Origin of the sequence: Melioribacter sp. (genome assembly GCF_049325435.1) — a bacterium.
In the GTDB taxonomy this organism is placed as follows: Bacteria; Bacteroidota; Ignavibacteria; order Ignavibacteriales; family Melioribacteraceae; genus Melioribacter; species Melioribacter roseus.
In genome coordinates, this window is sequence record NZ_JBMOLD010000003.1 from 57,672 (window position 1) to 115,342 (window position 57,671).

41 protein-coding genes (2 of these 41 cut by a window edge) are annotated in these 57,671 nt (G+C 43.5%); 31 read left to right on the forward strand and 10 right to left on the reverse strand.

Going from position 1 to position 57,671, the window contains the following annotated elements; genetic code table 11:
• Positions 1–1,856: the 5' portion of a TonB-dependent receptor gene (locus ACOYVE_RS03320; RefSeq protein WP_014855239.1), read on the reverse strand. It extends 409 nt beyond the left edge of the window; the window shows 1,856 of its 2,265 coding nt (coding positions 1–1,856); its start codon is at positions 1,854–1,856; its stop codon lies beyond the left edge, outside the window.
• Between the two features lie 115 nt (positions 1,857–1,971).
• Between ACOYVE_RS03320 and ACOYVE_RS03325 the strand changes: the two genes are divergently transcribed.
• The 5 genes from ACOYVE_RS03325 to ACOYVE_RS03345 are packed head-to-tail and all read left to right on the forward strand — an operon-like array spanning position 1,972 to position 6,535.
• Positions 1,972–3,456, forward strand: coding sequence for an ATP-binding protein (locus ACOYVE_RS03325; protein ID WP_014855238.1), 1,485 nt, complete (start codon positions 1,972–1,974; stop codon positions 3,454–3,456).
• A gap of 9 nt (positions 3,457–3,465) precedes the next feature.
• Positions 3,466–3,978 carry a UpxY family transcription antiterminator gene (locus ACOYVE_RS03330; protein ID WP_014855237.1) on the forward strand — a complete coding sequence of 171 codons (513 nt, stop codon included), beginning with the start codon at positions 3,466–3,468 and terminating at the stop codon, positions 3,976–3,978.
• Positions 3,979–3,980: 2 nt separating this feature from the next.
• On the forward strand, positions 3,981–4,985 hold the full coding sequence (locus ACOYVE_RS03335) for a 3'-5' exoribonuclease YhaM family protein (RefSeq protein ID WP_422880756.1): 1,005 nt from the start codon (positions 3,981–3,983) through the stop codon (positions 4,983–4,985).
• A gap of 16 nt (positions 4,986–5,001) precedes the next feature.
• Positions 5,002–5,775, forward strand: a complete 774-nt coding sequence (locus ACOYVE_RS03340; protein ID WP_422880757.1) for a tetratricopeptide repeat protein — start codon at positions 5,002–5,004, stop codon at positions 5,773–5,775.
• A 1-nt stretch (position 5,776) separates the two neighbouring features.
• Entirely contained in the window at positions 5,777–6,535 is a 759-nt protein-coding gene (locus tag ACOYVE_RS03345) for an SIR2 family NAD-dependent protein deacylase (RefSeq protein WP_422880758.1), read from the forward strand.
• On the opposite strand, the gene ACOYVE_RS03350 is transcribed toward ACOYVE_RS03345, so the two are convergent.
• Together ACOYVE_RS03350 and queE are read right to left on the reverse strand one after the other, a co-directional pair.
• Positions 6,521–6,940: a 6-pyruvoyl trahydropterin synthase family protein gene (locus ACOYVE_RS03350; protein WP_226990968.1), complete on the reverse strand. Its 420-nt coding sequence runs from the start codon at positions 6,938–6,940 to the stop codon at positions 6,521–6,523. The genes ACOYVE_RS03345 and ACOYVE_RS03350 overlap by 15 nt on opposite strands.
• Complete coding sequence (gene queE, locus ACOYVE_RS03355) at positions 6,937–7,575, reverse strand: 7-carboxy-7-deazaguanine synthase QueE (RefSeq protein WP_422880791.1); 639 nt, start codon at positions 7,573–7,575, stop codon at positions 6,937–6,939. Before queE ends, ACOYVE_RS03350 begins: the two co-directional genes overlap by 4 nt.
• Positions 7,576–7,707: 132 nt before the next feature.
• On the opposite strand from queE, the gene rpsT reads away from it, so the two are divergent.
• Positions 7,708–7,974, forward strand: coding sequence for a 30S ribosomal protein S20 (gene rpsT / locus ACOYVE_RS03360; protein ID WP_422880759.1), 267 nt, complete (start codon positions 7,708–7,710; stop codon positions 7,972–7,974).
• Positions 7,975–8,010: 36 nt separating this feature from the next.
• Here rpsT and ACOYVE_RS03365 read toward each other — a convergent pair whose 3' ends face one another.
• Positions 8,011–9,519 (reverse strand): NTP transferase domain-containing protein, encoded by a 1,509-nt coding sequence (locus ACOYVE_RS03365; RefSeq protein WP_422880760.1) that lies wholly within the window; start codon positions 9,517–9,519, stop codon positions 8,011–8,013.
• A gap of 123 nt (positions 9,520–9,642) precedes the next feature.
• On the opposite strand from ACOYVE_RS03365, the gene ACOYVE_RS03370 reads away from it, so the two are divergent.
• Together ACOYVE_RS03370 and ACOYVE_RS03375 are read left to right on the forward strand one after the other, a co-directional pair.
• Entirely contained in the window at positions 9,643–10,098 is a 456-nt protein-coding gene (locus ACOYVE_RS03370) for a hypothetical protein (protein ID WP_422880761.1), read from the forward strand.
• A 2-nt stretch (positions 10,099–10,100) separates the two neighbouring features.
• Complete coding sequence (locus ACOYVE_RS03375; protein WP_422880762.1) at positions 10,101–10,520, forward strand: archease; 420 nt, start codon at positions 10,101–10,103, stop codon at positions 10,518–10,520.
• Between the two features lie 97 nt (positions 10,521–10,617).
• Here the strand turns inward: ACOYVE_RS03375 and ACOYVE_RS03380 are convergent, their stop codons facing one another.
• Positions 10,618–11,586: a glycosidase gene (locus ACOYVE_RS03380; protein WP_422880763.1), complete on the reverse strand. Its 969-nt coding sequence runs from the start codon at positions 11,584–11,586 to the stop codon at positions 10,618–10,620.
• A 14-nt stretch (positions 11,587–11,600) separates the two neighbouring features.
• Positions 11,601–13,889, reverse strand: a complete 2,289-nt coding sequence (locus tag ACOYVE_RS03385; RefSeq protein ID WP_422880764.1) for a glycosyltransferase family 4 protein — start codon at positions 13,887–13,889, stop codon at positions 11,601–11,603.
• 227 nt (positions 13,890–14,116) lie between these two features.
• Here ACOYVE_RS03385 and ACOYVE_RS03390 point away from each other — a divergent pair, with 227 nt between their 5' ends.
• Both ACOYVE_RS03390 and ACOYVE_RS03395 read left to right on the forward strand, forming a co-directional pair.
• Entirely contained in the window at positions 14,117–16,060 is a 1,944-nt protein-coding gene (locus ACOYVE_RS03390) for a chemotaxis protein CheW (protein ID WP_014855225.1), read from the forward strand.
• 242 nt (positions 16,061–16,302) lie between these two features.
• Positions 16,303–17,613, forward strand: a complete 1,311-nt coding sequence (locus ACOYVE_RS03395) for a TrpB-like pyridoxal phosphate-dependent enzyme (protein ID WP_014855214.1) — start codon at positions 16,303–16,305, stop codon at positions 17,611–17,613.
• 128 nt (positions 17,614–17,741) lie between these two features.
• Here the strand turns inward: ACOYVE_RS03395 and ACOYVE_RS03400 are convergent, their stop codons facing one another.
• A complete protein-coding gene (locus tag ACOYVE_RS03400) occupies positions 17,742–17,975 on the reverse strand; it encodes a hypothetical protein (protein WP_422880765.1) in 234 nt (77 codons plus the stop codon).
• A gap of 288 nt (positions 17,976–18,263) precedes the next feature.
• Complete coding sequence (locus tag ACOYVE_RS03405; protein ID WP_081489437.1) at positions 18,264–18,650, reverse strand: YraN family protein; 387 nt, start codon at positions 18,648–18,650, stop codon at positions 18,264–18,266.
• A gap of 99 nt (positions 18,651–18,749) precedes the next feature.
• Between ACOYVE_RS03405 and ACOYVE_RS03410 the strand changes: the two genes are divergently transcribed.
• The 16 genes from ACOYVE_RS03410 to ACOYVE_RS03485 all read left to right on the forward strand — a co-directional run bounded on the left by ACOYVE_RS03410 (position 18,750) and on the right by ACOYVE_RS03485 (position 48,413).
• Positions 18,750–20,219, forward strand: a complete 1,470-nt coding sequence (locus ACOYVE_RS03410) for an RtcB family protein (RefSeq protein ID WP_041355762.1) — start codon at positions 18,750–18,752, stop codon at positions 20,217–20,219.
• 236 nt (positions 20,220–20,455) lie between these two features.
• Complete coding sequence (locus tag ACOYVE_RS03415) at positions 20,456–21,424, forward strand: 1-phosphofructokinase family hexose kinase (protein WP_014855211.1); 969 nt, start codon at positions 20,456–20,458, stop codon at positions 21,422–21,424.
• The gene (locus ACOYVE_RS03420; protein WP_014855210.1) at positions 21,405–23,102 is read left to right on the forward strand and encodes a BamA/OMP85 family outer membrane protein; all 1,698 of its coding nucleotides are present in this window, start codon (positions 21,405–21,407) and stop codon (positions 23,100–23,102) included. Before ACOYVE_RS03415 ends, ACOYVE_RS03420 begins: the two co-directional genes overlap by 20 nt.
• The gene (locus ACOYVE_RS03425; RefSeq protein ID WP_014855209.1) at positions 23,092–23,712 is read left to right on the forward strand and encodes a ribonuclease HII; all 621 of its coding nucleotides are present in this window, start codon (positions 23,092–23,094) and stop codon (positions 23,710–23,712) included. Before ACOYVE_RS03420 ends, ACOYVE_RS03425 begins: the two co-directional genes overlap by 11 nt.
• 465 nt (positions 23,713–24,177) lie before the next feature.
• Positions 24,178–24,465 carry a GIY-YIG nuclease family protein gene (locus ACOYVE_RS03430; protein ID WP_014855208.1) on the forward strand — a complete coding sequence of 96 codons (288 nt, stop codon included), beginning with the start codon at positions 24,178–24,180 and terminating at the stop codon, positions 24,463–24,465.
• Positions 24,466–25,159: 694 nt separating this feature from the next.
• Positions 25,160–25,969, forward strand: coding sequence for an MlaE family ABC transporter permease (locus ACOYVE_RS03435; protein WP_014855207.1), 810 nt, complete (start codon positions 25,160–25,162; stop codon positions 25,967–25,969).
• Positions 25,966–26,703, forward strand: a complete 738-nt coding sequence (locus ACOYVE_RS03440) for an ABC transporter ATP-binding protein (RefSeq protein ID WP_422880767.1) — start codon at positions 25,966–25,968, stop codon at positions 26,701–26,703. The genes ACOYVE_RS03435 and ACOYVE_RS03440 overlap by 4 nt, the downstream gene beginning before the upstream one ends.
• A 10-nt stretch (positions 26,704–26,713) precedes the next feature.
• Positions 26,714–27,751, forward strand: a complete 1,038-nt coding sequence (locus ACOYVE_RS03445) for an MlaD family protein (protein ID WP_422880769.1) — start codon at positions 26,714–26,716, stop codon at positions 27,749–27,751.
• Positions 27,752–28,696: 945 nt separating this feature from the next.
• Positions 28,697–29,464, forward strand: a complete 768-nt coding sequence (rpiA, locus tag ACOYVE_RS03450; protein ID WP_422880771.1) for a ribose-5-phosphate isomerase RpiA — start codon at positions 28,697–28,699, stop codon at positions 29,462–29,464.
• Positions 29,465–30,392: 928 nt separating this feature from the next.
• Positions 30,393–36,815, forward strand: a complete 6,423-nt coding sequence (locus ACOYVE_RS03455) for a FlgD immunoglobulin-like domain containing protein (protein ID WP_422880773.1) — start codon at positions 30,393–30,395, stop codon at positions 36,813–36,815.
• Between the two features lie 100 nt (positions 36,816–36,915).
• Positions 36,916–38,631, forward strand: coding sequence for a cohesin domain-containing protein (locus ACOYVE_RS03460; RefSeq protein ID WP_422880775.1), 1,716 nt, complete (start codon positions 36,916–36,918; stop codon positions 38,629–38,631).
• Positions 38,632–39,843: 1,212 nt separating this feature from the next.
• On the forward strand, positions 39,844–42,120 hold the full coding sequence (locus ACOYVE_RS03465; RefSeq protein WP_422880776.1) for a cohesin domain-containing protein: 2,277 nt from the start codon (positions 39,844–39,846) through the stop codon (positions 42,118–42,120).
• 622 nt (positions 42,121–42,742) lie between these two features.
• Positions 42,743–44,350, forward strand: a complete 1,608-nt coding sequence (locus ACOYVE_RS03470) for a putative Ig domain-containing protein (protein ID WP_422880780.1) — start codon at positions 42,743–42,745, stop codon at positions 44,348–44,350.
• Positions 44,351–45,197: 847 nt separating this feature from the next.
• Positions 45,198–45,539 carry a hypothetical protein gene (locus ACOYVE_RS03475; protein WP_422880781.1) on the forward strand — a complete coding sequence of 114 codons (342 nt, stop codon included), beginning with the start codon at positions 45,198–45,200 and terminating at the stop codon, positions 45,537–45,539.
• Positions 45,514–46,365, forward strand: coding sequence for an HDOD domain-containing protein (locus tag ACOYVE_RS03480; RefSeq protein WP_422880783.1), 852 nt, complete (start codon positions 45,514–45,516; stop codon positions 46,363–46,365). The genes ACOYVE_RS03475 and ACOYVE_RS03480 overlap by 26 nt, the downstream gene beginning before the upstream one ends.
• The gene (locus tag ACOYVE_RS03485; protein WP_422880785.1) at positions 46,365–48,413 is read left to right on the forward strand and encodes a PAS domain S-box protein; all 2,049 of its coding nucleotides are present in this window, start codon (positions 46,365–46,367) and stop codon (positions 48,411–48,413) included. The genes ACOYVE_RS03480 and ACOYVE_RS03485 overlap by 1 nt, the downstream gene beginning before the upstream one ends.
• On the opposite strand, the gene ACOYVE_RS03490 is transcribed toward ACOYVE_RS03485, so the two are convergent.
• A complete protein-coding gene (locus ACOYVE_RS03490) occupies positions 48,375–49,682 on the reverse strand; it encodes a hypothetical protein (protein WP_422880786.1) in 1,308 nt (435 codons plus the stop codon). The two genes, ACOYVE_RS03485 and ACOYVE_RS03490, sit on opposite strands and share 39 nt — an antisense overlap.
• A 230-nt stretch (positions 49,683–49,912) precedes the next feature.
• Here ACOYVE_RS03490 and ACOYVE_RS03495 point away from each other — a divergent pair, with 230 nt between their 5' ends.
• The 5 genes from ACOYVE_RS03495 to ACOYVE_RS03515 all read left to right on the forward strand — a co-directional run bounded on the left by ACOYVE_RS03495 (position 49,913) and on the right by ACOYVE_RS03515 (position 57,010).
• Complete coding sequence (locus tag ACOYVE_RS03495) at positions 49,913–51,250, forward strand: glycoside hydrolase 5 family protein (RefSeq protein ID WP_014855191.1); 1,338 nt, start codon at positions 49,913–49,915, stop codon at positions 51,248–51,250.
• Positions 51,251–51,261: 11 nt separating this feature from the next.
• Positions 51,262–52,479, forward strand: a complete 1,218-nt coding sequence (locus tag ACOYVE_RS03500; RefSeq protein WP_041356211.1) for a glycoside hydrolase family 26 protein — start codon at positions 51,262–51,264, stop codon at positions 52,477–52,479.
• Positions 52,480–52,547: 68 nt separating this feature from the next.
• Complete coding sequence (locus tag ACOYVE_RS03505) at positions 52,548–54,392, forward strand: sodium:solute symporter family protein (RefSeq protein WP_041355756.1); 1,845 nt, start codon at positions 52,548–52,550, stop codon at positions 54,390–54,392.
• Between the two features lie 15 nt (positions 54,393–54,407).
• Complete coding sequence (locus tag ACOYVE_RS03510) at positions 54,408–55,808, forward strand: MFS transporter (protein WP_014855188.1); 1,401 nt, start codon at positions 54,408–54,410, stop codon at positions 55,806–55,808.
• Positions 55,809–55,816: 8 nt separating this feature from the next.
• Positions 55,817–57,010: a glycosidase gene (locus ACOYVE_RS03515; protein WP_014855187.1), complete on the forward strand. Its 1,194-nt coding sequence runs from the start codon at positions 55,817–55,819 to the stop codon at positions 57,008–57,010.
• A gap of 65 nt (positions 57,011–57,075) precedes the next feature.
• Here the strand turns inward: ACOYVE_RS03515 and ACOYVE_RS03520 are convergent, their stop codons facing one another.
• Positions 57,076–57,671, reverse strand: partial view of an AGE family epimerase/isomerase gene (locus ACOYVE_RS03520; RefSeq protein ID WP_014855186.1) — the 3' portion only. The gene runs 787 nt beyond the window's last position; the window shows 596 of its 1,383 coding nt (coding positions 788–1,383); the start codon falls outside the window, past its right edge; it ends in the stop codon at positions 57,076–57,078.

The window sequence follows — 57,671 nt, forward strand, 5'->3', positions numbered from 1 at the left end:
GTTAAGCTCAATATTCCGTAATGAGGAATGTCCGAAGATTTTTTTTGTACGGAAACTTCGACGCCTCTTGCAAATCCCTTGCCGGCGCTTCTAAGCGGCTCGAGAGCATATGAAGAAAAATTATCTGTGCTGCCGCTGAATCCGGCTCCCGTGTTCGTGAGTATCAGATAAGGCCTCAATTGACTGACCGGATAATCGCCGTAGAGTTTGTAATATGCCTCGGCTCTCAGCCGGGTGTCCTCTCGCAATTTCAGTTCGTACCCTGCAATCAATTGATTTGCTCTAATTGCTTTTAAGTTCTTGTTTTCTTCGGAGCCCGCCAGCCATATATACGAAGGGCTTTGATAGTATACGCCAGCCGAGAGAGATACAATCTGCGAGGGATCGAGCATATAAGAAACCGAAAAACGCGGAGAGAGATAAAAACCGGAATTCAGAAAACCGTAATAGTCTGCCCGCAAGCCGGCGCTGAATAAAAACATCCCCGCGGTCGCAGAGTATTGAACATAAGCTGCATATTTGCCGTATCGTTCGTTCATGTTCACACTTCCGACGTTTAATGTGTCGCCGTACGAAGTTACAAACGGCGGGAAAAAGATGTCCGTTTTGAATTTTACCGATTTGACTTCGGCTCCGAAATTGATTTCCGATTTGCTGCTAACTTTGTAAACGGCGTCGAACTTGAGAGTGTTTTCGCCTTCAATGGAATTGTTCAAAAAAATGGGATTGAAATTCGTGTCCCTCTGCGACGCATTGTTGTCGAAGAAATTTCTGCTGAGAGAAATATCGTAAAAACCTTTTTCGTAGATATGCCTGTAAGACAAACCGGTTAAATACTGGTTCTGATTTGAACCGAGTATTCGCGAATTTTCGTATATGTCGTCGGAGTTGTTGTTATTGTACTTAACCTTATCGAAAGCTCCGATAAATAAAAAGCTGAGCGAATTTTGCGCGTCGATTTTGTGATCGTATTTTGCGAGGGCGTCGTAATACTCGGGTACAAAGTTAAATCCCGCCGCGTCGAAAATGAAATCGAGATAACTTCTTCTGGCTGAAATGATAAAACTGGAGTTTTCCGATACAGGCCCTTCGAGGTCGAGCCCGAATTGAGTGGCGGAAATTGTGGCTTTGCCGCCAATCCGGTCGGAGCGACCTTCTCTCAAATCGATTCTCAAAACGGATGATATCTTGTCGCCGTAGGCTACCGAAAAACCGCCCGTTGAAAAATTGGTTTCCCTTACAAAATCGAGATTGACATAACTCAAAGGTCCTCCGGTGGCGCCCTGGCTGCCGAAATGATTTATGTTTTGCACGGGATATCCGTTTACCAGATATAAATTTTCCGAAGGCGCCCCGCCGCGCACAACGAGATCGTTTCGTCCCGGACTCGCCTGAGCAATGCCGGGCAGTACGGACAATGCCCTGATCACGTCTTCGAATCCGCCCGGGGCGCGCCGTATCTCTTCGTAACTGAAGTTTGCCGTACTGTTTAATTCATAAGGGTCGGTATTAAAATAGCCCGAGCTGACGGTAACGCTTTCAATCTCTATTAACTTCTGCTTCAGTTCGATCAACAAATCCGCCGGACGGACGTTGGTAACGATAATTTCTGATTTTATCAGCGGTTCGTAGCCGATGGAAGAAGCCTTAATTTGATATCTGCCCGGTTCGAGATTGTTTATTTCAAAATAACCGTCGATATCGCTCGCTGCGCCTTTATTGGTGCCGATTAATATTATGTTTACTCCGGGCAGAGGCTCTTTTGTATCTTTGTCGATAACGCGTCCCGTAATTCTTCCGCTTTGCGCCAAAATTGCGCCTGAAAATATCAACAGGATTAATATTAATTTCTTCATGTTCGGTTTCTCAAATTTTTTCTGCTAAACGTCCGCTAATTTAAATAGGTTCCCTTTAGTAATGAAGTAATTGCAATTATTTTTTATATTTGCCTGAAAATTAAGCGTTACTATTATGACAAGCGGGAATTTGGACAAAGACACTCTTAATTACATCGGTAAAGACTCGCGCGATTTTTTCGTTTGTATCTGGAAAGAGGGCGAAATTGAATTCTATTCGGATAATGTAGAGCTGATTCTCGGCTATAACGCGGAAGAATTGAAGAGTATGAAAGAAGGTCATCTCTCGCTTGTTGCAGACGAGGATTCGGAGTATCTGAGAAACCGGCTGCTCGGATACGACGGCGATTCTTCGATGAATAAACTTGAAATCGAATACAAAGCGCTCGCCAAAAACGGTTCAACGCTTTATCTGAAAGAGATTATCAAATCGGTTAGAGACAACGAAGGAAATATTATCCGCCGCGACTGTATTGTGTTTAACGTTACGGAACTTAAAAAGCGGGAAGTAGAATTAGCTTCGGAAAACAGAAAATTAAAAGAAATCAACGAGAACAAGGATAAATTCATTTCAATCATTTCCCACGATCTTAAATCGCCGTTTACCACGCTGCTGGGATTCTCCGAAATTCTTTTAAACGAAAAAGATTTGCCCGAAGAAGAAAGAAACGAGTATATTCAATATATCTACGAAGCTTCCAAGAGCGAGTTGAATCTGATTAATTGTCTGCTCGATTGGTCGAGGCTGCAGACGGGAAGGGTAAAAGTGGAAGCCTCCAGATTGAACGTAAGGACCACTATTGCAAACGCCGTTGCAACGCTGACGGGCGACGCCGTGCGAAAAGACATATCGATTCAAATTAACATCCCGCATAATCTTTATATGTACGCCGACGAACGGCTAATTTCGCAAGCTGTCGTAATACTCGTCAGTAATGCGATCAAATTTTCTCATAAAGGCAAAGAAGTCAATATTACTGCTCAGCGTTTCAAAGAAGGCATGATCGAAATAGTGGTCAAAGACGAGGGGCTCGGCATATCCGAAGAGAATCAAACCAAGTTATTCCGCATCGACCAGAAATTCGCGCTTGCAGGCACCGAAGGCGAAAAAGGAAGCGGACTCGGTCTGACTTTGATGAAAGAAATTATCGACAAACACAACGGCAAAGTTTGGCTCTATTCCGAAGAAGGAAAAGGAAGCGAATTCCATTTTACCGTGCCCGAAGCTAAATACCTGATTCTTCTGGTCGAAAACGACCCTGACGATATTAATTGCATAACTCAGCTGATAAACGAAAATTTGCCCCATTTCGAAATTAAACTCGTTAAGAACGGATACGACGTTATCAAATTTCTAAAACTACGGATGCCTGCCGTAATAATTGCCAATCACGAAATGCCGCTGATGAAGGGATTCCAGCTCGTGGAAGCCGTTTATAAACACGACGCGCATAAAAATATTCCGTTTATTATTCTGATGAACGAACAGGACGACGATAACGCCAAAAAATATTTAAGGCAGGGCGTTTTCAAAGTTCTTGTCAAACCTCTCGAACCCGACGAATTTAAAAATACAATTAAAGATTCATTATTTTTATGAGGGTGTAAAATGATTGAAAAGGACGCGCGCAAACGAAACTGGTTTGCGCTCTACACAAAACCGAGGCACGAATTCAAAGCTCAACAGCAGCTTCACGAACTCTATATCGAGCATTATCTTCCGGTAATCGAAGTCGTTCGTAAATGGAGCGATCGTAAAAAAGTAATCAAAGAACCGCTCTTCCGAGGGTATATTTTTATAAAAGCCGACGAAAAAGAACGGCTTACGGCTTTGCATCAGCCTTCGATTGTCAAAACAATTTGCAGCGAAGGAAAACCCTCCGTTATTCCCGAATGGCAGATCGATAACATTAAAATCTTGCTTAAGGAAAAACCAGAAGTCTTTGTGTCCGACAAAATTGAAATCGGCTCCAAAGTAAAAATAATCGAAGGACCTTTTGCCGGAATTATCGGACAGGTAACTCAGCATAACAACGAAAAGTGGCTTTCGGTCAGCGTAGACCTGCTCAAACGTTCGATTCTTTTGAAGCTGCCGGCTAACTGCGTGGTTAAACAGGTATAGGTATGGAAATTAAAAAGATAAGCGAAGTAAACGTTAACGAGGAGTTTATTGCGTTTTTGCTTGTTTCCAAGGTCGAAGTTAAAACCAAGAAAAACGGCGAGCCTTATCTATCCCTGGAGCTCAAAGACAAAGCCTTGACATTCCAGGCGGTGATGTGGGAGAATTTTGAAAACGTTAAAGACGAATTGGAACCGGGAAGAATTATTAAAATTCAGGGGACGCTCTCGGAATACAACGGCGGGCAACAGATTAAAATTTCAAGATTGAGAGTGGCCGACGAAAAAGACGGAATAAAACTCGAAGATTTTCTGCCCGTCTCGAAACGCCCGCTCGATGAAATGCTCGACGAGTTTGAACGCGTCACGAATTCAATTAATAACGAGTATTTGAAAAAATTAATCGATTCGGTATTCGACGGACAACTTAAAGAGCGGTTTATTATGACGCCCGCAGGTAAGTCGTGGCATCACGCATATATTCACGGTTTGCTCGAACACACGCTCGAAATTGTAAAAATATGCGACCTCGTAGCGACTTTTCATCCAGAGATAAATCGCGACCTGCTGATTGCTGGCGCGTTGCTTCACGATATCGGCAAAACCGAAGAACTCGACTACAAGAAAGCCTTCGGATATACGGATAAAGGCAGTCTGCTGGGACATATTACAATAGCGGCAATCGAAGTCGAAAAAGCAATCGATAAAATCGAAGGTTTCCCGGAAGAATTGAAGAATCAAACGCTCCATTTGATATTGAGTCATCAGGGAAAACTCGAATTTGCCTCCCCGGTAGTTCCCAAAACTCTCGAAGCAATCGTATTGTATCACGCCGACGAGCTGAGCGCAAAGGCTAACGCTTATAAAAACGCAATTATAGCCGAGAGCGAGGGCGATAAAAAGTGGACCAAATATATTTATCTGGCGGAAACTAATCTTTATATTCCGGAAGACTTGCAAAAAAGAGAATCGAACGAGGGCGAAATTAGCGAGGAAGAAAATCATCCATAAAACAGGCGGGGTTGTTATGAAAAAACTAAATATCGTTTTCTTATTTTTATTACTGCCGTTCTTTACGCTGCAAGCCCAGACAGCAGGCGAACTCATTTCGGAAGGCGATTCTTACTACAAAAAGTTTGACAATCAAAAAGCGCTCGAGTTCTACAAAAAAGCGGAAAAACTGGAACCGGGAAATTATGAAGTCCTCTGGCGAATCAGTCGGGCTTATGTCGATATCGGAGAGCATATGCCTTCGAGCACCGACGAGCAAAAAGACGAACAACTCAATACGTATAAGAAAGCCCTCGAATATGCCGAAAAAGCCGTTAAAGCCGCTCCCGATAAATCCGTTACATATTTAAGAAGAGCGATAGCAAACGGCAGAATCGCTCTCTACAAAGGAGTCTTTTCGGTTGCTTCCGTTGTAAATTCCGTCAAAGCCGACCTCGAAAAGGCTATCGAATTGGGCAACGGGGGGAACGATATCCAGGCAATCGCTCATTATGTTTTGGCTCGCACTCACGCCAAGACGAGCGAAAAATGGAAACCCGCCCGTTCTGTGCTGGGTCTCGGCTGGGCGGATAACGAAATTGCAATCAAAGAATATAAAAAAGCAATTGAGCTCAAACCGGATTTCGTAATGTTTTATGTCGATTACGCTCATTCGTTAATTCGCGAAGACGACTATGAAACTGCGCGAAAGATGTTGAAAAAAGCTCTCGAAAGCCCTGTCGAGGACGAAGACGACTCTGTCAGAAAACAGGAAGCGAAGGATTTGCTGGAGGAAATTAAAGACGAATAATATGAAACGCGAGGAATTGAAAGAAGAGTTTATAGAAAAACTAAGGAATGCGGAAAAACTCGTTTTTTTTACCGGCGCGGGAATTTCCGCCGAAAGCGGCATTGCCACCTTCCGCGGACAGAACGGCATCTGGAATAAAATGAAGCCCGAAGAGCTGGCAAATTTCGACGCGTTCCTCAGAAATCCGAAATTGGTGTGGGACTGGTACAAACACCGTCAGGAAATAATTTCGAACACAAAACCGAATGCGGCGCATCTGGCTATAGCAAAACTGGAAGAATATTACGACGTTACGGTGGTTACTCAGAATATCGATAACCTTCACAGAAGAGCCGGGTCGTCTAAAATTTTCGAACTTCACGGGAATATCGAACGTAATTATTGTATAGAATGCAGAACTTTTTACAATTCGCCTGAATTGGAATTCCGCGGAGGAATTCCCAAATGCGAAAGATGCGGCGGTTTGATTCGCCCGGATGTAGTCTGGTTCGGAGAAATGCTGCCGCAGGATCAATTTACCGGAGGAGAGCAAGCGGCGGCTTTGAGCGATATTTGTTTTATAGTCGGCACTTCCGCAGTCGTTTATCCCGCAGCATACATACCTTTTACGGCGAGAGAATCGGGTTCGTATCTGGTGGAAATAAATATTGAACCGACGGAAATAAGCAGCGTGGTGAACTATTCGATTTACGAAAAAGCGGGTACGGCTCTTCCGGTTATTGCAGAAGTGGCGGCAGAAATCAAATCATCTCAAACTTAATTCGTCCTCGGCGTAACTGTTTTCCGTTTCGAGCACCCGGACTTTCACTTTTTTGATGTTTTCGGGAAGTCCGGCTTTTTTTATTCTGTCGAGCAGATAGAGACAAATATTTTCCGCCGTCGAATCGAAATCGACAACGACGGTTTTCGTTTCGAGCGATTTCAAAATGTTCATCAGCTCCGTGTCCTTCGAGCAGACCATAAACGAATGATCCATCTCTTCGATTATCGGGTCGATTATTCTTTTCAGTTCGTAATAGTCGAGCACCATGCCGTTTTCGTCCGGCGCGCCGTCAATTTCCACCATGCACCGGTAAGTGTGTCCGTGAAGATTTTTGCATTTCCCTTTATGAAAGGGAAGGCGATGTCCCATCTCCCATTTGAATTCTTTTGCTATTTTCATCATACACCTTTGGTTTCGGGTTTCCAGATATATTTATGCATTTGCAACTGAAAACGAACGTTCAACTTGTCTTCCAGTATCCAGTTAACCAGCGTAACGGGGTCCAATTTTCCGAATACGACGGAAAAAAGGACGCCGCACTTTTTGTCGAGTTCGAATTCTTTTATTTTGTTCAGACTCCACTCGTAGTCATTGCGGTCTCCGATAACGAATTTAACTTCGTCGCCCGGTTTAAGGAATTCGACGTTTTCGTACCGGTTTTTCTTTTCCATTTTGCTCGAAGGGCATTTCAAATCCATTATGATCATAACGCGCTTGTCGACGTTGTCGATCGGAAGACTTCCGCCGGTTTCGAGCATCACTTCATATCCCGCGTCGCATAAAGATTTCATTAAATCGAGCGATTCTTTTTGAACGAGCGGTTCGCCGCCTGTTATCTCTACCAATTTGCATCCGTACCCGCCCACTTTTTCGAGAATTTCTTCTTTACTCATGTCAATGCCGTCGTAAAAAGCATACTCGGTATCGCAGTAAGAACACCTCAGATTGCAATAAGTGAGACGCACAAAAACGCAGGGAAGACCGGCTTTGGAGCTCTCGCCCTGGATCGAATAATATATTTCGTTAACTTTCAGCATAATCGCTATTTTTGTGAACGCCAAAAATAATAATATCCCGTGTCAGATTAAAGCTTGAACCCGGAGTTGATTTAGAATAAAAAAGACAATATATTTACAGACGTTTTTTAATAAAATCAGGAAATCAGATTAATGGCTCATCATAAGTCGGCAATTAAGAGAATACGTCAGACAGAGACGAGAACAAAAAGAAATAAAGCGGCGCTTTCGAAAGTAAAAACATTGATTAAGAAAGTCTATTCTTCCGAGGATAAAGAAACGGCTGAAAAGAATCTGAAAGCCGCAGTTTCGGCGCTCGATAAAGAATCGGCCAAGGGAAGAATTCATAAGAACAACGCTTCGCGCAAGAAAGCCGCTCTCACAAAACACGTCAATAAATTGGCAGCCAAAGCAGAATAATCTTAGCGTATTAGATTTTTAACCGGAGCCCGCAAACTAAATGCGGGCTTTTTTGTCTTCAATTGCTTCGGCGCCTTCCGTCTCGGGAATATAAAACCTGACCTTAAAAAGAGAACCGTCTGCGTTCGGATTCTTTACTTTTTTGTTGATTAATACTGAATGTTCTACAAGAAGATTTTCGTCGATTTCCGAACCGAAAATATAAGTGGTTCCTTTAACCGTCACATTGTTTCCGATAATCGCAGGCGAATCGTCGCTGCCGGTTATACGTACTCCGGATTCGATAGCGCAGTTGCTTCCGATTTTGACCTGTCCTCTTATAACGTCGTTCCAATAAATTTGAGTGTTATCTCCGATCGTTATCGTCTGATTTTCAAAACACGACAGATGCGCTCCGTCGTGAATGATTATATTCCTGCCAAGTTCCACGCAGCCGGAAAGGTGGCAGTTTTTGTTGAATTTGACGTTATAATTCGGTCTTACACCTTTTCCCAGATACGCTCCTTTGCCTATTTCGATATCGAGGGGCTCGCCGCTTTTGTCCATCTCGATTATGTATTCGATCACCCCGTCGTCGATAAAAAAGTCTTCCGGGTCGTGAATCATTACGATGTCTTTCAATTTATCGTAAGCGAGTTCCCTCGCAATATTGTCCATTTCGCGAAGAACGGATTTGTTGTTGAAGCCCATCAGAGCGTATTGTCTTTCGGGCGTAACCGCCGAAACTTTGTATCCGTTTTTATTAAACAAAGCAATCAGGTCGGTCAAATAAATTTCCTTCTGGGCGTTGTCGCTCGAGATTTTATTAATTAATTCCGACAAGGGTTTGAACCGGAATGCAAAAACGCCGCTGTTGAATTCTCTGATTTCGAGAAGTTCTTCTTTCGTAAACGAATAGTTTTTCCCTTTGTAATTTGTTACGTACGGCTCCGTATCGCTCAAGCTGAGAATGTCTTTGTATTCGATTATTTCGATAACGTTGCCCCGGTCGTTGCCCGAAGGAGCTCCTTCCGCGTCTTTTTCTTTAACTCGCACTATTCTGCCGTAATAATTATTCCCGATATCGCCTTCGTAGATTCCGGTCAATACCATCATGTCGGAGGAAGATTCGAGGAATTTGTTTCTGAAAAACGCTACTGTTTCCGGGTCGATTAATCCCATGTCGCCGGGAAAAATGAAAACGGTTCCGTCGTATTTCGAAGAGTCGATTTTTTCCAGGGCAATTTGAACGGCATGCCCGGTGCCGCGCTGGACCTCCTGATAAGCATAAATTAACGATTGCCTTTTGCCGACTGTTTTGATTACGTCGTCGGCTTTTATGCCTACAACAAGAATCGTGTTGGCGTTTTGAAGTCCTTTATTGCATGCGTTATAAACGCGTTCGACTGTCGGAACTTCCCAGATTTTATGGAGCATTTTCGAAACCTTAGACTTTATTCTTTTGCCGTGCCCCGCGGCAAGTATTATTGCTGTTTCATTTTTAACATAATCGAACGAATCCGAGTACTCTTCCGTTAATTTTTTATAGCCGTTATTTCCGGACATAGGGAACCCCCTGATTAATCAATTTTTTAATTTTCAATTTATGAAAATAGTAAAAACTATCGAAGGAGTTAATTTCTTTTACTATTTTTGTTTTTGATTTTGCAATTCATTCAAGGGGTATTTATGAAAAAATTACTGGCAATAGCGCTCCTCTGTATTATGATTTCAAATGCGCACGCTCAAAAAGAGGGATTCGGAATCGGAATTATGATTGGCGAGCCGACGGGCATTAACGGCAAATACTGGCTTACTCAAACGACAGCCGTCGACGGAGGAATAGCTTATTCGTTTGCCAAAGAGCATACCGCCGTTTCGCTCCATGCGGATTATCTTTACCATATCGACGACGTATTCGAGTCGAGGTACTCGATTCCTTTTTATTACGGCTTCGGATTCAGAATGAGATTTGTCGACGGTGATAAAAATTCTTTCGGCGCAAGAGGAGTCGCCGGACTTGTATTCCAAAGCGACAAAATTCCTATCGACCTTTTCTTCGAATTCGTACCTGTGTTCAATCTTTTTCCGTCCACCAGCCTGGGTCTGGATCTTGCAATCGGCGGACGTTATTACTTGAATTGATCATGCCGTTTAAATTTATTGAACATACGGCGGATGCAGCCGCGGAAATAACGGGAAAATCAATAACCGGGATTTTCCTTTCCGCATTCGAAGCATGGAAGGAAACGGTAGCCGGAAAAGAAAAAAGCTCTGCCGAAGAAATAAAAGAAATTGAGCTTTCCGCGCCGTCCTACGAAGCATTGCTCGTCGAATTCCTGAGCGAGTTGAATTATCTCCTTTTTACTAAAAAATGGCTTTGCCGTAATATTCCGATACTCGATATAATAACCGAAGACGACGGACTTAAATTAATAGCTTCGCTTGAAGGCGGAACCGTCGACCCGTCGTCTATTAAAATAGAAATTAAAGCCGTTACTTTTCACAATCTTGAAATCGTAAAAGAAGGCGATTTTTATAAAACCGTTATAGTCTTCGATATCTGAAAAATTTTTGCGTTTAATTTCTGAAACAAAAAAGTAAATTGATCAAAAAATCGCGAGAGAGGGCGCGTAAAAATTAAGAAGCAAAGAGGAGGGGAAATTAACCCCACCTCTTCGGCGATTCGCCTTCCGGTAGTTTGGAAACGTAATCGCGAACTTCGTTCAAATCGGCTGTAGCCAGCGCAATCGAGGTATCGGCTGCGCCGTAATAGATATAAAGAGTTTTATCGTCGGCATACCAGCCGCAGGGGAAAACGACATTGTCCACGTCGCCTTTGGTTTCGTACGGTTCAAGGGGACCGAAAATCCATTCGTCGCTCCTTTTTAATATTTTGGTGGGATTCTCTTTGTCGAGCAGCAGGAGTCCCAATCTGTAGATTGCGCCGCTGGCAGTTTTTTTGACGCCGTGATACATAACGAGCCAGCCTTCGGGAATCAAAAGCGGCGGCGGCGAAAGTCCGATTTTATTGGCGTCCCACCATGCGCCTTCGCGCGCTTTAACCAATATTCGATGCTCGCCCCAATGGATTAAATCGGGCGAAAACGAAATCCACATATGAGCCGCCGATTGAGGCGTCGAAATTATAGGACGATGAATCATTGCCCATCTGTCGTTGAATTTAATCGGAAAGAGCGCGGCGTCTTTGTCTTCCGGCGGCAGAACCGCTCCGAACTTTTCAAAAGTCTTGAAGTCCTCAGTCAACGCCAGAGAAACCAACGGACCGCCGTGCGAGTATGCCGTATACGTTATGGCGTATTTTTTCAGTTCGTCTATATACGTAATCCTAGGGTCTTCGATTCCCCATATCTCTTCGGGAAATTTATCGGGTTCGGGAGGCATCGTCGGTTTCTCGTCGATTTTCCAATTCGTAATACCGTCTTTGCTGCGGGCTACGGTCAGATGCGAAATTCCCCTCATGTCTTCAACTCGCATCAGCAGGAGAATTTCGTCTCCGATTTTCGTAGCTCCGCAATTGAAAACCGAATTTGCCTGGTACGGCAAATCATTGACCGTAATTATCGGATTGCCGGAATAGCGTTTGAACAATTCTTTTCTGGAATTTCCCATAACAGAACTCCTTTTTAATTGTGAAAAGAATTAACGCTTTCGAAAGTTTTAATCATATTTTCGATTCTGTAAATTTCTGCAAGCGACAACAGGAACGAAAGCGTCGACTCGGCGCCCTGATTGAGATTAATTCTGTCGACATGGAGGGCGTCGTAACAGCCGCCGGAATTAGGATCGTAGAGCGACAGACCCAGGTCGTTCCTGCCGAGGAACCATTCGAAACTCGTCTTCGCCATATCGTACCAATATTCGTCGCCCGTAATGCGATAAGCGTCGACGCAAGCCGAAACCGCATCGTAAGCCGAAACCGGCTGCTGGTCGAAACCGGCTTTCTTACCGCCCTTTGGATACCAGCCTTCGGAGCCGATCGGTCTAAAATATCCTTTCTCTTTGGTTTGAATTTCCATCAGCCATTTTAAAGATTCGAGACCGATATTCATCGCATCCGCATTGTTCATAGCATGACCGCTTAAAATCAGAGCCTGCGAAAGACGCGCATTGTCGTATGCAAGTATGTTTTCGAACCATTTCCATTGATCGTCGGCAAAATTTTTATAAAGCGAGACGAGCTTATCGGTCAACGTTTCGCGAATGCTCAATACGAGTCGGTCGCCGCTCATTTTATTCAAATAGTCGTTAATACCCAAGAGGGCAAAAGCCCACGCGCGCGGCGAGGTAAGTTCGAGTATGGAATTTATCGATTCGTTAAACAACTGGTGCGCCCATACCTTGAAATTGTTTTTGGTCGATCTGCCGACGCATGCGCCGAGCGCCCAGATAGTTCTGCCCTGAGCGTCGTCCGAGCCAACTTTTTCGAGCCACCTGCGGCTGAAATCCATGAAATTTCTGAAACGTCTTTTTTCGGGATTGTATGCGTAATTGATAAACGATGCGTAGCTGGAAGCGAGCGTGTAAATCTGGTCGTCCGCAATGCCGAGTTCGTCTAACAATACGGTTAAAAGAAAAGCCCGCGCATTATCGTCGAGGCAGTATCCGTCTTCGAAGCGGGGAAATGTATAACTGGCATGCTGGAAAATTCCCGTACTGTCGGTCAAATTCTTCAAGTGATTTAAATTAAACGCCGGCAGCTCCATCCTCTTTTCGCTCAATGTTTTGACGGAAAAATATCCGTTTGATTTAATAGCCCGTTGTCTTCTTGCCTTCTGGAACGAATTCAGGTAATGATGAGCAATATTGCTCCATACCATTTCGCGACCGAGCATATAAGCGCGTTTGCGTATCGAATGGCGAAGCGGTTCGTCTTCGAGCAATTTAATAATTTCATCGGCAATCGCTTCGTTATCCGCAAAAGGCACCAAGATCCCGCGTCCGTCCGCCAGTAATTCTTCGGCGTGCCAGTAAGGCGTTGAAATCACCGCTTTGCCGCATCCGAACGAATAGGAAAGCGTTCCTGACGTAATTTGCGCTTTGTTCAAATACGGCGTAATGTAAATGTCGGCGGCGCCTATAAATTCTTTAAGTTCCTCGGCGTCGACGAAACGGTTATAGAAAATTACATTGTTTTTAATTCCGAGGTCGTGAGCCAGACGTTCGAGACTCATTCTGTACGATTCGCCCTGTTCTTTAATTATGTTCGGATGAGTAGCGCCGAGAACTATATAAACAAGATTCGGAAATTTCGAAATTACTTTTGGCAATGCCTTTAATACGTATTGGATGCCTTTACCCGGGGAAAGGAGACCGAACGTCAGCAATACGTATTTGCCTTCGACGCCGAAACGGTCTTTATAAAAATTCGGATCGACAAACGGCATATCGGGTATTCCGTGAGGTATCAAATCGATTTTATCTTCCGGCGCTTTGTAGATTTCCATCAAAAACTTTTTTCCTTTTTCTGTCATCGTTACAAGGCGCGAAGAATAAGCGATCAATTCGTCCATAACCCGTCGCTGGTCGGGATTCGGTTCCGGAAGTATTGTGTGAAGAGTCGTAACCACCGGCATTTTCAGACTCCGGATTAAAGCAAGGACATGACTGCCGGCATTGCCTCCGAAAATACCGAATTCATGCTGCACCGAAACTACGTCCACATTGTTATAATTTAAAAAATCGGCAGCTTTTTGATACGTATCGATATCCTGTTTGATTATTTCAAAGCGGACTTCCGGGGGATAGTCGAGCTTTTGGCCTCGGTCGGTAATCGCCGCTACGAAAGTTTCCGCGTGAGGATGCTGCTCGGAAACCGAATTGTACAAATCGTAAGTGAAGGTTGCTATTCCGCATTGACGGGGAAGATAATTACCTACAAAAGCTATTTTGTTGATATTATGCTGTCCCAACATAAGCTACTCCTCTCTTTATGGTTGATCGTATCGAAAAGAAATTTGAAATGTCGGAGTTTTCTAAAATCGACGGGTTGATAAGGTTCCCGAAAAATCTCCATTTAAATTTTAACTAAAACATTTTTGCGCAGATTAAAAAAAACATGACGAAATCCGATAATAAAACCGTATAACAATAAAAATATTTAATCGGTAAATGCGGATAATTCTCAACTAGGGTAGTTTATATGGATAAAGATATCAGAATTCTCCTCGTAGAAGACGCCGGCGTAATGCGGCAGATGGAAATCAAAACTTTAAATTCACTCGGATATACAAATATAGTCGAAGCGGAAAACGGAGTCGACGCCGTAGAATATCTGAAAGATAATCCTGAAATCGACCTGATAATAAGCGATTGGAATATGCCCGAGATGGACGGATTCGAGCTTTTGAAGTGGGTAAGAGGAAATCAGCCGACGGCTGCCATTCCGTTTTTGATGGCTACTGGCAGAGGCGAAAAAAAGGAAGTCGAAAAAGCCAACGAAGCCGGCGTAAGCAGTTTTATTTCCAAGCCTTTCAACAAAGACGAATTACAGGAAAAAATAAACGAAGCCTTCGGAATTAAAACAGAAGACAACGGCAATAAAAAGAAAGAGCCCAGACTGACGAGCGGCGGTAAAGTACGTATTAAGGCTATTCATATTCAAATTACCGACCACCTTACGCTCGGCGTAATGAAACATTTGATCAAAAAAGGCGAGCTGAATCCCAAACATTTCGAATTGGAAACCGAGTGTATGCCTTCGTGGAATACGGTAGCAAAAGCGCTCGAAGACGGCTCCGCCGACGTCGCGTTTATACTGGCTCCTCTTGCTATGGATTTATACAATTACGGAGTTCCGCTGCGGCTCGTATTATTCGCGCATAAAAACGGCAGCTGTTGCGTAAGGAATAAAACCGGCGGAGACGACAGTCACGGCGCCGATTTCTTCCGCGGTAAATCTTTCTACATTCCTCATACGATGTCGATTCATAATATGCTGGGTCATATCTTTTTCAGAAATATCGGATTGAATCCGGGGGTAACGGGTCAAAAAGGGGTCGACGTCGAATTCGAAGTGGTGGCGCCGATTAAAATGCCGGAATTCCTTGCGGGCAATCCGGACGCAAGCGGATATCTGGTAGCCGAGCCGCTCGGCACAAAAGCTATCGCATCGGGAATCGCCAAGCTTCAATTCCTGTCGAGCGAGCTGTGGGAAAATCATCCGTGCTGCGTTGTTGCATTTCAGGAAGAATTGATAAATAATTATCCCGACGCCGTCAAAGAATTTACTGAAATGCTCGTTTATAGCGGCAAGTTTATCGAACAAAAGCCTTCGATGGCAGCGGAAATCGCCGTCGATTTTCTCGATCCGAAAAAAGAACTCGGTTTGAAAGTGCCGATTCTCAAAAACGTTCTGACCGAACCGAAAGGAATTAAAACCAACAATTTATATCCGGTTGTTCAGGACCTCGATTTTATTCAGCGTTATATGCACGACAAAATGGGCATCGGCTCGATTATCGATTTGAATAAATTCGTGGACAAGCGTTTTGCCGACCAGGTTTGCAGCGAAAGCGACAAATCGGCGGCAAAAAGTTATGTAAGCGAAATCGACCTTGCCTCTAAAGCAAAAGCCCTGCTCGAAAAGAGCGATTCCGATGGAAGAGATAGTAAAACCAAAGCGGTCTTGAATATGGAAGGTAAATATCTCCGTTTCTCGCTAGGCAAAGAGCATTACGGTATTGAAATATTGAAAATAATTGAAATTATTCGTCTTATCCCGATTACTCCCGTTCCGAATACTTCCCCCTATGTCAAAGGCGTAATTAATTTGAGAGGAAATATTGTCCCTGTTATCGATTTGAGATTAAAACTAAATATGCCGGAAAAAGAATACGACGACAAGACAAGAATCGTGATTGTAGAAGACGAAGTGGACGGTCTGTTGATAAGAGTCGGTTTGATTGTCGACGAAGTCGAAGCGGTCTACGACGTCAAAGCTTCCGAAATCGAAAACGCGCCCGACTTCGGCAATAGCGACAGCGACGAGTATATAATGGCTCTGGCTAAAACCGAAACGGCAATCTTTATTCTGCTAAATATGGGCGTTATCCTGAAACCGGAGAAATACCAGAAAGCGGGATAAGGGAAGACTGAATATTTTTATTGACTATTGAATTCTTAAAATTTATCTTTGCATTCAAATGAACGGAAAATTAAATATCGCTAAAGTTAACTTGTTCTGGTGGCAGTGGAGATATTCCTCTCTGCCGTCCTAGGACTTTAAATATTTTGCAATCGAAAAGCCGTGGATGGTAGAACCGTTCACGGCTTTTTTGTTTTACGGGATTAGATTTTTCTCACTAATAAATCGGAGGTTATTAAAAAATGTCGGACAACAAAATAGTTTTTCTCGAACAATCTAAAATGCCAACTCATTATTACAATATTCTTGCGGATTTGCCCGTTCCGATGGACCCGCCGTTAAATCCCGCCACGAAACAACCCGCCGGTCCGGAAGATTTATCGGCTATCTTTCCGATGGATTTGATTATGCAGGAGGTTTCTACCGAAAGGTATATCGAAATTCCCGACGAAGTAAGAGATCTATATAGAATAAGCAGACCGACGCCGTTAATTCGCGCCGCTAATCTGGAAAAAGAACTCGACACGCCCGCAAAAATTTATTTTAAATACGAAGGCGCAAATCCAACGGGAAGCCACAAAACAAATACCTCGTACGCCCAGGCTTATTACAACAAAAAAGCCGGAATCAAAAAACTCGTTACCGAAACCGGAGCCGGTCAATGGGGCAGCGCGCTATCGATGGCGTGCAAGCATTTCGGTTTGGAATGCGAAGTCTTTATGGTAAAAGTCAGCTATAATCAAAAACCATATCGTAAAACGTTTATGAAATTGTTCGGGGCTACGGTTCACGCGAGTCCTACTAATTTAACGAACGCAGGCAGAAAAGTACTGGAAGCCGATCCCGATTCTCCTGGCTCGCTCGGCATTGCAATCAGCGAAGCGGTTGAAGTCGCCGTTCAAAGGGACGATACGAACTACAGCCTGGGCAGCGTTTTGAATCATGTTCTGCTGCATCAAACCGTAATCGGAGAGGAAGCAAAATTGCAGATGGAAATGGTGGACGACTATCCCGATATTGTAATCGGATGTGCCGGGGGCGGCAGCAACTTTGCCGGCATCGCCTTCCCGTTTATTAAAGACAAACTGAGCGGCGAAAGAAAGAATCTCGAAATTATTGCTGTCGAACCCGCCTCGTGTCCCACTTTGACAAAAGGCAAGTTCGATTATGATTTCGGCGACGAAGCGGGCATGACGCCTTTATTGAAAATGTATACTCTCGGTCACGATTTTATACCGCCCAAAATTCACGCTGGCGGATTGAGGTATCACGGTATGGCTTCTTCGATATCTCACCTTTATAATCAGGGCATTATTTCGGCGTCTGCTTACGAACAACTCGAAGTTTTCAAAGCAGCTCAAATCTTCGCTCAAACCGAAGGAATAGTGCCTGCTCCCGAAAGTTCTCATGCCGTTAAAGAAGCGGTCGAACAGGCATTGAAATGCAAGGAAACCGGAGAATCAAAAACGATTTTGTTTAATTTGTCGGGACACGGATTTCTCGACCTCGGAGCTTATGAACTTTATCTGGAAAATCAATTAAACGGAGGGTGAGTAAATAAACGGATTAGTTCGCAAAGACCTATCCGATCCGTCATTTGTCATTACGAGTCCCGCCGGTGGCGGGACTCCTCGCAAAGATTTATTTAAGTCTGTAACGTTATTACGAAGTAATCTCACCGCTATTCATATGAGTTTGCTTCGTCGTTCGCTTTGCTCGCTCCTCGCGAAGACGAGAGAATATTGTCATACTGAGTCCCCCCTTTGGCGGGAGGAAGTATCTCATTTGTAATCATTTGAGTTTGCTTCGTCGTTCCGTCTTCGTCGGATCTCCTCGCAAAGACAGTGTTTTGTTTAGGGTTTGCTTCACTCGCTCCGCTCGTTCGCAAAGACCTGTTCAATCCGGCGTCCGTCATTACGAGTCCCGCTGAAAGCGGGGCGAAGTAATCTCATACACTCATTAGAGTTTGCTTCGTCGTCCCGCCGTTGGCGGGACTCCTCGCAAAGACGAGGGCGTGCGGAAGTGCAGGCGTTCTTTGTTGTATAACTTTGAATGACAAACCTTGAACTCCAAAACGAAGAACATTGAACTCCCAAACCCTGAACACCAAAACGAAGAACGTTGAACTCCAAAACCCCAAAACGAAGAACGTTGAACTCCAAAACCAAGAACTCCCCAACATCTAAACCGTCAACAGCTTTCCTTAAAACGCATCCCGGTAATGATTAAGCGCAGGTTCCTTTCCTGCCTCGTGAACTATAGTAATCACGTCAATCCTGCAGGGGCAGTCGGTAATCTTTTTTTCGTAGAGGTAGGCTTCGGCAATATTCCGGATTTGTCTTTGTTTGCTCTTTGTTATTGCGAATTCGGGTTCTCCGTATTTGAAAGACTTGCGGTATTTAACTTCCACGAATACAATTGTATCGCCGTCTTTACAAATTACGTCGATTTCGCCGTGTCCGTAATGATAATTTCTGTCGATAACCGTCATGCCGTTATTAATCAGATAATTGCATGCGATCTCTTCGCCCAGGTTTCCTCTCTCGCGTTTGTTGACGCCGCCCATCGTTTGCTTCTTGATTTTCATCATAAAAATAATTCATTGGGAGGAATAATTCATCTCTTTATGAAGAATCGAAAGAATTGTATATTCACAGAAGGAGTGAATAAAATTAAGAAAGGGCGGAAAATGAAAATCAGCGGTTATGAAATAGAAAAAATTCACGACTATCTATGGGAAATTCCGGCGCGGGATGGAATGCTTGTGCCGGGCAGAATCTATGCGACGGAAAATATGCTGCGGAATCAAATAAGCGGCGACGAAGCAGTACGTCAGGTTGTAAACGTCGCCCATCTTCCGGGTATTCAAATGTATAGCATAGCTATGCCGGACATTCATTGGGGTTACGGTTTTCCGATCGGAGGCGTGGCGGCTACGGATATTGAAACGGGCGTAATATCTCCGGGTGGAGTCGGTTACGATATTAATTGCGGCGTCAGACTGGCGCGCACGAATTTAAAATTCGACGATGTGGAAAAAAGAATACCGAAATTTGTTGAAAATTTATTCAAGAATATTCCGACCGGCGTCGGAGCGAGCGGCGCTATTCGTAAACTATCCGAAAAAGAAATAAGAAAAATATTGGTTAACGGTTCGCGATGGGCGGTCGAAAACGGATTCGGTTCGGAAGACGACCTGCTCTATACGGAAGAAAACGGAAGATTGGAAGGCGCAGACCCCGACGCCGTGAGCCGCAGGGCAATCGAAAGAGGCGCCGACCAGGCAGGTACGCTCGGGTCGGGCAATCATTTTCTTGAAGTCGATCTGGTGGAAGAAATTTACGACGAAAAAATCGCAGATATATTCGGATTGTTCAAAGGTCAGCTGGTTATACTTATTCATACCGGCTCGCGCGGACTCGGTTATCAGGTGTGCGACGATTATCTTAAACTGCTTGTAAATTCGGAAAAGAAATTCGGCTTTAACCTGCCTGACAAACAACTGGCTTGCGCTCCGATAAAATCCGTCGAAGGAAAAGATTATTTGAACGCAATGAAAGCGGCGGCTAATTTTGCATGGAACAACAGACAAATCATAATGCATCTGGCAAAGAAAACTCTCATCGAAACTCTTTCGATATCGCAGCGGGAATTGGGATTCGAACTTGTTTACGACGTATGCCATAATATTGCAAAGATTGAAGAACACGTAATTACCGAAAAAGACGGCGACAGGATTCTAAAAAAAGTTTGCGTGCATCGTAAAGGAGCAACCAGAGCTTTTCCGCCGGGCAGCGATTACATCCCCGAAAAGTACAGGGAAGCCGGACAACCGGTTTTAATACCCGGCGACATGGGACGTTATTCGTTTGTGCTCGCGGGTTCCGAATCAGCCATGCATGAAACTTTCGGAAGTTCATGCCACGGCGCGGGCAGACTCCAAAGCCGTCATCAAGCTCTGAAATCCGCCAAAGGCAAAGACATTATCGGCGAATTGAAAAATAAAGGCATTACCGTTCATGCTAAAGGCAGAAAAACTATTGCAGAAGAAATGCCCGACGCTTATAAAGACGTTTCTGAAGTCGTCGAGGTAATGCACAACGCGGGTATCAGTAAAAAAGTAGCCAAACTAAAACCTGCCGGAGTAATTAAAGGATGAATGAAGATTTTTAGCGTATGGGCGCGAGGGTTTTTAATTTCAAATTGGCAAGATTGTCAAGTTGGCAAATTGGAAAGATTGCCAGGTTGACAAGAATATCTGGTAGGTAAATCTGTCGTTGTTCTCTGTGTATTTGAATTCTTTTTATTACCCTGCCGGTTGTCATTAGTGAAACTCAAGGAAACTTTAATGAAATATCGATATTTTAGCGTATCGAATAACAAAGCGAATTGATTATGATTCTTACGGTAACATTAAATCCTTTGCTCGAAAGAAGAAAATTCTTCGACGAAGTTGAGTTGGGCAAATCGCATCGATGTAAAAATGAAATTTATGCCGCAGGCGGAAAGGGAATAAACGTCAGCCGGCAGTTAAATAAATTCGGAATTCAAAATACGGCGTTTACTTTTTTAGGAGGAAACAACGGCAAAATATTGCGCTCTGTTCTGACAAACGAAAAAATAAATTTTACCGTTCAATCGACCAAATCCGAAACGCGCGCGGCGGAATTGATTATCGAAGAAAACCATAAACGGGTTACCACATTTTTCGGATTGAACAACGACGTGACTTATGAAGAAGCCGAAGAATTCAAATCGAAACTCGACAAGATGATTCAAAATTGTTCGATAGTCGTTTTTTCCGGCAGCGCTCCTTCGGACTCGGCAAATTCGATTTTCCCGTATGGAATTGAACTCGCTCATAAATACGACAAGATTTCGATACTCGATACATACGGAAGTCATCTCGAGGATTGTCTGAATGCCGCGCCAACGGCAGTTCACAATAACAGGGAAGAATTAGAAAAGTCGCTCGGTATTTCGCTGAAAAGCGAAAAAGAGATTCGCGCTTATATGAACGATCTCTATTCGAAAGGAATTAAACTTATTTTTATTACGGACGGCGACAAACCGTTTTATGCGGCAAAGTTCGATTTCCATTACAAAATCACTCCGCCTGAAGTTGACGTTTACGATGCAACCGGAAGCGGCGATTCTTTTGTGGCGGCAATCGCATACGGTCTGGAAAAGTCGATGGTCTTCGACGAATTCATTCGCATTGCAACCGCGGCAGGCTCGGCTAACGCTTCCAAACTCGAAACGAGCGCGGTTACGGTCGAAGAATATTCGGGTCTACTCGAGCTGGTACGGATTGAACAGATTGGAAAGAAAATGAAAATAATCGATGATACGCCGAAATATTAAATTTATTTTTTTCCTCCTTCTGTTTTTAAGAGTTAACGCCGTATCTCAGTCCGAAAGTAATTTCGTTTTTACCGGAAATAAAATATTCGATTCGAAGACATTACTGCGTAATCTCGAAACTCGAATTAAAAAAGCCGATGACGATTCGATAATCTCCTCAATTAAGAAATTTTATTCTTACTACGGTTATTATCATACCGATGTGAAAATACGGGAGTCCGGTGGCAATCAATTTCAGATTGAAATAGACGAAGGGAAACCGACGTTCATAAATAATATAATTGCCGATGGTTTGAACGAGGATTCGACGTTTGTAAAAGAGATATTGAGCAAGCTCGATAACGAGATTTTTTCGGCGCAGCAATTCGAGGAGAACGTTAATTTTCTGCTGGATTATTACGAAGAACTCGGATATCCTTTCGCTGCAATCAGAATTGCTTCGGTTTATTTCTTCGACAAAGAAGATAAACATCTTGCGGATATTTATTTAAAAATAGAAAAAGGACTTAAAGCAAAAATCGACAGAATGGAAATCGAAGGTAATGATAAAACGAAAGAGATGGTTATTATCCGAAGCGCGGGCATATCAACCGGCGAAATTTACTCTCGCGAAAAAATTAATAAAATTCCTTCGAGGCTTATGAAATTAAGATTTTTCGAGAGCGTGAGAGAACCGGAATTTTTTATCGATAATAAAAACGAAGGCGTCCTGAGAATAAAAGTAAAAGAAAAGCAGACAAATCAATTCGACGGAATAATAGGATACGTTCCGGGAAGAGAATCGGAAAAAGGATATCTGACCGGATTGGTCAATATAGGACTCGGCAACATTTTCGGCACGGGAAGAAATCTTTCCTTCCGCTGGCAGAGCGAGAACCGCAATTCCCAGGAACTCGAAATAAAATATCTCGAACCGTGGCTGTTCGGCTTCCCTTTGAATTTAAGAACGGGATTGTTTCAGAGAATTCAGGATACGACTTACGTGCAAAGAAATCTTTCGGGCGAGTTGATTTTTATGGCTTCCGAAGACGTAACCGGTTCCGTATCGATAGCGCATCGTTCCACAATTCCAACCGAACGCAGCGTGAAAGGATTTACGGTTTATAATTCGACTTCTTTGATTACAGGCGTCAATTTGAGTATCGATACAAGAAACAATATCTATTCTCCTACGAGCGGAATCATTTTTGCCAATACGTATAAACTCAATTCAAAAAAAATCAACGGTCCCGCGGAATACCTGCCCGCAAACAGAAGTTTCAGTTTGCAGCAATTCGAAGTCGACTTCGGCTATTTTCTTGAAGTATTTCGATTACAGGTGTTGGCGCTTGCTTTTCATGCGCGTGAAATCAGGGGAGACAATATTGAAATAAGCGACATGTATTTGCTGGGCGGAGCCAATTCCCTGCGCGGGTATATCGAAAATCAATTTGCCGGAAAAAGAATTCTCTGGTCGAATATCGAGTACAGATATCTCCTGACAAATAAAACCCACGCTTTCCTGTTTTTCGACGCCGGCTATTTCAAACGCGACGAACTTTCGGACTATAAAATCGGATACGGTTTGGGAATCAATTTCGAAACCGCATTCGGTATAATGAGCGTCAGTTTTGCGCTCGGCAAAGGCGACTCGTTCGGAGAAGGCAAAATTCATTTCGGAATCGTCAATGAGTTCTAATATGAAATTGAAAGAATTCGATAATTCTTTTTTGAAAAAGGGAACGGAATTAATCTGCGGTATTGACGAAGCGGGTCGCGGTCCCTTAGCCGGTCCGGTCGTGGCCGCGGCTGTGATATTTGACGCAAATGTGAAGAACGACGAGATCAACGACTCGAAAAAACTGAGCGAAAAAAAACGCTCGCTCCTTTTCGACTGGATTATTAAAAACGCTTTGTCGTACGGAGTGGGAATCGTTCATCATGAAGAGATCGACAGAATAAATATTCTTAATGCCGCGCTGAAAGCAATGAAAACGGCTGTTGAAAATCTGAGCGTTAAACCCGATATAATACTGATTGACGGCAATAAAAAATTCGACGCCGCAGTCGAATGCAATGCTATTGTGGGCGGCGACAGGAAGTCGTTTGCAATAGCGTCCGCGTCGATATTGGCAAAAGTAACGCGCGACGAGATAATGAAGAATTATTCTTGCTATTATCCGGAATACGGCTGGCATAAAAATAAAGGCTATCCTACAAAGGAACATTTCGAAGCGATCGAACTTTACGGCGTTACTCCGCTCCACCGAAAAACATTTTTAAAAAGAATAATTAATAAACCCGAATAATCTTTTTATAAAAGCAGAGTTCAGAGACTTCTTTTGTATCAGTCATTACGGAAGTTATATTTGAGTTTGTTCCCCCGCATACTGCAGTCTCGCAAGGACGGGATAACGATTTTAACATTGTCATACTGACCCCGCCGCAGGCGGGGGAAGTATCTCACCGCCATTCATTCGAGTTTGCTTCGTCGTTCCGCCGTTGGCCGGACTCCTCGCAAAGACGAAGTTTTGTTTAGAGTTTGAATCCCCCGCATACTGCGGGGTCGCAAAGACTTACTTATGTCTGTAATGTCATTACGAGTCACGCCTCTGGCGGGGCGAAGTAATCTCACTAGTATTCATTTGAGTTTGAATCCCCCGTATACTGCGGGTCGCAAAGACTTAGTCAATCCGTCATTTGTCATTACGGAGTAATCTCACTTGTAGTTTTTAATAAATCATTTTATATTTTGTTGCAGTAGGGCTTCCGATATGAATCAGTACTATGTATATATAATGACCAACAAACACAACACAACGCTTTATACAGGGATGACTAACAATCTTATACGAAGAGTTTATGAACATAAAAACAAATTGACAAACGGTTTTACCAAAAGATACAACTGCACAAAACTTGTCTGGTATGAAATTCACGATACTCCCGTCAACGCAATAAAAAGAGAAAAACAAATCAAAGCCGGTTCGCGTAAAAAGAAACTCGATTTAATTAACAAGCTAAATCCCGAATGGAAAGATTTATATTTCGATTTGATTTGAATCTATCAGAGAATGACTGACAGCGTATTATGCGTCGTTTCTAAAAAAAAACAGATTTTAGTCGTTTGTCATTAGGAAGTAATCTCATATATTCACATGAGTTTGCTTCGTCGTCCCGCCGTTGGCGGGACTCCTCGCAAAGACAAAGTTATGTTCAGAGTCTGCTTCACTCGCTCCGCTCGTTCGCAAAGACTTACATATGTCTGTAATGTCATTACGAGTCACGCCTTTGGCGGGACGAAGTAATCTCACCGCTATTCAGATGAGTTTGCTTCGTCGCTCGCTTTGCTCACTCCTCGCAAAGACAAAGATTTGTTCAGAGTTTGTTTCTCCCGCGTTACTGGATAGCTAAGATCTATTCGATCCGGCATTTGTCATACTGACACCGCCGCAGGCGGGGGAAGTATCTCACCAGTATTCATTCGAGTTTGCTTCGTCGTTCCGTCTTCTTCGGATCTCCTCGCAAAGACGAGGGCGTGCGGAAGTACAGGCGTGACGGAGTTCTTCGTTATACAACTTTGTACAAAAACAAACTTCTCAACCACGAACCCACCTACAGGCAGGCTCCATAACGAAGAACGTTGAACTCCCCAACCAAGCGCCCCCTAATCCCTAATCCCTAACCCCTAATCCCTTTTAAACTATAAAATACTTTTACTATTTTGGAAAGGCGATTTGGAATAATTAATTATTAATGAAACTACCCAAACACAGATACGGCAGAAAATTAAATTTTTCCGACAAGGTCTATAATTTTTTTGCTACGATTACGGGACTTACGGTTTTCAATCTGGAGTTCTTCAAACAGGCATTTTTGCCTCCCTATGAAATTCCCGAAGTCAAAAAGCATATGGACGAGCTCGGAGTAAAAACTTTCGGCATAGTAAGCGTGACCGGATTTATAATCGGATTGGTGCTTGCGATGCAGAGTCAGCCTGTAATGGCGAGGTTTGGCGCTTCGGATTTTTTGCCAGGCATGGTAGCCCTTTCGGTGGTAAGGGAATTGGGCCCCGTTATAACGGCTTTGATTTTTGCGGGACGCGTTAGTTCCGGTATCGGCGCGGAACTCGGTTCGATGAGAGTTACGGAACAAATCGACGCCATGGAAGTAACCGGAGTTAATCCGTTTAAATATCTCGTGGTAACCCGCGTAATCGCAACCACAATGATACTGCCGATTCTTACAGTATATGTAATTGTTATTGCAATCTTCGGCGGATACCTGGCAATTCTTATTACGGAAAGCATTAACTTCCGTTATTATATCGATTCGGTGGTAAGGTCGATTGAATTCGGCGACTTCGTTCCCGGCGTGGCGAAAACATTTGTGTTCGGATATATTGTGGGTATCGTAGGCGCGTATAAAGGATATACAACCGAAGGCGGAACGGAAGGCGTGGGAAGGGCTTCGACTACCGCCGTAGTGCTCGCTTCGCTTTTGATTTTGATATTTGACATGATTTTGGTAAAAATAACGTTGTGGTTATGGCCGACGCTCGGATGATTGAAATAGAAAACCTTAGTAAACGTTTCGGGCAACTTATTGTGCTCGACGACGTCTCGCTCGAAGTTTCCAAAGGAGAAAACCTCGTTGTATTCGGCAGGAGCGGACAGGGAAAAAGCGTATTGCTGAAATGCATAATCGGTTTATTGAATCCCGACGGCGGAAATATTATTATTGACGGCAAAAGTATTATCAACCTCGATTTGAACGAATTGAACAAAGTAAGAAAAAACATCGGGTTTTTATTCCAGAGCGCGGCTCTATACGATTCGATGACGGTTCGGGAAAACCTGGCGTTTCCGCTCAAAAGAAATTTCCCGAATCTTACGGAAAAGGAAATTAACGATAAAGTGGAATATACGCTCGAACTTGTCTCGCTCGAACATGCAATCGATAAAATGCCTTCGGAATTATCCGGCGGAATGAAAAAGAGAATCGGACTTGCTCGCTCGATTATTACCGACCCGAGACTTATGCTCTACGACGAACCGACTACGGGTCTCGACCCGATTACATCTAAAGAAATCAGCGAACTGATTCTCAATCTTCAAAATAAATTCAATATGACTTCGGTTATTGTCACCCACGATTTGATCTGCGCGGAGATAATAGCCGACAGGGCAATCTTTTTGAAAGACGCTAAGATTGCTTACGAAGGAACGATCGAAGAATTAACCAAATCGAACGACCCGTTCCTTAAAAACTTTTTCAGTCACGAATTAATTAAAGCTTAGCGAGGTAGTAATGTTAAAACAACTCGAAGGCGCGCGACTTGGCTTGTTTATTTTTATCGGCACCGTACTATTGATAATTTCAATCTTTCTTATCGGAAGCAGGGAAAATTTATTTACTAGCGCTATCGAAATTAAAACATATTTCGACCAGATAGAAGGCTTAAAACCCGGAGCTCCGGTTCGACTGAGCGGATACGACGTCGGAAGCGTAAGCTCCATTTCTTTGGTCGGCGACGAAGAAGGAAACGTCGAAGTGGTTATGAGAATCGACAACGACCTTGTCCATTTTATACGGCTCGACAGCGAAGCTTCGATAGAAACTGAAGGACTCGTCGGCAAAAAGATCGTTACGATTACCCCCGGCTCGGCAGACCAACCGGTAATCAAAAACGGCGGCATTATTAAATCGAAAAATCCCCTCAATCTCTCCGTTATTATGGAACAGACCGAATCGACTATTTCTTATTTGAAAGACCTTACAAGAGACCTCGCTGAAATTATTTCCAAAGTGAACAGAGGCGAAGGCACTATCGGTAAAATAGTAAACGACGACCGCCTCTACGAATCGGCGGTCAGCATTACTCAAAACGCCGACAGGAGTTTGACTCAGGTTACAAAACGATTGACGGACGTTTCCGATATCATTGTGGAAATGACGGGCAGCATTAAGTCGATTATTTCGAATGTCGATTCGGCGATTTACGACGTTAAAAGAGTGGTCGACAAAGTCGACAGAGGCGAAGGCGTCCTCGGCGTTCTGGTGAGCGACCAAAAAATGGCTGACTCGCTCAAACAGGTTATTTCGAATTTGACTCGCACTTCGGACGAAGCCCGCATGGCTACTTCAAGTCTTTATGAAAATATGGAAGCTCTCAAACATAACTGGCTCTTTAAGGGCTACTTCGAAGAACGGGGCTATTGGAACAAGGTAGAATACGAAAGAGACATCGAAAAAAGAATTGAGGAACTGAAAAGACAGAATCAACTGCTCGATACGAAAATCAAAGAACTGCTCGAACTCGAAAAGAAACTCGACGTAAAAGAGTGAGAACGTAAATCTTAGCTCTACTGGTTTTCGTTGCACTTTTAAGTACATAACTATACCCGATCAAACGCCGGTTCTTGCAGGCGAGTATCACGAGCGAAGCATATCCGGAACAAAACTTTGTCTTTGCGACCCCGCAGTATGCGGGGGAAGCAAACTCAAATGAATGCCGGTGAGATTACTTCGCCCCGCCAGAGGCGGGGACTCGTAATGACGAACGCTGGATCGAACAAGTCTTTGCGAGGAGCGAGCGAAGCGAACGACGAAGCAAACTCAAATGAATACCTGTGAGATTACTTCGTCCCGCCAGAGGCGTGACTCGTAATGACATCACAGACCTAAGTAAGTCTTTGCGAACGAGCGGAGCGAGTGAAGCAAACTCAAATGCATCCCAATGAGATACTTCGTCCCGCTAAAGCGAGACTCAGTATGACAATTTCCTAATCCCCAGTCACTAATCCCTAATCCCTCACTTTGAGGAGACCCGACGAAGACGGAACGACGAAGAATCTGAGGTTGACTTTTGATTGTTATTCAAAAACAATAATTGATTGAGATTACTTCGTGCCGCTACAGCGTAACTCGTAATGACGAACGCTGGATCGAACAAGTCTTTGCGAGGAGCGAGCAAAGCGAACGACGAAGCAAACTCAAATGAATACCTGTGAGATTACTTCGCCCGCTAAAGCGGGTCTCGTAATGACAGTACAGACATAAATAAGTCTTTGCGAACGAGCGGAGCGAGTGAAGCAAACTCTAATGAGTGTATGAGATTACTTCACCCCGCTAAAGCGGGACTCGTAATGACAGATTCACTCATATAAATAGGAAACTGCAAAAATTTTTTAAACCCCGAAAATTTTTCGCACCTGTTTTCTTCGAAAAATTGAATATTTTAAAGAAATCAAATTATTTCCACTTGGCACGAAATTTTTTAGGAATAAAACCATGGATTATAGCAAGCTGAAGCAAATTGCGGCTGAAAAGGCGGTTGAAGAGGTTAAAGACGGTATGATAGTAGGTCTGGGCACGGGTTCGACGGCTAAGTTTGCTACCATTAAAATCGCTAAAAAAATTAAGGACGGACATTTGAAAAATATTTACGGTATCCCGACTTCAAAAAAAACGGAAGAATTAGCCGCAGGACTCGGAATCCCGTTGCTGTCCTTAAATCAACTATTTAAACTAAGAACCAAGAACTTTGAACGAAGAACATTGAACGTTGAACCCCGAACGTTGAACGTTGAACGAACAAACTTAATTGACATAACAATCGACGGCGCCGACGAAGTAGACAGCGATTTGAATTTGATCAAAGGCGGCGGCGGCGCGCTGCTGAGGGAAAAAGTGATCGCTCAGAACACCAAAAGATTATTGATTGTTGTCGACAAAACAAAGTTATCCGGCAGACTGGGCGAAAAGTTCTTTGTGCCGGTGGAAGTTCTGCAGTTCGCGCTCGAAAGCGAAATTAATTTTCTCGAATCGCTCGACGCTGTAACTAATATAAGAAAAGGCGACGACGGCGGATTTTTCGTAACGGACGAAGGCAATTATATTATAGACGCCAATTTCGGAAAAATTGAAAATCCGGCCGAGTTGAACTCTTTATTGAATGAAAGAGCCGGTATCGTGGAACACGGCATATTTCTGAATGAACTCGTAGATTCCGTGTATTGTTCTTCGAACGACGGCGTTGAAATACTTGGCGTTTCTTAGCACGCCTGGCGGTTTCAATATAGTTTCAACCGCAGTGAATGCGGAAGTTCTTTATATAATGGAAGCGGAATAATCAGAAGATTTTTCCGTATAAGAGTTTTGGTTGTTGGATTGCTTCGTGATGACAAATGGCGGATTGTGTAGGTCTTTGCGACCCCGCAGAATGCGGGGGGAAGCAAACTCAGAACAAACTTCGTCTTTGCGAGGAGATCCGACGAAGACGGAACGACGAAACAAACTCAAATGAATGCATGAGATTACTTCGTCCCGCCAAAGGCGGGACTCGTAATGACGGACGCCGGATCGAACAGGTCTTTGCGAACGAGCGAAGCGAGTGAAGCAAACTCTGAACAAAACTTTGTCTTTGCGAGGAGAGAGCAAAGCGAACGACGAAACAAACTCATATGAATGCGAGAGATTACTTCGTCCCGCTTACAGCGTGACTCGTAATGACTAACGTTGAACCAAGAACCTTGAACGAAGAACGCAAAACGTTGAACGGTTAACGCATTTTTTAATTGACAAGACGGCGCCAAATTTATATCTTAAGCTTCGATAATGAAAAAATATTTAAAAAAAGAGTTGACAAGTACGAGGGATTCTGATATTTTAAACCAAAACTCTATATAAGTTTTGTAACTCATTGTAAAACAAAGAGTAAATCTGAACCGGGAAGGAAGGATTGCGCTCTTTGACATTTTGATTTTAAAAGCGCGCTAAAAGTTTGATTTACATATATTATTATGAACGAAACAACAAACGAAATTATTAACAAACAAAGCAAGGAGGTAAATGCTGATGAGAAAACCAATACCTACTTAGGGCGTGAAACCCCAAACAAAACAAGTTTGTTTGCGTGCAAAACAATCTTTTAATCAAGTTATTCTTTTTATTGTTAAATATTTCTCAACCAATTAGGGAGAAAAAAATGAATTTCAGAAACATCTTTAACAAATTAAGTCTCCTGATTGTGTTGCTTACGTTTGCCGCTTCTGCGGCTTTTGCTCAAAGCACATATTACGTAAGTAATACAAACGGTAACGATGTTACGGGCGACGGTTCGTCCACTACCCCGTATAAAACCATTGCAAAAGCGCTAAGCGTTGCTACCGACGGGGACTTTATTCGTATCGATGCAGATACTTATAACGAAGCGAATGTAAACGTTACAAAGGCAGTTCACTTTGTAGCTCAAACATTCAATTCGTTAAATACCGTAACTATTACAAACGGTATGACGATCAATCCCGGTTCGGGTAAAACGGTTTATTTGGGCTCAAGCGCAGACGGAAGCCAGAAATTTAATCTCGGCAGTGGCGCTAACGCTCTGGTGCTGACAAGTGGTACTCTCAATATTACAGGCGCTAATGTTGTTCTGGCCAGCGGCGCTACACTTACGCGTTCTGCCGGTGCAATTACAGAAACTCCGACTACTACAAACGTCAATGTAACGTATACTTCTACTTCGAACACTGTTGCAGGTCCTGAATTACCTTCCGATTTGGGAACAGGCACTTTAACTATAAACTTGGGCGCTGCAGCTACCACATTGACCGTTAACGGTAATTTGGCTCTTTCGTCGGGTCAAATAGTAGTTACCCAGGGTTCGCCTACATTTAACGGAACGGTTTCGTTTACGACAGACGGACCGAATGCTAATGCAATTGTTAATAACGGACAGGGTACCGTTACATTTGCCGTTCAGGTGCTCGGCGCTGAAGTTAAAAGCGTCGCTCCCACTCCTACGACGCAAATCAATAACGCTTCTACCGGTAAAATTGTTTTGACAGGAGGAGTCGGAACTACAGGATTTGATTTCGGTCTTACAAACGGCTCGACAGGAACAATAGATGTCGGCGCAGGAACTTACGCAGGTCCTGTTAACAACAATGCCGGCGGTACAATTAATCTGCTTACTTCCGCTACATTCTCTAACGGGACTGTAAGCAACAATAACGCCGCTTCCGTAATCAAATTAAACGGATATCAGCTTACTCTTTCCGGAGCTACTACATTAACAAACGCAGGCAACATAATTTCTTCTGCGGCTTCCACAGTTGGCTCCGGCGTTCTTAATATCTCGGGTACAGTTACCGCAAACGGCGGTGGAGAATTACCGAACGTTACAATCGCCTCTGGCGGTAAATTAACATTGGGCGCAAACACTCCGGTTTACGGTTCGCTTACAATAGCTTCGAGTGTCGCAGGCGCTTTGACCGACGGCGGTTTTACTTTAACAATATACGGCGATCAATTCAACAGAACGGACAATACGCCGGGCAACGTTGCCGCAACCGGTACTTTGGTATTCGCAGGCAACCTTACCCAGTCGTTCAATCCCGGCGCTTCTTTGCAGCTTAATAATATGACTGTTAATAAAGGCGCAAGCACGGTAGTGTCGTTGACTGCTTCGATCGAAGTTGCCGGCAATCTTACTATTACAAGCGGTACGCTCGACGTCGGAAACTACAACCTCAACCTTACAGGCGCGGCAAGTGTATTCGATAACAGCGGTAACGCTTATTCCACAACCGGTGTAGGATACGTTGCATTTATCGGCGCAAGCGGTACTGTACAGGGTACGGGTACTTTCGGAAATATTTTAGTTAACCTTTCGAATGCCGCAAACGCAGTTTCCACCGGTTCTTCCGTTAATATTTCCGGTACATTATATATTAATCAGGGCAGTTTTAATATTGCTGCCGCAGGCCATACTGTTACATTTAATAATACGCTTGTAACAAATCCGACTGTTAAAATTAATACGACGGCTAATTCATTAAAGGCTATTACTAATGTAACCGACCCTGCTGGTCCGGCATTAAGACAGATTACAATCACAGGTCATGGATTGGTAGTAGGGCAAATTGTTGCGTCAGATGGTACTAATCCTTTGGTCCCCGCAGGATATTATACGGTTGCCACAGTCGTCGATGCAAACACTATTGAATTGACAGGGTTGGTCGGTACCGGCGGTGCTGCCAATGCAACCGCAGCTTTCCTTAGCGCAGGAGGCATACTTGCTAATACAGGATCCGGTACATTGACTTATTCTGCAAATGTTAATTTGTATTATTTTGGAAGCAATGATTATGTGGCCGGCATGGAATGGTCGGGTACGCCTGCCAAAATTAACGATGTAACTATAGCAGTTGCCAGTGGTAAAACCGTTACCGGTTACAACGGCGCTTCCACGATTAACGGTACTTTAACCGTTAATACGGGTACAACCCTCGCTCAGGGCGCTAATACTTATACATTAGCCGGCGACGGCAAAACACACTCAATTAAAGGAACCGTAAGCGGCGGTACTTTGGAAGTAACCGGAAGCGGTTCTTCGGTTAACGGCTCGACTGCATCCGGCGACGCCGCTACCGTCAATAATCTTACTTTTGAACCCGCTGCTAACAGCGCTACGTTTACTTCTACCGATCTTAAATCCATTGCAAATCTGACTTTGCAGGGTACAAGTACAAAAACCGACGCCGTTGCTACGGTTACAATGAATGCAGACAATGCTACCATTAGCGGTAATCTGTCGGTCGGTAACGCTACAGTAGGACCTACGGCAAGCGTTACAGTGGCAGGCGGTACAACTTCTACATTCAGCGGTAATGTTACTTTAACCAATGGAACTCTTACTCTTACTAGAGGCGGCGCAAGCAAAGTTATCGGCGGTACCGTAACATTAACCAAAGGTACGTTAACCTTAGGCTCCGATGTTCAGGTTACCGGGGCAACTACGCAAGCTGCCGGTAATATCGATGCAGGCGGTTTCAAATATATCCAGTTGGGTTCCGCTGCTTCCCCAGATTATAACAGAACCGGCGCAGGTACGTTCACCAACGGTACTTTGGAACTCAATTCAACTGCCGCAGCAATCGATTTAACGCCCGGCGCTTCTTTCACAGTTCCGAATTTGAATTCGGTAGGTACGGCAAACGGCGTTACAATTAATGCCGGTATGACCGTTTCGAATTCATTGTTGATCGATAACGCAGCTACATTTACACAAACCGGTACATTAACGGTAACCGGTAACAGCGTTACAGTTGAATCAGACGCAGGCGCATTCACAGGCGCTATGGAACTCAAAGGCGCTGCTGCAAATGTGCTGCTCAAAAAAGATTATACTATTCCTACTTTGACAATAAATAGCACAGGTACTGTTGAAGTTCATTCCGACGACGAAGATTCTTCGCCGACTCCAAGGACTCTTACAGTATCAACTGCATTTACCAATACTGCCGGTACATTGGCAATGGGTCTTAATCATCTGGTAGTATTCGGTACATTTACATTTACTGCAGGCGCAATTACTCAGACAACGGGTATGCTTACATGGTCGAATGCCGGCGTTACAATTCCGTCTTCCGGTTTCTCGATTGACAACCTTACTGTGAATGCCGCAGTAAACACAGGCGCAAATAAATTTACTGTTAATAAAAATCTGGTTCTCAAAAATTCGCTTACTACAACCAACGATAACGATCTTACTTTAGGCGACGGTATTTTAATCGAAAGAACGGCTAATGCCGCTACTTTGGCTAAATTGCCTGCTTTCGGCGCAAATACCGATGTAAAATATACTACTTACACAGGCGGTGATATTACAACTGGTAAAGAGTTGCCGGCAACAGTCAGAAACTTAACCGTTGTGAGCAGTGACGCTACTGCAAATAATGCTGACGGTGTTGAAGTAATATTGAACGCGGATGTTACTGTTGCAGGTACATTAAGCCTGGATGACAAACTTGATGCCACAACAAACAGCAAAACAGTTACAATGGCTGACGGTTCTACTTTAGAACTTAAAGTCAACGGTACTGTAGCTCTCGATAAAGATCTGGTTAAGGCAGGCGCAATGGCTCTTGTTTACAACGGCGCAACCGCTACATCAACCCGTGAATTAGGCGCTGTTACAAGCGGTTCTTACGCTCCTTACGCAGGTAATGTTACTTTCAAATCCAACGTAACGTTAGATAATAAAATTACGTTTAACGGCGATCTGACTTTTGACGGCGGTAACTTTGATATTAATGGTAAAGATGTAAACGTTGGCGGAAATGTAACCCAGACTTCGAACGGCGGCATGTTTACCGCTACTACGGCTGCGTTCCTGAATTTCACAGGTTCCGATAATACTACATTTACACTTAACGCAGCATGGTCAGTTCCCGCTAATGTTAAATTCAGATTGAACAAGAGCAGCAACGAAGCCACCGTTACATTATCGGGCGCAGACCTCGATTTTGCTACGAACGGCGCTGTATTGTACTTCCAGAACGGCGTGCTTATGACCGGAAGTAAAAACGTAATCTTAAGACATAGCGATAATGGCGCTCAGCCGACGCAGGGCTTCGACAGAAGCGGAGTTACCGGAACCAATGCAAGTCACGTTGTCGGTAATGTTCGCAAACTAATCGATGCTACAAATGCTAAGTGGGCAGGTACGGCTTCGATTGCTTTAACTAGAGTAGAATTCCCGGTCGGTACGGCACCTGCTTCCAAACCGAACTACAGACCCCTGGCAATTCAATTTAACAATATTCCTACTTCGAACTTTACATTGACAGTTTCTCATGTGGAAACCAGTCCTCAGGGTACAAACGGATTCCCGTTGACTTCGGGTAATCTGGTTATTACAAACTATCCTGATTTCTACTGGCTGGTTAAATCAGACTTAACGCTTCAACCTCAAATCAAATATGATATCGAAGCAAGAGCGGAAGGATATACCGACTTCCAGACAGACGGAATTCAGAACGTAAGATTCGTAAGAAGATTTGATGGTAACGTTGACAACCCGTGGATTGTACAGGGCGGTTCGGGTTACGATAACTCTACAGACGGCACAACTCCTGTAGTAATCGTAAGAAGCGCTGAAGGAGCTATCTCTTCGCAAGGCGCACGCTTTACATTCAGCCAATTGAACAAACCCCCTGTTCTTTCCAAACCTGCAGACGTAGCGGTTAACGAAGGCGATACAGTAACGGTTGCATGGACGGCTACAGATCCTGATATCGGTCAAACAGCTACGATGGCAGTAGTTCAAAAACCCGAAGCCGCTACTTTCAACGCTTCGACAAATACATTAACCTGGATTACATCCTTCACGGATGCAGGAACCGCAACAATTATCGTATCCGCTACAGACGGCACATTAACTTCCTACGATACTGTTACAGTAACAGTAGCCAATGTTAACAGAGCTCCCAAATTCACGGATGCAGGAGCAGCCGCACTGGCAGATACTACAATCAAGAGCAGTGAAACTTTAACATTCACATACAATGCAGTTGACGTCGACGGCGATGCGGTAACTTATACATTGCTGCCTATTACACCTGCATTCAGCGGTACCGCTACTATTTCTTCCACATTGGGTACATTGTCCTTTGCTCCTGTATTTGCAGACGCCAACAAGACATTTACCGTAAGCGTAGTAGCTACCGACGGTACTGCAAGCGATACTACAACAGCTCAAGTTACTGTTGATTATCCTGTTGAAAAAGGCGACGTTGGCGGTGATGGAAACATTGCTTCCGACGACGCTTCTATGATTCTTAAATATGTTGTTGGTCTCGATACTCTCGATGCACAAGGAATGTACGCAGCAGACGTTAATAACGACGGTATCATCGGCGCTTACGACGCAGCATGGATTCTCTACTACGTAGTAGAAGGAGAATTCCCGACTGCAAAAGTCAGCGCTGCAATGGGTACTGTTGAATTCGGCAAAGCAGTTAACGAAAACGGAGTTCTTTCCTTACCTGTAACATTAATGAAAGCTCAGGGCGTTCTTTCGGTATCCGCCGAAATTCAGCTTGGCGACGCCGTTGAATTCAAGAACGTAGCTCCGAGACTGCCCGAAGGTTGGGTAATGTTCTCCAACTTCGAAAACGGCGTACTCAAATTAGCTCTTGCCGGTACGACTCCGTTGACAGACGGCGAAGTCGCTCTGATCGGTATTGCTCTTAAAGACAAAGAAGCTGCGGTTAATCTTACCGCTTCTGCTAAATTGAACGATCAGGTCGGCGGTCAGATGTCGGTTAAAGTTAAAGAAATCCCGACCGAATTTACCGTAAGCCAGAACTATCCGAACCCGTTCAACCCGACTACAAACATCAAATACGGCATTCCTCAGGATGCTAAAGTAAGTCTGGTTATCTACAACATGCTCGGACAGGTAGTTAAGACATTGGTTGATCAGGAACAGGAAGCTGGTTACTATACGGTAAGATGGGATGGCACAAACGACTTCGGTAGCAGAGTATCTTCCGGTATCTATATCTACAGAATCACAGCCGGTAAGTATACTTCTACAATGAAGATGAATCTGTTGAAGTAATTGCGCTTCATAAACCGGGAGCGGACTAACCGCTCCCCGGTTTTATTAAAGTTTGTTTTGTGTGTTAACATATAATGTAGAAATTAAAATGAGGTAATAAATGAGAAGTTTCAAAATAAGCGTTGTAAAGTTTCTGGCTGTTGCGGCAGCAATGCTTATGTTAGGAACGAGTACGTTTGCTCAGGTTAGTGTGACTCTACCGAATGTAGCCGGTTCCGCCGGTATTGAAAAAAGCGGCGCAATTACTGTAGGTGATTTGACAGGACAGAATGTTTTGTCTTTTGAATTTACTCTTACATACGATAAGAATGTTGTTTATATAACCGGCGTCGATCAAGCCGGTACATTGGTAGATGGTCTCGGCTCCATTCAGGTGAACGCCGATACTGCAAACGGAAAGATTTCCGTAGCATGGGCAAGTGGTTCTGCTCTTGAAGGCGAAGGAACTTTACTTAAACTGAATTTCATGTTCAGAAACGCCGGAACAACCGCGCTCGATTTTGGCGGCACATTCAAATTCAACGCCGGCACGCCCGCCGCATCTGTTGTGGCAGGCGAAGCTAAAACCGCTGCCGTTCTTATTCAGGGCGGTTCGGTAAGCGCTACCGCAGGCGATGAAATTATGATTCCGGTTCTTACAACTGAAATTACCGATGCGCAAAACGTATTGTCTTACGACTTTACGGCTACTTACGACAGCGACGTTATCAATATTACCGGTTTTGAATTAGCCGGAACATTGAGCGAAGGCGGCAGCGCATCGATCAATACAGCCACCGCAGGCTCTGTAAGCTTTGCATTTGCAAGCGGCAGTAAAATTACAGGCAACGGCACACTCGTTTATCTTGTAGGCACTGCGGTTGCAGGAGGTACGACAGAAGTCGAGTTTACTTCCTTTAAATTTAACACGGGCAACATACCCGTAGCGGCTGATCCGGCTGTTGTAGCTGTTGCCGACGCCAACGTTGCTCCGACTTTAACGCTGAATCCCGAAGGTCCTTTTGTAGTTGACGAAGGACAAACATTGGCTATCCAACTTGTTGGCGACGATGCAAACAGCGGCGACGTATTGACATACGCAGGAGTTGATTTACCTGCCGGCGCAAGCGTCAATGCCGAAACGGGCGCATTTACATGGAATGTCGGTTACGAGCAGGCAGGAGAATATACTCTTACTTTTACGGTTACCGATCAGGGCGGTTTAAGCGCAAATGCTACCGCAATTGTAACGGTTAACAACGTTAACAGACCTCCTGTATTCACCGCTGAAATTCCCGACAACGAAGTTATTCCGGTTCATAACGTGCCGGTAGCTTATGAATTCATCTATAAAGCTGAAGACCCGGACGGCGACGACGTACAATTCCGTATCGTAAGCGGCCCCGGCGAAATTTCCGCTACAGGCGAATATTCGTGGGCTCCGACTCCGTCGCAAGCCGGAAAATCGTATGTCTTGATGGTGGAAGTTTCGGACGGCGAATTGACAGCCGTTTCGACTAAAACAATCAAAGTGAGCGATACGGTTGTGGGAGTTGAAGAAGACGGAATTCCGAGAGAATTCAAACTCTTGCAGAATTTCCCGAATCCGTTCAACCCGACAACTACAATAAAATATGCGGTTCCGAAAGAAGCGCATGTAAGACTTACGGTCTACAATGTGCTCGGTCAGGAAATTGCAACGCTCGTTAACGGATTGAAATCCGCTGGATATCATACCGTTAGTTTCGACGCTTCCAACCTGAACACGGGAATGTATATCTATAAACTCGAAGCTGGTGACTTTACATCGATTAAGAAGATGATTTTGATGAAGTAGGAATTAGGGATTAGTGACTAGGGATTAGTTATTAGTGATTAGTTTATAGATGTAATTTTGAAAGCCCCTGAATAAGGGGCTTTTTTATTGGTTTGTCATTACGAGTCCCGCTGCTGGCGGGACTCCTCACAAAGACTTATTTATGTCAGTACTGTCATTACAAGACCCGCTTTAGCGGGGCGAAGTAATCGCACAGGTATTCATGTGAGTTTGCTGCGTCGTTCGCTTTGCTCGCTCCTCGCAAAGACCTGTTCGATCCGGCGTTCGTCATTACGAGTCCCGCCAGAGGCGGGACGAAGTAATCTCAATCAATTATTGTTTTTGAATAACAATCAAAGGTCAACCTCAGATTCTTCGTCGTTCCGTCTTCGTCGGATATCCTCAGAAAGACAACGTTTTTTTCAGAGTTTGCTTCACTCGCTCCGCTCGTTCGCAAAGACCTACACAATCCGTCATTTGTCATACTGACCCCGCCAACGGCGGGGGAAGTATCTCACACACTCATGTGAGTTTGCTTCGTCGTTCGCTTTGCTCGCTCCTCGCAAAGACGAAGTTTGTTCAGAGTTTGCTTCCCCCGTATTCTGCGGGGTCGCAAAGACAGGAGAAGGATGTTGTCATACTGAGTCCCGCCTTTGGCGGGAGGAAGTATCTCATTGGGATACATGTGAGTTTGCTTCGTAGTTCGCTCTGCTCGCTCCTCGTAAAGACGAAGTTTTGTTCAGAGTTTGCTTCATTCGCTCCGCTCGCTCCTCGCAAAGACGAAGTTTGTTTCTCTCGCTCCGCTCGTTCGCAAAGACTTACTTATGTCAGTACTGTCATTACGAGACCCGCTGAAAGCGGGACGAAGTAATCTCATCGTCTTTCTTTTGGGTTTGCTTCGTCGCTCGCTCTGCTCACTCCTAGCAAAGACGAAGTTTTGTTCAGAGTTTGCTTCACTCGCTCCGCTCGTTCGCAAAGACCTACACAATCCGCCATTTGTCATACTGACACCGCCAACATATATATCTCAAAAAACCGCGCAAAATTAACTATTGAAAGAACGAATTACGGATATAAGATTTAATAACAAAAAGAGCGAAAAAAATGAAAAAATAAATTGCATTACACAAAATACTTAGGTAAATTTGCTTAAAATATTAGAATAAAATGAATTAATCGGTTAAGTGGGGCAAAAGTTTTAAATAAAATAAATAATCATTTTAAGGAGGTGCCATGAAAAAAATTGCACAGTCAATCTTATTGATGTTGATAATGTTAGGTCTCGATGGAGTGATAAATGCGCAGGATAATGCATATGCAAGATGGAAATGCGTGGAACCGGACAGTCAAAATGTATCCGAATTGGTGGGGCATATCATTGCTTTCCCTGAAACGGGAACGCCTATTTTCAGAGTAAGAAGCTATTCGGGAACGTCGGCAGGTCCTTTGGGAACTAACCAAAGATGGTGGCCGCATGACGGTACTGACAAAATATCGTGGGGAAATGAGACCGGTCCTAATCCCGATCGTTATGTGCAGTTCGCCGTAACTCCGGAAAACGGATATTATTTCCAGGCGGACACTCTTTCTCTTTATCTCGGAGGCGGAGGCACCGATCATATCAGAGCCAACATTGTCTATGATGTTTCTTCTTCCTTCGATAATCCTGTTCAATTAAACGATACTACATTGCATCTGGTTAAAAATGCGGTTGAGCTCTTGGAATATAGACTGAATAAGCTAGTTAAATACGGCGATACGCTCTTTGTAAGAATTTATCCCTGGTATGACAGTTCGCCTTCTACCTCAAAATATCTTTACGTACAGGACGTGAGAATTATTGGTACGAGTATTGACGAATCGAGCACGAGCGCGCCCGTTAACGTGGCATTGCCTAAAATTTCCGGCACGCCCGGCTCTGAAAAAACAGCCGCTATAACGGTAGATAATTTAACGGGCAAGAACGTTACGTCAATTCAGTTTACATTAACGTACGACAAGAGCGTTGTCAGCGTTCTGGGAACCGACGTAACCGGAACTTTGCTAGAAGGACAGGGCACGCTCGAAGTTAACGCCGATACTGCTAACGGAAAATTGTTGGTTGCATGGGCAGGTTATCCGGCATTGAGCGGCGAAGGCGACCTGCTGAAATTAAACTTGAAGTTTAACAACGCAGGTATGACTACGCTTTCTACCGGAAACAGTTTTGTAATTAACGGTGGAATGCCGGCAGCTATTGTTGCAGTCGGTACGGCTAAATCTGCGTCAGTGCTCGTTCAAGGCGGTTCTGTAAGCGCTACTGCCGGCGACGAAATTATGATTCCGGTATTGGTAACCGAATTGACCGCAGCTCAAGGCGTGTTGTCTTATGATTTTACGGCAACTTACAATTCTTCAATTATTAATATTACAGGCTATGAACTGGCAGGCACATTAAGCGAAGGCGGTAGCGCTTCGATTAATACGACAAATCCCGGTTCCGTTAATTTTGCGTTTGCAAGCGGCAGCAATTTAACAGGAAGCGGAACGCTTGTTTATCTGGTTGGCACGGCAGTTTCGGCCGGAGTTACAAATGTTGATTTTACGGCATTCAAATTTAACACCGGCTCGCCGGTAGTTGCAGCGGACGCCGGAATCGTAGCGGTAGCAGAAGCTAATGTGGCTCCTTCTTTGAGCTTAGACCCGGCAGGACCTTTTGCAGTTAATGAAAATGAAACGCTTACGGTTCAGCTTGTCGGCAGCGATCAGAATACTGCGGATGTGCTTACATACTCGGGAGAGAATTTACCCGACGGCGCAAGCGTCGATTCCGAAACGGGATTGTTTACATGGACTCCTTCCTATGATCAGGCTGGAACTTATACAATGACATTCAAAGTAACCGACCAGGGCGGTTTGTCGGCATCGGTTGAAGCCGAAGTAACCGTAGCGAATGTAAACCGCGTGCCGGAATTCACTTCCGAAATTCCGGATAACGAATTGATTCCCGTTCATAACGTTCCCGTTGAATATCAATTCCAGTTCGAAGCCGAAGACCCGGACGGAGATCCGGTTACATTCAGAAAGATCAGCGGTCCCGGAGCTGTTTCTGTTGACGGAAGATTTACCTGGACGCCGATGCCAGACCAGGCGGGTAAATCGTATGTGCTTATGGTTGAAGTCTCGGACGGCGAATTAACGGCTGTATCGAACAAAATTATCAAAGTAAGCGACGTTGTTACCGGCGTCGAAGAAGAAGGAATTCCGAAAGAATTCAAGTTATTGCAGAATTTCCCGAATCCGTTTAATCCTACTACCGTTATTAAATACGGATTGCCGAAAGAAGCTCATGTGCGCCTGACGGTATACAATGTGCTCGGACAGGAAGTTATGACGCTCGTTAACGAAAATCAAAGCGCGGGTTATCACAGAGTATCTTTCGACGCAAATGAATTGAATGCCGGAATTTATATCTATAAACTCGAAGCGGGCGATTATGTTTCGATTAAAAAAATGATTTATATGAAGTAAGTTAGGGATTAGTTATTAGGGAATAGGGATTAGTTTATTGATGCAATTTTGAAAGCCCCTGAATAAGGGGCTTTTTTTATTGGTCTGTCATTAGGAGCCTTGCTGCTGGCGGGACTCATTGCAAAGACTTATTTATGTCTGTACAGTCATTACGAGTCACGCTGAAAGCGGGACGAAGTAATCTCAACGATATTCATATGAGTTTGCTTCGTCGCTCGCTTTGCTCGCTCCTCGCAAAGACGAAGTTTGTTCAGAGTTTGCTTCACTCGCTCCGCTCGTTCGCAAAGACTTATTCGATCCGGCGTCCGTCATTACGAGTCACGCTGAAAGCGGGACGAAGTAATCTCAACGATATTCATATGAGTTTGCTTCGTCGCTCGCTTTGCTCGCTCCTCGCAAAGACAAAGTTTGGTTTAGAGTTTGCTTCCCCCGTATACTGCGGGGTCGCAAAGACAAAGTTTTATTGCTTCACTCGCGATACTTGTCCGCAATGATCTGTTCGATCCGTAATTAGAAAATCCGCAGTGTGCTTAACGTCAAAATGAGATAAAAATCTTTTTGATAAAACTTAAAATTTACTTTATATTTAGCTTGATTAAAAACAATTATGAAGGGCTCCGAAATGAAAAAGAATATATTTTTATCGTTAATAATTACTTTAGTATTTACGTCTTTTTCGATGGCGCAAGTAACAGTATCTCTGCCAAATGCGGTCGGTTCGCCGGATACGGAAATACTTTTCCCGATTACAGTCAGTGATTTGACGGGACTTGACGTAACATCATTTCAGTTTCAAATTAATTATGACAATAGCGCCATTTATATTACAGGCGTCAGCACAACGGGCACAAAAGTATCGGGCAACAGCCCGACCACAAAAGTCGATACCGCGAAAGGCTACCTGAGAGTAGCTTGGGCGAGCTCCTCGCCTTTATCCGGCAGCGGAACGTTATTGAATATAAAAATCAAGTTTAAATCGTCCGGTACAACTGCATTGGAGTTCGGAGACATAGTTTACGACAACGGCAACGTGAATCCGAAATCGTTCGGACCTTCTTCTCTTACTGTAACATGGGAAAACGGTTCAGCTACGGTAAGTACCGTAAACAATCCGCCCGTATTCGACCCGGTTGAAGACAAAACCGTTAACGAAGGCGAAACTTTAAGCTTTACCGTGAATGCAACGGATGCCGAAGGAGACCCGATTACATACTCTGCGGATAAACTACCCGACGGCGCGTCATTTGATCCCGCTACAAAAACATTTACATGGACGCCCGGATACAACCAGGCGGGAACGTATGAAGTCGACTTTATTGCGAACGACGGAAATTCGTCCTCGGTTTTAACTGTTAATATTGTCGTTAACAATGTAAACAGTCCTCCTACGCTTAACCTGAACACAACCAGTCCGGTGAATATCGACGAAGGAGAAAATTACGAATTGCAATTGACCGCTGACGACCCCGACCCGGGCGCAACTTTGTTATTCTTTACATTGGGCACGCTTCCGGAGGGAGCCGATTTGACTGCGGACGGTTTATTTTCATGGACGCCTGGATACGACCAGGCGGGCGCTTATACAATTACGTTCGCAGTTATGGATGAATATAATGCGCAGGATTCCAAGGAATTAACGATTATTGTAAATGACGCAAATCAGCCGCCGGTATTTACAAAAACCTTGGACGGCGAAATAGTAACCGTACACAATGTCCCTGTCGAATTTTCATTCCAATATGAAGCGACTGATCCGGAAGGCGACCCGATTACGTTTGCCGCGCTTCAGGTACCTGACGGAGCCGGCATAACAGCTGGAGGTTTGTTTACCTGGACTCCCACTCAAGACCAGGCAAACAAAACTTTTACGATAATAGTGGTTGCTTTCGACACGCACACTTTTGTCAACGATACTTCGGTTATAACCACGAGTCAGGTTGTTTCGGTTAACGAAGACGTTAAGCCGACTGAGTTTGCATTATTCCAGAATTATCCCAATCCTTTTAATCCTACAACTACGATTAAATATCAGCTTCCCGAGGCGTCTTTCGTAAGTCTTAAGGTCTACGATATGTTGGGCAACGAAATTGAAACGCTTGTAAATAATCATCAGCAGGCGGGCAATTACGAACTCAAATTTGACGCTTCAAGACTCACATCCGGCGTTTATTTCTATAAATTAATTACAGATAAATTTACCGACATTAAGCAAATGATGCTGGTCAAATAGAATTTATATCCAGCGGGGGTTACGCTTGAATTAGCCATTAATTTTGGCTGGCTTATAACTGTCAACCGGTTAAGGTCGTAATGTTTGTTGGTTGATCGTTCTTCGTTTTGGAGCCAGCCTGCCGGTAGGTAGGTTCTAGGTTTGGAAGTTTGTATTTTGTACAAAGTTGAATAACGAAGAACTCCGTCACACCTGCACACCCGCACAATGAACACCTTCGTCTTTGCAAGGAGTGAGCAAAGCGAGCGACGAAGCAAACTCAAACAAATACAGTTGAGATACTTCCCCCGCCGTTGGCGGGGTCAGTATGACAAATGCCGGATCGAATAGGTCTTACGGACGAGTGGTATGTGGGAAGCAAAGTCTGAACAAAACTTCGTCTTTGCGACCTCGCAGTATGCGAGGGAAGCAAACTCTAATGAATAGCGGTGAGATTACTTCGTCCCGCCAAAGGCGGGACTCGTAATGACTCTACACGGAAAAACAGTCTTTACAAACCTACAGTATGATGGAAAACAAACTCTGAATAAAATTCCGTCCTTACGCGAGGAGATCCGAAGAAAACGGGACCACGAAGCAAACTCGAATGAATACGGGAGTAATTACTTTGCTCTGCCAACCGAATCTTTTCTACCTCGCGCCGAAGGCGGGGGAATCAGTCCCTATCTGACCTCAAGAATTTCATACGAACCCCGCAATCGAATATTTAATTATAAACCCTATACTTGCGCATTATTGTCGCCAAATTAATAAACAAACTTAATATAATATTAACTCTCAATTATTATTAATTTAATACGATAATAATATGTGGAATTCTTTCCTTCATGAACGGGAATAGGTAGAGATGTCTCAAATTATATCGATTGACGAGATAAAAAACGGTATGGTATTGGCGGAAGACATTAAAAACAAATACGGACAATTGTTGATATCCGCCGAAACCGTCCTTAATGAAAAGCATGTGCGCCTGCTGAAAACCTGGGGCGTTTCGGTTGTTTCAATAGTTGGCGAAGGCGCAGAAAAGGTTGTTATAACGGAAGAAGAAAAAGAACAAAAGAAAAAAGAATTGCTCAAAGAAATCGGATGGAAACCCGATAATCCGTTTGAAGAAGATCTGATAAATATGGCAGTCGAACATAAAGTCGAACAGTTAAAGTTTTATGATACCAAAAGAACAAATACTTGAGAGGATTCATAACATACCTACGCTGCCGACGGTTTACACGACCGTTTCCAAAGCAATGGAAGATCCGTATATAACCAATGAAAAGATCGCTGAAATTATTTCCGCCGATCAGTCCTCTTCATTTAAGATATTGAGAGTGGCAAACTCGCCTTTGTTTGGATTCAGAGGCAAAATAGATACCATATCTCGGGCAATATTATATTTAGGTCATAATGAAGTTAAAAACATTTTGTTTACGGTTTCGTTACTCAAAATTATGCCGGGTAGCAAAATATTATCCGCATTAAAACCCGTTGATTTATGGGCGCATTCGATATCGGTGGGAGTAATTGCCAGAATTATCGGCGGTGAAATTAAGGATAAAAAAATCGAGAACTATTTTCTCGCCGGAGTTTTACATGACTTCGGCAAGCTCTTATTTATCGAGTATTTAAACAAAGAATACGCCGAAGCGCTCGATATTGCTCAAAAAAACAAAATTGAAATCTCGGCAGTCGAAGCGGATAAATTCGGCATAACTCATGCGGAATTGGGAGCCAAATTGGCCGAGAAATGGAAATTGCCGGAAATTATTATCAATACCTTAAAAAATCATCACAAAGGGACTTCCGATTTGCCGTCGCAGGAAACTCTGGTAGCAGCCGTTCATATCGGCGACATCGCTTCCAAGCTTTTGTCGCTCGGATATTCGGGCAACCCGGTCATAAAAAAACCCGTGAATACAGTCTGGCGTAAATTGTTCCTGCCGGAGGATTTTTTTTCGAACAACCGTAAAAAAATAATACTCGAATACGAACATATATTTAAGATGCTAATGATTAACTGATGAACGCCGCTCAAGTGAACATATTGTCCGATATAATAAAGATTATCGATTGCGACGAAAGAGATTTACTCTTCCAGTCCGTATCGAAATCGCTAGTTAATACGAACGAAGCAATAAAGCAGTGCGCTTTTTTCTTACATGACAACGAAATTCACGATTTCAAACTAACCAAAATTTATCCCGACAATGACCCGGGAGAAATTGGATCGGACTACGAGTCGTTAATTGAAGATGGAATAATAGCCGATTTAATAAATTCGGAACTCCCGGTTTCATATAGTAAGACTGGCGTTGTTATCAGGCTTGCGACAAAAGAATATTTGTACGGTTTTATTTTCATAAAATGTTTTAAGGAACCGCCGCCGGACGACAATTATGCGGCGGTTTCAAAATTGCTGAGTCTCTGGTTCGATAATTATCATAAAAGAAAGGGCCGGGATACGCATAAAAAAAATATTGTTGAACAAAATTACGATCAAAACAGAGCCCTTCTTGAGGGGATACAAAATCTCAGAAACATACTCGATTCTCTTCAAGCTGGAATTGTACTGGTGAATCCTGAAACTCAACGAATTGAAGACGCCAACAGTATGACCGGGAAATTAACCGGTTTGTCGAAGGACGATTTGATCGGTATGAAACGCGAAGAATTATTCCTTCTTAATTCGTGGGACTATAAAGAGTTCGGCAAATTGCTCGGTTCTGAATCTATATTGAAAAGGAAAGACGGGAATGTGATACCGGTGATACTTACCGAAGAGAAGATTAAACTGGGAACCGAAACTTTTATCTTATCTACTTTCTCGGATATATCCGAGCAGAAAAGATTGGAAGACGAACTGCTCGAATTGAAATACCAGTTGGAACAAAAAGTTGAAGAAAGAACAAAAGAATTGAAGACCGCGTACGATAAATTGAAATCGGAAATGGAAGCGCGATCGAAGCTGGAAAAAGAAAAATTAAAGCTTTACTACGCGATTTATCAGAGTCCCGTTGCAATGGTAATTGTAGACCTGGAAGGTAAAATTGATTACGTAAATCCGAAATTTTACAATCTGACGGGATTTTATTACGACGATGTAATCGGAAAAAGAATCGCCGACGTTGTTATAACGGACAATAACGCTACGTATATAGAAGAAATTATTGAGACTATAAGTCAGGAAAAAGTCTGGCATAAAGATATTAGGATTAAAAAAAATACGGGGGAATTTATCTGGGTTTCCGCTTCGGTTTCGGGAATCGTCAACGATCGAGGGAAAGTTACGCATTATCTTGCGGTCTACGAAGATATTTCAATAAAGAAAAAAGCCGAAGAAGAAATAATCAGGTCTAAAGAAAAAGCCGAAGAAGCGGCGCGGTTGAAATCCTCGCTGCTGGCTAATATGAGTCACGAATTCCGAACTCCGTTGATCGGCATACTCGGCTTTACAGAATTATTATTGGAAGACGATCTTAACGAGGAAACAAAAGAAATTGTGGGAGATATCCATTCCGCCGGTAAAAGGCTTTTGAATACGCTGGACAGCGTGCTTCAGTTATCGGAACTCGAATCGCTATCAGGATATTTGCAATTATCGAAATCTCCTTTGAACGGATTGATAAAAATACAATATGATTATTTTTATCCGATAGCCGCAGCCAAAGGATTACAAATTAAATTGAATTTACCCGAGTTTGATTTGCATTCGGAAATAGATAATAATCTTTTTACCAGGGCGTTAGGCAATATTATTGATAATGCAATAAAGTTTACGTCAAAAGGAGAAATAAGCATATCGGCTTATTCAATCGAAAAAGACGGACTTGAATGGAACGTTATAAGTATTGCGGACACGGGAATCGGTATCGACGAATCGGATAAAGAAATAATATTTAAGGAATTCCGGCAGGCTAGCGAAGGTCATAAAAGAAATTATGAAGGCACAGGCCTCGGTCTTACTCTATCAAAAAAAATGATCGAATATATGAAAGGCTACATTTCGCTCGAAAGCCAGAAGGGCAAAGGGTCAGTTTTTTACGTTTATCTCCCTGCCGTCGAAAATTAATTCACGCACAATTAATACGATCACCGGTAAATATTCGGCAATAAGCAATAGAGAATATTCCTTCCATACTCCGTAAAGTTGATAATTCATTATTGTAATAGCCGTTAGGCTGCCGAGCGCGGCATAGAAAATTCCGCTCGGTCTCGGCGCCACTGGCAACAATATTATTAACCAACCGATGTACCAGGGATGCACTACTGGCGAAAATATAAGCATAAGGAGGTATGTGTAGTAAAGGTCGATTTCGATATGCGCTCGTTTCGTATAAATATAATAAAGGAGAAAAACGACGGCGTATAAGAAAAGGCAAATCAATCTCGATTTCTGATTGTGTTCCAGGAATGAGTTAATAAAGCTGAATATGCTTCCGTTAAACGTCCAATTCTTTGTGAATTTCAAAAGCGCCTGAAATAAGTCGGGCGTATTTAAATATGGTATAAATTGAATCGCCAGTATTAAAGCGGGAATTATCGGAAATATGATTTTTCTTTTCGCGTTCGATTCATATAGAAAAATCGCCGGCAACGCTATCAAAAAAGCGGGCTTAACCGACAAAGCGAATCCCAGAAATATTAAAGAAATTATTTTGTTTATGTTTTCATTACCCGAGGGCTTAAGATAGAAAAACAGAAAGAGTATGAAAAACGTAAATCCGTATCCGTCCAGATGAGCGTCAATGCCAATATGACTTAAAATTAGAGGGCATAACGCATAAAGTAAAACATTGCCTGCGTTCATTCCTCTGATTTTCAATAGCAATAAAATTCCCGTCACGCTAATCATTTCAAACAGCAACATGAGGAGCTTTAATCCCAATACGGCTTCCCCGCCGATGGCATACCCCAGATAAAAAAGCCACTGGCTTAGTGGGAAATAGATTGTTTTCATATCAGGGAAATTTACTTTGCCGGGAATTATCGCGCTCGAAAGATGATTTAATTCGCTCGCATTGGGCGGATATAAATATGGATTGATACCGTTGTGTTGAACTTTGCCGTCCCAGATATACCTGTAGATGTCGTCGCTTCCGATAGGAAAATGATTTATAAATAACAAACGGATCGCAAAAGCCGCGGTTAAACCAAAATAAAGGGTCTTTCGATCCGTTCCGTTTTTAACCAATAAAACGGCAAAAGGAATAAAGAGAATCGAAGAGATTATTGAAATGTAAGTGTAAGAGACAACCTCATAATGAAGATAGAGGTAAAGATATAATATAAACTGTAAGAGAATGACGGTTTTGAGTATATGTCCGGATTTAATTTTCATCTGACGCCAATTTAATCCCGACTAAAATATCCGTAAAAATTGTCGAATTCAAATTACGGAGGAAATTTAACGTAATCTTGCCGTTTATCATTTTGATAAAATTTTATTATCCTTATAAATAAATGAAATAGAAATAATCGATTAACAAGGAGATAATGGGATTATTAAGTGGCATAATTTCTGTACTATTACTTTACTAACTCTATTCTTAAGGCGGAGTCTTAATTTTGATGAAAAAACTTACGCTATTTTCAGTGTTTCTGATATTGTTTTCGGGGTGCGGCGTCTCATTATTCAATAAAACCGATTTCGTGCGGGTTATCGATACTCATTTTGAATACAAAGGCGAGCCGTACTATTTTACAGGCACAAACCTTTGGTACGGCTGTTATCTGGGGCGAAGCGGCGAACAGGGCGACCGGGAAAGGCTGAAACGCGAACTCGATTACCTTAAAGAACTCGGCATAACAAATTTGAGAGTGCTTGCGGCATCCGAGAAATCGTACATCCGGGGTTCGCTTGAGCCGGCAATACAGAGCGAACCCGGAAATTATAATGAAGATTTGCTCGACGGGCTGGATTATCTCCTCTCTGAAATGCGTAAACGGGAAATGTTTGCAGTTGTATTTTTGAGCAATTATTGGGAATGGTCGGGCGGCTTTGCCGTTTACAACAGATGGTCGGGCGATTCGAATTACGTCGACCCGCATAATCCGGAACAGGGATGGACGGAGTTCATGAATTATTCGGCAAAATTTTATACAAACGAAAAGGCAAACGAATATTATCGGAATTTCATTCTTAAAATTATTACCAGAAAAAATAAATATACGGGCGATTATTATTACGAAGACCCGACTATAATGGCATGGCAGCTAGCTAACGAGCCGCGGCCCGGCTGGGGCGAGAAAGGTTTCCGGAATGCCCAAAATTTTTATAAATGGATCGACGAAACTGCGGCTTTTATCCGCTCTATCGACCCCAACCATCTGATTACAACGGGGAACGAGGGCTTGGGCGGGTGCCTTAATTCGGATACCATTTTTATTAACGCTCATAAAAGCCCGAATATCGATTATGCCACTTTTCACCTGTGGGCGAAAAATTGGGGCTGGTTCGACGCTAAAAATATTGAAGAAACTTATCCTTCAACCGAATCGAAAGCTGTCGATTATTTCAACGAGCATATGAAGCTTGCGCGACAGTTAAATAAACCGATAACGCTGGAAGAGTTCGGTATGCCCAGAGATAACGAGGAGTATAAACCCGGAACGCCCGTTACAGCAAGGGACAGGTATTTTTCCAAATTGTTCGAACTGACGGCCGACAGCGCAAAAGCCGGCGCTCCGATTGCAGGCACCAATTTCTGGGCTTGGGGCGGCGAAGGAAAAAGCGCCGACGACGATTATATCTGGGAAAAAGGAGATCCGTTTACAGGCGATCCGCCTCAGGAGCCTCAGGGGCTTAATTCGGTTTATATGTCGGATAAGTCGACTCTTGAAATTATATCCGGACATGCGGCGGAAATGAACCGGCTTGGAAAAATAAAACTCTTTGTGCGCAATTAATTCAATTGATTATGATTCGTAAATACGGTCTTTTAACGATAATAGCGATTTCAATAAACGCTTGCGTTTCGGAATTCAATGTTCTCGAATTTCAAAAAGAGAATAACTTAAGACTGGTCGATTCCAACGCGACAAAGGAAACCGTGTTGCTATTTTATAATATGAAAATGTTATCGAATAGAAATACGATCTTCGGCCATCACGACGCCACTGCATACGGCATAGGCTGGCGCGGCGAAGAAGGAAGGTCGGACGTAAAAGACGTTACAGGCTCCTACCCCGGTCTCTACGGATGGGATTTCGGAGTTTTGACATGGGAACCAAACGTTAAGAATGAAGAGAGACGCATAACGCGACTTGTAAGCGAAGCCTATTCGAGAGGCGGAGTGAATGCTTTCTGCTGGCATGCGCCGAATCCCGTTACCGACAGGTCGTTTTACGATACTACTGTGGCAATCCCGAAAATCTTGCCCGGCGGCGGTTACTATTTGAAATATTTGAGAATGCTCGATCAGATAGCTGATTTCGTAGAAACATTAAAAGATTCTTCGGGTAAGCCGATTCCCATTATATTCCGACCTTTTCATGAATTTGACGGCAGCTGGTTCTGGTGGGGAAAGAATTTTTGCACTCCCCAAGAATTCAAGAAGTTGTGGAGAACTACGGTTGAATACCTGAGAGATAAAAGAGGATTGAGAAATATTCTTTATGCGTATTCGCCCGACAGGAACTTTTATTCGGAGGAAGAATACCTCGAACGTTATCCGGGAGACGAATACGTCGATATTCTCGGCATGGATGACTATTACGATTTTATGCCGGACGGCGACGGACTCGAATGGATTAAGAAGAAATTGCGAATTGTAACCGTGTTAGCCGAAAAGAAAAATAAAATTGCCGCATTTACTGAAACCGGACTGGAGGGAATTGTCGATTCCGAATGGTGGACTGAGAAACTCTACAAAACAATCGAAGGCGACTCGGTCAGAATCGCATATTTGATGGTATGGAGGAATGCAAACGAGAAACATCACTATGCTCCTTATAAAGGACATCCGAGCGAAGACGATTTCGTTAAATTTACTCTGACCGAAAAGATATTGCTCGAAAGAGATTTGCCTAACTTGTACTCAGAACCGATTGACGGAGAAATCATTAAACGCATCAATCTGAATCAAAGAGTTGAATTGTTAAAAGCTGTATTGACGTACCCTATAACTGTAAATTGACTGGCATATTGAATTAGTAAGTCTTATCGGTATTAGTTGAAATATTAAAAATAAATTGCGGGAAGAATATGCAGGTACACATAGTAGATTTGGTAATAATAATATTATACTTCGCAATAGTGCTTGCCATCGGAATTGTGGTATCTAGAAGGTCTATTAAGGATATCGATTCATATTTCCTCGGAAGCAACAAATTACCTTGGTGGATGCTCGGAATATCGAATGCATCGGGAATGTTTGATATTACGGGAACCATGTGGCTAGTCTATTTATTATTCGTCTACGGAATGAAAAGCGTTTGGATACCGTGGCTCTGGCCTATCTTCAATCAGGTCTTCCTTTTTGCCTACCTTTCAATCTGGCTGAGAAGGTCGAACGTGATGACCGGCGCACAGTGGATCGAAACCAGGTTCGGAAACGGCAAAGGCGCACGTCTTGCCCACATCATTGTGGTTTGTTTTGCGCTTGTCAGCGTTGTGGGTTTTATAGCTTACGACTTTAAAGGAATCGGAAAGTTTGCAAAGATATTCCTGCCGTGGGATTTGTCGCCCGATACGTACGCCATTATTTTAATGAGCATTACTGCAATCTACGCGGTCAAAGGAGGAATGGTAAGCGTAGTCGCAACGGAAGTGCTGCAATTTTTGGTAATGACCGTAGCTTCCGTGGCGGTTGGAATTGTGGCAATGAATGCAGTAGCTCCCGAGGCTCTAAATGCCGTAATTCCGAGTGGCTGGAAAGAACTCTTTTTCGGGTGGCATTTGAACCTCGATTGGACCGGAATAATGGATTCCGTCAATACTAAAATAGCGGAAGACGGTTATGAACTGTTTATGATTTTTATGATGATGGTTTTATTCAAAGGTATATTGGTGAGCGCCGCAGGCCCCGCTCCCAATTATGATATGCAACGAATTCTGGCGACCAAGGATACCAAAGAAGCCTCCAAAATGAGCTGGCTGGTGTCGCTTGTTCTCTTCTTCCCCCGCTATATGATGATTGCAGGTCTTACTGTGCTCGCGCTGGTTTATCTGATGCCGGAATTGAAGGCAATGGGTCCGAACGTCGATTTCGAAATGATACTGCCGCTGGCTTTGAAAGACTTGATACCCGTCGGATTGGTAGGAGTATTGTTGGCAGGACTTCTTGCGGCATTTATGTCTACTTATGCCGCAACCATCAATGCGGCTCCGGCTTATGTGGTAAACGATATTTATAAGAAGTTTATTAATCCGAATGCTCACCCGAAAAAATATGTCCATATGAGCATAGCGGTTTCCGTATTCTTTGTGATACTCGGATTTGTCTTTGGTATTATGGTGCAGTCGGTCAATCAAATAACGCTCTGGATAGTAAACGGACTGTGGGGAGGTTACACCGCTGCAAATGTGCTTAAATGGTATTGGTGGAGAATGAACGGTTACGGATATTTCTGGGGAATGGTAATCGGTATTGCGGCGGCTTTAATGATGCCCGTAGTCTTTCCGGCGTTACCGGCTCTAAATGCATTCCCGTACGTACTTGCTATTTCTGTGCTCGGTTCGGTATTGGGCAGTTATTTAACGGAGCCCGAACCGGATAATGTATTGATGAAATTCTATGTAACCGTTCGTCCGTGGGGATTGTGGAAACCTGTTCATGAAAAAGTTAAAGCCCGTTTCCCCGAATTCAATCCTAATCTCGGATTCAAAAGAGATATGTTCAACGTGGTAATCGGTATCGTATGGCAGACAACTCTTTTGGCGGCGCCGATTTATCTGGTAATTCATGAATATACTTACTTTGCGATTACGCTCGGAGTAACGGCGGTTACTTCCATAATACTCAAATTTACATGGTGGAATAAACTCGATGAAATTTGCGGCGAAGAAACCGAAAAAATTTATAGGGAAATCGCTTCTAAAATAGAATGACAGACCGGGAGAAATATGAATACTAGTGACGGCATTAAAATACCTTTTAAAGAAAAAGTAGCGTACGGTTTCGGTGATTTTGCATCCTCGATGTTCTGGAAACTTTTCTCGATGTTCCTGCTCTTTTTTTATACGGATATATTCGGAATCTCCGCCGCTGCGGTGGGCACGATGTTTCTGGTTACGAGAATATGGGACGCGATAAACGATCCGATGATGGGTGTGATATGCGACAGAACTGAAACGCGATGGGGCAAGTTCCGTCCGTATTTGCTTTTCGGCGCCGTGCCGTTTGCTGTTATCGGCATTATTACTTTCAGCACGCCGGATTTGAGCCCTTCGGGCAAATTAGTTTATGCGTATGTAACTTATACATTGATGATGATGATTTATACGGTCGTTAATGTTCCGTATTCATCTTTAATGGGAGTGATGACAAACGACCCGGCGGAAAGAACTTCGCTTGCTTCGTTCAGATTTGTAGGAGCTTTTTCGGGCGGCATTCTGGTAACGTCAACCGCCGCATATTTGGTCGAATATTTCGGCGGAAAAGAAAATCCAGCAAGCGGATATCAATGGACGGTTGGAGTTTATGCGGCGCTTGCGGCAGTCTTTTTCCTTTTGACTTTTGCAGGCACTAAAGAACGACTTAAACCCGCCAAAGTAAAGCATTCGTCATTGAAGGATGATTTGAAAGACATATCAAAGAACGGACCGTGGTTTATAATGCTGGCTGCGGGAATTTCGATACTCATTTTTAATTCTCTGCGCGACGGCTCCATTCTTTATTACTTTAAATATTTTATCAAAGACCAATCGCTCGAACTATTCGGCGCCCGCTATAATTTTACTCAGGCTGAGCTTGCCTCGGCTTATATGACTCTCTGGCTGGCTACGAATATTATCGGAGTTATACTTGCAAAGCCCGTTTCGTCTTTGATCGGTAAAAAGAAAACATTTATGTATGCCGCGCTGCTGTCGGCATTGCTCAGTGTGCTCCTCTATTTCTTGCAGCCGGATCAGCTAATTGCGATTTTTCTGCTAAATGTATTGATCGGTATAAGCGCGGGAATCGTTCTGCCTTTGATCTGGTCGATGTATGCGGATATTGCAGACTATTCGGAATGGAAAAACGGGAGGAGAGCGACGGGATTGATCTTTTCGTCGTCTTCGATGTCGCAAAAATTCGGCTGGACTCTCGGCGGAGCTTTGACCGGGTGGTTGTTGGCTTTATTCGGATTCCAGGCTAACATCGAGCAGACTTCGGAATCGTTGCTCGGCATTCGCTTGATAATCAGTATTATTGCAGGCGGAGGAGCTCTGCTGGCTGCGCTGTTTATTTTCTTTTACCCCCTGTCGGAAGATTTTATGAAAAAAATTGAAACAGAACTTGAACAAAAAAGGAACAATAACTAGGAGACAATATGACAAAAAGCGCGTTTAATAAGAGACTGAAAGAACTTTTCGAAGAACACAATAAACTGATAAAAAGAAAAAACGTGAGGCTGCCCAAAACAAACGGCGTTTTTTATCGTTATAAGTACCCCGTACTTACTGCCGAACATACGCCTTTGTTCTGGAGATTCGACTTAAATTACGAAACGAATCCCTATTTAATGGAAAGAATGGGAATAAACGCAGCATTCAACGCGGGCGCAATGGAATTTAACGGAAAAATAGTGTTAGCCGTCAGAGTCGAAGGCGCCGACAGAAAATCGTTTATAGCCATCGCCGAATCGCCGAACGGTATTGACAATTTCAAATTCTGGGACTACCCGGTCAAAATGCCGGAGACGGACAATCCCGATACAAACGTTTATGATATGCGATTGGTTAAACACGAGGACGGATGGATTTACGGAATTTTCTGCACCGAACGAAAAGACCCCGACGCACCGCCGACAGATACTTCGGCGGCGGTTGCTCAGGCAGGTATTGCCAGAACGAAAGATTTGATTAACTGGGAAAGACTTCCGGATTTGAAAACAAAATCTCCGCAGCAGAGAAACGTAGTTTTGCATCCCGAGTTCGTTGAAGGGAAGTATGCTTTTTACACCAGACCTCAGGACGGTTTTATCACTACCGGAACCGGCGGCGGTATCGGATGGGGTTTGACCGAATCGATTGAAAATCCTGTAATTGAAGAGGAGAAGATAATCGACGAAAGAGTATATCATACAATTAAAGAAGTAAAAAACGGTTTGGGACCTGCTCCGATTAAAACCGAAAAAGGTTGGCTGCAATTGGCTCACGGCGTAAGAAATACCGCTGCGGGTCTCAGATACGTCCTTTATCTGTTTTTGACCGATTTAAAAGACCCGTCGAAGGTAATTGCAAAACCGGGCGGTTATTTTATCGCTCCGAAAGGCGAAGAAAGAATAGGAGACGTTTCGAATGTCGTCTTCAGCAACGGTTGGGTTAAAAAAGACAACGGCGACGTACTAATCTATTACGCTTCTTCCGACACGCGTATGCACGTGGCGTATTCAACCGTCGACAGACTGCTCGACTATGTAATGAATACTCCCGAAGACGGTTTGAGAAGCGCCGAATGCGTCAGACAGAGATATGAATTGATAGATAAAAATCTGCAGATAATGAAAAAACTAAAAATTTGATTTTTTCAGCTTCTGTGCCTCCTAGTAAGCCATGCTAATTTGAAATATCCGTTTAGCATGGCTTATTATTTTTCTACGGCTTGCACTGAGGTTTTTTGCCAATGGCCTATAAAATCGTCAAATTCGGATTTAAGCTCTCTGAATTTTTCGTTGCTCTGAAATAATTCCGAATCTTCGTCGGAAAGCATAAGAATACAATTCATTAAAGCTCTGCCGTTATGATAAGTCGCTTTCCAGATTGTCCCTTTGGGAGCGGTTTTGTAGTGAGCCTCTTTTTCCAGACTTCCCCAATACCAGTCACCGTGTTCATGGTCTATCAGATATTTTTTTATATAATCCCATTCTTGAAGGAATAGCTTATAGTAACGTTTTTCATTCGGAAAAATTTTGGAAAAGAGTAATAGCGCATTCAAAGCTTCAGCCTGCGCCCACCAGTTTTTTGTATGCTTGATAATTTTGCATTCGCCTTCTTCGGAGTAGTAATAGCCTTCGTCGAAGAATCCTGCGCTCGAATTATCCCATCCGTTTTCGATTGCATGGTCGAGCATTTTTTTAGCCGTGTATAAAGTGGCGGTGTCGTTTTTCAAACCGAGTTTATAAGAAGCTTCGAGCATCAGAAACGCCGTTTCGTAATCGTGTCCGAACGATACATGGTCAAGGC

Coding starts and splice junctions, on each gene's coding strand:
- rpiA (WP_422880771.1), top strand. CDS start 28,697: ATGGATTATAGCAAGCTGAAGCAAATTGCGGCTGAAAAGGCGGTTGAA.
- ACOYVE_RS03345 (WP_422880758.1), top strand. CDS start 5,777: ATGAAACGCGAGGAATTGAAAGAAGAGTTTATAGAAAAACTAAGGAAT.
- ACOYVE_RS03370 (WP_422880761.1), top strand. CDS start 9,643: ATGAAAAAATTACTGGCAATAGCGCTCCTCTGTATTATGATTTCAAAT.
- ACOYVE_RS03470 (WP_422880780.1), top strand. CDS start 42,743: ATGAAAAAGAATATATTTTTATCGTTAATAATTACTTTAGTATTTACG.
- ACOYVE_RS03400 (WP_422880765.1), bottom strand. CDS start 17,975: ATGACGGACGCCGGATTGAACAGGTCTTTGCGAACGAGCGGAGCGAGT.
- ACOYVE_RS03390 (WP_014855225.1), top strand. CDS start 14,117: ATGGATAAAGATATCAGAATTCTCCTCGTAGAAGACGCCGGCGTAATG.
- ACOYVE_RS03350 (WP_226990968.1), bottom strand. CDS start 6,940: ATGATGAAAATAGCAAAAGAATTCAAATGGGAGATGGGACATCGCCTT.
- ACOYVE_RS03375 (WP_422880762.1), top strand. CDS start 10,101: ATGCCGTTTAAATTTATTGAACATACGGCGGATGCAGCCGCGGAAATA.
- ACOYVE_RS03410 (WP_041355762.1), top strand. CDS start 18,750: ATGAAAATCAGCGGTTATGAAATAGAAAAAATTCACGACTATCTATGG.
- ACOYVE_RS03430 (WP_014855208.1), top strand. CDS start 24,178: ATGAATCAGTACTATGTATATATAATGACCAACAAACACAACACAACG.
- ACOYVE_RS03435 (WP_014855207.1), top strand. CDS start 25,160: ATGAAACTACCCAAACACAGATACGGCAGAAAATTAAATTTTTCCGAC.
- ACOYVE_RS03330 (WP_014855237.1), top strand. CDS start 3,466: ATGATTGAAAAGGACGCGCGCAAACGAAACTGGTTTGCGCTCTACACA.
- ACOYVE_RS03365 (WP_422880760.1), bottom strand. CDS start 9,519: ATGTCCGGAAATAACGGCTATAAAAAATTAACGGAAGAGTACTCGGAT.
- ACOYVE_RS03485 (WP_422880785.1), top strand. CDS start 46,365: ATGAACGCCGCTCAAGTGAACATATTGTCCGATATAATAAAGATTATC.
- ACOYVE_RS03480 (WP_422880783.1), top strand. CDS start 45,514: ATGATACCAAAAGAACAAATACTTGAGAGGATTCATAACATACCTACG.
- ACOYVE_RS03340 (WP_422880757.1), top strand. CDS start 5,002: ATGAAAAAACTAAATATCGTTTTCTTATTTTTATTACTGCCGTTCTTT.
- rpsT (WP_422880759.1), top strand. CDS start 7,708: ATGGCTCATCATAAGTCGGCAATTAAGAGAATACGTCAGACAGAGACG.
- ACOYVE_RS03510 (WP_014855188.1), top strand. CDS start 54,408: ATGAATACTAGTGACGGCATTAAAATACCTTTTAAAGAAAAAGTAGCG.
- ACOYVE_RS03405 (WP_081489437.1), bottom strand. CDS start 18,650: ATGATGAAAATCAAGAAGCAAACGATGGGCGGCGTCAACAAACGCGAG.
- ACOYVE_RS03415 (WP_014855211.1), top strand. CDS start 20,456: ATGATTCTTACGGTAACATTAAATCCTTTGCTCGAAAGAAGAAAATTC.
- ACOYVE_RS03460 (WP_422880775.1), top strand. CDS start 36,916: ATGAGAAGTTTCAAAATAAGCGTTGTAAAGTTTCTGGCTGTTGCGGCA.
- ACOYVE_RS03440 (WP_422880767.1), top strand. CDS start 25,966: ATGATTGAAATAGAAAACCTTAGTAAACGTTTCGGGCAACTTATTGTG.
- ACOYVE_RS03395 (WP_014855214.1), top strand. CDS start 16,303: ATGTCGGACAACAAAATAGTTTTTCTCGAACAATCTAAAATGCCAACT.
- ACOYVE_RS03465 (WP_422880776.1), top strand. CDS start 39,844: ATGAAAAAAATTGCACAGTCAATCTTATTGATGTTGATAATGTTAGGT.
- ACOYVE_RS03420 (WP_014855210.1), top strand. CDS start 21,405: ATGATACGCCGAAATATTAAATTTATTTTTTTCCTCCTTCTGTTTTTA.
- ACOYVE_RS03325 (WP_014855238.1), top strand. CDS start 1,972: ATGACAAGCGGGAATTTGGACAAAGACACTCTTAATTACATCGGTAAA.
- ACOYVE_RS03495 (WP_014855191.1), top strand. CDS start 49,913: ATGAAAAAACTTACGCTATTTTCAGTGTTTCTGATATTGTTTTCGGGG.
- ACOYVE_RS03425 (WP_014855209.1), top strand. CDS start 23,092: ATGAGTTCTAATATGAAATTGAAAGAATTCGATAATTCTTTTTTGAAA.
- ACOYVE_RS03505 (WP_041355756.1), top strand. CDS start 52,548: ATGCAGGTACACATAGTAGATTTGGTAATAATAATATTATACTTCGCA.
- ACOYVE_RS03445 (WP_422880769.1), top strand. CDS start 26,714: ATGTTAAAACAACTCGAAGGCGCGCGACTTGGCTTGTTTATTTTTATC.
- ACOYVE_RS03455 (WP_422880773.1), top strand. CDS start 30,393: ATGAATTTCAGAAACATCTTTAACAAATTAAGTCTCCTGATTGTGTTG.
- ACOYVE_RS03515 (WP_014855187.1), top strand. CDS start 55,817: ATGACAAAAAGCGCGTTTAATAAGAGACTGAAAGAACTTTTCGAAGAA.
- ACOYVE_RS03335 (WP_422880756.1), top strand. CDS start 3,981: ATGGAAATTAAAAAGATAAGCGAAGTAAACGTTAACGAGGAGTTTATT.
- ACOYVE_RS03380 (WP_422880763.1), bottom strand. CDS start 11,586: ATGGGAAATTCCAGAAAAGAATTGTTCAAACGCTATTCCGGCAATCCG.
- ACOYVE_RS03385 (WP_422880764.1), bottom strand. CDS start 13,889: ATGTTGGGACAGCATAATATCAACAAAATAGCTTTTGTAGGTAATTAT.
- ACOYVE_RS03500 (WP_041356211.1), top strand. CDS start 51,262: ATGATTCGTAAATACGGTCTTTTAACGATAATAGCGATTTCAATAAAC.
- queE (WP_422880791.1), bottom strand. CDS start 7,575: ATGCTGAAAGTTAACGAAATATATTATTCGATCCAGGGCGAGAGCTCC.
- ACOYVE_RS03490 (WP_422880786.1), bottom strand. CDS start 49,682: ATGAAAATTAAATCCGGACATATACTCAAAACCGTCATTCTCTTACAG.
- ACOYVE_RS03475 (WP_422880781.1), top strand. CDS start 45,198: ATGTCTCAAATTATATCGATTGACGAGATAAAAAACGGTATGGTATTG.